This window comes from Mesorhizobium sp. B3-2-1 (assembly GCF_006439515.1).
Lineage (GTDB): Bacteria > Pseudomonadota > Alphaproteobacteria > Rhizobiales > Rhizobiaceae > Mesorhizobium.
Genome location: NZ_VFTI01000006.1, coordinates 171,706 through 228,168 on the forward strand (window position 1 = coordinate 171,706; position 56,463 = coordinate 228,168).

Annotated in this window: 55 protein-coding genes, 1 tRNA gene and 1 pseudogene (2 of these 57 cut by a window edge); 31 read left to right on the forward strand and 26 right to left on the reverse strand. The window is 62.8% G+C overall.

Features of this window, described 5'->3' with window-relative positions:
- On the reverse strand, positions 1–1,870 hold the 5' portion of the coding sequence (locus tag FJW08_RS08805) for an ATP-binding protein (RefSeq protein ID WP_140810175.1). Its footprint begins 452 nt before the window's first position; only the first 1,870 of its 2,322 coding nucleotides appear in the window; it begins with the start codon at positions 1,868–1,870; its stop codon lies off the left edge, out of view.
- A 203-nt stretch (positions 1,871–2,073) separates the two neighbouring features.
- Positions 2,074–4,719, reverse strand: coding sequence for an aminopeptidase N (gene pepN, locus FJW08_RS08810; protein ID WP_140810176.1), 2,646 nt, complete (start codon positions 4,717–4,719; stop codon positions 2,074–2,076).
- 149 nt (positions 4,720–4,868) lie between these two features.
- Here pepN and FJW08_RS33245 point away from each other — a divergent pair, with 149 nt between their 5' ends.
- Together FJW08_RS33245 and FJW08_RS08815 are read left to right on the forward strand one after the other, a co-directional pair.
- The gene (locus FJW08_RS33245; RefSeq protein WP_263498631.1) at positions 4,869–4,994 is read left to right on the forward strand and encodes a hypothetical protein; all 126 of its coding nucleotides are present in this window, start codon (positions 4,869–4,871) and stop codon (positions 4,992–4,994) included.
- A complete protein-coding gene (locus tag FJW08_RS08815) occupies positions 4,991–5,956 on the forward strand; it encodes a DMT family transporter (protein ID WP_140810177.1) in 966 nt (321 codons plus the stop codon). Before FJW08_RS33245 ends, FJW08_RS08815 begins: the two co-directional genes overlap by 4 nt.
- On the opposite strand, the gene FJW08_RS08820 is transcribed toward FJW08_RS08815, so the two are convergent.
- The 3 genes from FJW08_RS08820 to FJW08_RS08830 all read right to left on the reverse strand — a co-directional run bounded on the left by FJW08_RS08820 (position 5,957) and on the right by FJW08_RS08830 (position 8,418).
- A complete protein-coding gene (locus FJW08_RS08820; protein WP_140810179.1) occupies positions 5,957–6,769 on the reverse strand; it encodes a helix-turn-helix transcriptional regulator in 813 nt (270 codons plus the stop codon).
- Between the two features lie 54 nt (positions 6,770–6,823).
- The gene (locus FJW08_RS08825; RefSeq protein ID WP_140810180.1) at positions 6,824–7,693 is read right to left on the reverse strand and encodes a uracil-DNA glycosylase family protein; all 870 of its coding nucleotides are present in this window, start codon (positions 7,691–7,693) and stop codon (positions 6,824–6,826) included.
- An 80-nt stretch (positions 7,694–7,773) separates the two neighbouring features.
- Positions 7,774–8,418, reverse strand: coding sequence for a hypothetical protein (locus tag FJW08_RS08830; RefSeq protein WP_140759205.1), 645 nt, complete (start codon positions 8,416–8,418; stop codon positions 7,774–7,776).
- Positions 8,419–8,639: 221 nt separating this feature from the next.
- Here FJW08_RS08830 and FJW08_RS08835 point away from each other — a divergent pair, with 221 nt between their 5' ends.
- A complete protein-coding gene (locus tag FJW08_RS08835) occupies positions 8,640–10,319 on the forward strand; it encodes an electron transfer flavoprotein-ubiquinone oxidoreductase (RefSeq protein WP_140810181.1) in 1,680 nt (559 codons plus the stop codon).
- Positions 10,320–10,482: 163 nt separating this feature from the next.
- Entirely contained in the window at positions 10,483–11,076 is a 594-nt protein-coding gene (locus FJW08_RS08840; protein WP_140810182.1) for a DUF922 domain-containing protein, read from the forward strand.
- Positions 11,077–11,111: 35 nt separating this feature from the next.
- On the opposite strand, the gene FJW08_RS08845 is transcribed toward FJW08_RS08840, so the two are convergent.
- The 5 genes from FJW08_RS08845 to FJW08_RS08860 form a co-directional block, all read right to left on the reverse strand.
- Positions 11,112–12,122, reverse strand: a complete 1,011-nt coding sequence (locus tag FJW08_RS08845) for an endonuclease/exonuclease/phosphatase family protein (protein ID WP_181182883.1) — start codon at positions 12,120–12,122, stop codon at positions 11,112–11,114.
- 147 nt (positions 12,123–12,269) lie between these two features.
- A complete protein-coding gene (locus tag FJW08_RS08850; protein ID WP_224590567.1) occupies positions 12,270–13,730 on the reverse strand; it encodes an AMP nucleosidase in 1,461 nt (486 codons plus the stop codon).
- A 116-nt stretch (positions 13,731–13,846) separates the two neighbouring features.
- A complete protein-coding gene (locus FJW08_RS08855) occupies positions 13,847–14,041 on the reverse strand; it encodes a hypothetical protein (RefSeq protein ID WP_140759215.1) in 195 nt (64 codons plus the stop codon).
- 34 nt (positions 14,042–14,075) lie between these two features.
- Positions 14,076–14,231, reverse strand: a complete 156-nt coding sequence (locus FJW08_RS32365; protein ID WP_181178630.1) for a hypothetical protein — start codon at positions 14,229–14,231, stop codon at positions 14,076–14,078.
- A 212-nt stretch (positions 14,232–14,443) separates the two neighbouring features.
- On the reverse strand, positions 14,444–14,785 hold the full coding sequence (locus tag FJW08_RS08860; RefSeq protein WP_140759217.1) for a DUF2147 domain-containing protein: 342 nt from the start codon (positions 14,783–14,785) through the stop codon (positions 14,444–14,446).
- Positions 14,786–15,223: 438 nt separating this feature from the next.
- Between FJW08_RS08860 and FJW08_RS08865 the strand changes: the two genes are divergently transcribed.
- A complete protein-coding gene (locus FJW08_RS08865) occupies positions 15,224–15,490 on the forward strand; it encodes a sel1 repeat family protein (protein WP_010915070.1) in 267 nt (88 codons plus the stop codon).
- Between the two features lie 431 nt (positions 15,491–15,921).
- Positions 15,922–17,043, forward strand: a complete 1,122-nt coding sequence (locus tag FJW08_RS08870) for a branched-chain amino acid ABC transporter substrate-binding protein (protein ID WP_140810184.1) — start codon at positions 15,922–15,924, stop codon at positions 17,041–17,043.
- 81 nt (positions 17,044–17,124) lie between these two features.
- On the opposite strand, the gene FJW08_RS08875 is transcribed toward FJW08_RS08870, so the two are convergent.
- The 10 genes and pseudogenes from FJW08_RS08875 to FJW08_RS08920 form a co-directional block, all read right to left on the reverse strand.
- Positions 17,125–19,110 (reverse strand): acetyl/propionyl/methylcrotonyl-CoA carboxylase subunit alpha, encoded by a 1,986-nt coding sequence (locus FJW08_RS08875; protein ID WP_140810186.1) that lies wholly within the window; start codon positions 19,108–19,110, stop codon positions 17,125–17,127.
- Between the two features lie 49 nt (positions 19,111–19,159).
- The gene (locus tag FJW08_RS08880) at positions 19,160–19,534 is read right to left on the reverse strand and encodes a hypothetical protein (RefSeq protein WP_181178632.1); all 375 of its coding nucleotides are present in this window, start codon (positions 19,532–19,534) and stop codon (positions 19,160–19,162) included.
- Between the two features lie 39 nt (positions 19,535–19,573).
- Positions 19,574–19,951 carry a hypothetical protein gene (locus tag FJW08_RS08885; RefSeq protein ID WP_140810187.1) on the reverse strand — a complete coding sequence of 126 codons (378 nt, stop codon included), beginning with the start codon at positions 19,949–19,951 and terminating at the stop codon, positions 19,574–19,576.
- A gap of 39 nt (positions 19,952–19,990) precedes the next feature.
- Positions 19,991–20,290 carry a hypothetical protein gene (locus FJW08_RS08890; protein ID WP_227791892.1) on the reverse strand — a complete coding sequence of 100 codons (300 nt, stop codon included), beginning with the start codon at positions 20,288–20,290 and terminating at the stop codon, positions 19,991–19,993.
- A 199-nt stretch (positions 20,291–20,489) separates the two neighbouring features.
- Positions 20,490–21,011 (reverse strand): annotated as a pseudogene (locus FJW08_RS08895) (O-acetyl-ADP-ribose deacetylase); the annotation flags it as partial.
- A gap of 2 nt (positions 21,012–21,013) precedes the next feature.
- On the reverse strand, positions 21,014–22,621 hold the full coding sequence (locus FJW08_RS08900; RefSeq protein WP_140810188.1) for a carboxyl transferase domain-containing protein: 1,608 nt from the start codon (positions 22,619–22,621) through the stop codon (positions 21,014–21,016).
- Between the two features lie 2 nt (positions 22,622–22,623).
- On the reverse strand, positions 22,624–23,787 hold the full coding sequence (locus FJW08_RS08905; RefSeq protein WP_140810189.1) for an isovaleryl-CoA dehydrogenase: 1,164 nt from the start codon (positions 23,785–23,787) through the stop codon (positions 22,624–22,626).
- Positions 23,756–24,406 (reverse strand): TetR/AcrR family transcriptional regulator, encoded by a 651-nt coding sequence (locus FJW08_RS08910; protein WP_140810190.1) that lies wholly within the window; start codon positions 24,404–24,406, stop codon positions 23,756–23,758. The genes FJW08_RS08905 and FJW08_RS08910 overlap by 32 nt, the downstream gene beginning before the upstream one ends.
- Positions 24,407–24,472: 66 nt before the next feature.
- Positions 24,473–24,757: an acylphosphatase gene (locus FJW08_RS08915; RefSeq protein ID WP_140810191.1), complete on the reverse strand. Its 285-nt coding sequence runs from the start codon at positions 24,755–24,757 to the stop codon at positions 24,473–24,475.
- 301 nt (positions 24,758–25,058) lie between these two features.
- Positions 25,059–26,171: a pyridoxal phosphate-dependent aminotransferase gene (locus FJW08_RS08920; protein WP_140810192.1), complete on the reverse strand. Its 1,113-nt coding sequence runs from the start codon at positions 26,169–26,171 to the stop codon at positions 25,059–25,061.
- Positions 26,172–26,618: 447 nt separating this feature from the next.
- Between FJW08_RS08920 and FJW08_RS08930 the strand changes: the two genes are divergently transcribed.
- A tRNA-Ser gene (locus FJW08_RS08930) sits at positions 26,619–26,709 on the forward strand.
- Between the two features lie 117 nt (positions 26,710–26,826).
- On the opposite strand, the gene FJW08_RS08935 is transcribed toward FJW08_RS08930, so the two are convergent.
- Both FJW08_RS08935 and FJW08_RS08940 read right to left on the reverse strand, forming a co-directional pair.
- Positions 26,827–27,726: an alpha/beta hydrolase gene (locus FJW08_RS08935; RefSeq protein ID WP_140810195.1), complete on the reverse strand. Its 900-nt coding sequence runs from the start codon at positions 27,724–27,726 to the stop codon at positions 26,827–26,829.
- A gap of 100 nt (positions 27,727–27,826) precedes the next feature.
- Positions 27,827–29,857 (reverse strand): lytic transglycosylase domain-containing protein, encoded by a 2,031-nt coding sequence (locus FJW08_RS08940; RefSeq protein WP_140810196.1) that lies wholly within the window; start codon positions 29,855–29,857, stop codon positions 27,827–27,829.
- A gap of 291 nt (positions 29,858–30,148) precedes the next feature.
- Here FJW08_RS08940 and dapA point away from each other — a divergent pair, with 291 nt between their 5' ends.
- The 3 genes from dapA (at position 30,149) to FJW08_RS08955 (ending at position 32,541) form a co-directional block, all read left to right on the forward strand.
- Positions 30,149–31,030 carry a 4-hydroxy-tetrahydrodipicolinate synthase gene (dapA, locus tag FJW08_RS08945; RefSeq protein WP_140810240.1) on the forward strand — a complete coding sequence of 294 codons (882 nt, stop codon included), beginning with the start codon at positions 30,149–30,151 and terminating at the stop codon, positions 31,028–31,030.
- A gap of 245 nt (positions 31,031–31,275) precedes the next feature.
- The gene (gene smpB / locus FJW08_RS08950) at positions 31,276–31,755 is read left to right on the forward strand and encodes an SsrA-binding protein SmpB (protein WP_027144197.1); all 480 of its coding nucleotides are present in this window, start codon (positions 31,276–31,278) and stop codon (positions 31,753–31,755) included.
- A gap of 75 nt (positions 31,756–31,830) precedes the next feature.
- Complete coding sequence (locus FJW08_RS08955; RefSeq protein WP_140810197.1) at positions 31,831–32,541, forward strand: GH25 family lysozyme; 711 nt, start codon at positions 31,831–31,833, stop codon at positions 32,539–32,541.
- Positions 32,542–32,604: 63 nt separating this feature from the next.
- Here FJW08_RS08955 and FJW08_RS08960 read toward each other — a convergent pair whose 3' ends face one another.
- Positions 32,605–33,528, reverse strand: coding sequence for a DMT family transporter (locus FJW08_RS08960; protein WP_140810198.1), 924 nt, complete (start codon positions 33,526–33,528; stop codon positions 32,605–32,607).
- 146 nt (positions 33,529–33,674) lie between these two features.
- On the opposite strand from FJW08_RS08960, the gene FJW08_RS08965 reads away from it, so the two are divergent.
- Positions 33,675–34,148, forward strand: a complete 474-nt coding sequence (locus tag FJW08_RS08965) for an Lrp/AsnC ligand binding domain-containing protein (protein ID WP_140759246.1) — start codon at positions 33,675–33,677, stop codon at positions 34,146–34,148.
- A gap of 16 nt (positions 34,149–34,164) precedes the next feature.
- On the opposite strand, the gene FJW08_RS08970 is transcribed toward FJW08_RS08965, so the two are convergent.
- Together FJW08_RS08970 and FJW08_RS08975 are read right to left on the reverse strand one after the other, a co-directional pair.
- Positions 34,165–34,821, reverse strand: coding sequence for a uracil-DNA glycosylase (locus FJW08_RS08970; protein WP_140759248.1), 657 nt, complete (start codon positions 34,819–34,821; stop codon positions 34,165–34,167).
- Positions 34,822–34,832: 11 nt separating this feature from the next.
- The gene (locus FJW08_RS08975) at positions 34,833–35,414 is read right to left on the reverse strand and encodes an NYN domain-containing protein (protein WP_027144193.1); all 582 of its coding nucleotides are present in this window, start codon (positions 35,412–35,414) and stop codon (positions 34,833–34,835) included.
- Between the two features lie 283 nt (positions 35,415–35,697).
- On the opposite strand from FJW08_RS08975, the gene rpoZ reads away from it, so the two are divergent.
- The 20 genes from rpoZ (at position 35,698) to FJW08_RS09075 (ending at position 55,439) form a co-directional block, all read left to right on the forward strand.
- Positions 35,698–36,099, forward strand: a complete 402-nt coding sequence (gene rpoZ, locus FJW08_RS08980) for a DNA-directed RNA polymerase subunit omega (RefSeq protein WP_140810199.1) — start codon at positions 35,698–35,700, stop codon at positions 36,097–36,099.
- A 229-nt stretch (positions 36,100–36,328) separates the two neighbouring features.
- On the forward strand, positions 36,329–38,557 hold the full coding sequence (locus FJW08_RS08985) for a bifunctional (p)ppGpp synthetase/guanosine-3',5'-bis(diphosphate) 3'-pyrophosphohydrolase (protein WP_140759250.1): 2,229 nt from the start codon (positions 36,329–36,331) through the stop codon (positions 38,555–38,557).
- A gap of 24 nt (positions 38,558–38,581) precedes the next feature.
- Entirely contained in the window at positions 38,582–39,160 is a 579-nt protein-coding gene (gene pyrE, locus FJW08_RS08990) for an orotate phosphoribosyltransferase (RefSeq protein WP_140759252.1), read from the forward strand.
- A gap of 13 nt (positions 39,161–39,173) precedes the next feature.
- Positions 39,174–39,554 (forward strand): VOC family protein, encoded by a 381-nt coding sequence (locus FJW08_RS08995; RefSeq protein WP_246682280.1) that lies wholly within the window; start codon positions 39,174–39,176, stop codon positions 39,552–39,554.
- Between the two features lie 254 nt (positions 39,555–39,808).
- The gene (locus tag FJW08_RS09000; RefSeq protein WP_140810202.1) at positions 39,809–40,408 is read left to right on the forward strand and encodes a DUF2062 domain-containing protein; all 600 of its coding nucleotides are present in this window, start codon (positions 39,809–39,811) and stop codon (positions 40,406–40,408) included.
- Positions 40,405–40,818, forward strand: a complete 414-nt coding sequence (acpS, locus tag FJW08_RS09005; protein WP_140810203.1) for a holo-ACP synthase — start codon at positions 40,405–40,407, stop codon at positions 40,816–40,818. The genes FJW08_RS09000 and acpS overlap by 4 nt, the downstream gene beginning before the upstream one ends.
- A gap of 78 nt (positions 40,819–40,896) precedes the next feature.
- The gene (lepB, locus tag FJW08_RS09010) at positions 40,897–41,646 is read left to right on the forward strand and encodes a signal peptidase I (protein WP_027144187.1); all 750 of its coding nucleotides are present in this window, start codon (positions 40,897–40,899) and stop codon (positions 41,644–41,646) included.
- Between the two features lie 4 nt (positions 41,647–41,650).
- Positions 41,651–42,376 (forward strand): ribonuclease III, encoded by a 726-nt coding sequence (gene rnc / locus FJW08_RS09015; protein ID WP_140810204.1) that lies wholly within the window; start codon positions 41,651–41,653, stop codon positions 42,374–42,376.
- Positions 42,373–43,293, forward strand: a complete 921-nt coding sequence (era, locus tag FJW08_RS09020; protein WP_140810205.1) for a GTPase Era — start codon at positions 42,373–42,375, stop codon at positions 43,291–43,293. Before rnc ends, era begins: the two co-directional genes overlap by 4 nt.
- Positions 43,294–43,333: 40 nt before the next feature.
- Positions 43,334–44,221: an aminoglycoside phosphotransferase family protein gene (locus FJW08_RS09025; RefSeq protein ID WP_181182880.1), complete on the forward strand. Its 888-nt coding sequence runs from the start codon at positions 43,334–43,336 to the stop codon at positions 44,219–44,221.
- 512 nt (positions 44,222–44,733) lie between these two features.
- Positions 44,734–45,903 (forward strand): porin, encoded by a 1,170-nt coding sequence (locus FJW08_RS09030; protein ID WP_140759264.1) that lies wholly within the window; start codon positions 44,734–44,736, stop codon positions 45,901–45,903.
- A 129-nt stretch (positions 45,904–46,032) separates the two neighbouring features.
- Positions 46,033–46,809 (forward strand): DNA repair protein RecO, encoded by a 777-nt coding sequence (gene recO, locus FJW08_RS09035; RefSeq protein WP_140810207.1) that lies wholly within the window; start codon positions 46,033–46,035, stop codon positions 46,807–46,809.
- Positions 46,806–47,324 (forward strand): PaaI family thioesterase, encoded by a 519-nt coding sequence (locus tag FJW08_RS09040; protein WP_140810208.1) that lies wholly within the window; start codon positions 46,806–46,808, stop codon positions 47,322–47,324. The genes recO and FJW08_RS09040 overlap by 4 nt, the downstream gene beginning before the upstream one ends.
- A gap of 82 nt (positions 47,325–47,406) precedes the next feature.
- Positions 47,407–50,145: a DUF2339 domain-containing protein gene (locus FJW08_RS09045; RefSeq protein WP_140810210.1), complete on the forward strand. Its 2,739-nt coding sequence runs from the start codon at positions 47,407–47,409 to the stop codon at positions 50,143–50,145.
- A gap of 174 nt (positions 50,146–50,319) precedes the next feature.
- Complete coding sequence (locus FJW08_RS09050) at positions 50,320–50,838, forward strand: RNA polymerase sigma factor (protein WP_140759272.1); 519 nt, start codon at positions 50,320–50,322, stop codon at positions 50,836–50,838.
- Complete coding sequence (locus FJW08_RS09055; RefSeq protein WP_140810211.1) at positions 50,835–51,626, forward strand: anti-sigma factor; 792 nt, start codon at positions 50,835–50,837, stop codon at positions 51,624–51,626. Before FJW08_RS09050 ends, FJW08_RS09055 begins: the two co-directional genes overlap by 4 nt.
- 207 nt (positions 51,627–51,833) lie before the next feature.
- Positions 51,834–52,931 carry a peptidase C39 family protein gene (locus FJW08_RS09060; protein WP_140810241.1) on the forward strand — a complete coding sequence of 366 codons (1,098 nt, stop codon included), beginning with the start codon at positions 51,834–51,836 and terminating at the stop codon, positions 52,929–52,931.
- Complete coding sequence (locus FJW08_RS09065) at positions 52,931–54,394, forward strand: RimK family protein (protein ID WP_140810212.1); 1,464 nt, start codon at positions 52,931–52,933, stop codon at positions 54,392–54,394. The genes FJW08_RS09060 and FJW08_RS09065 overlap by 1 nt, the downstream gene beginning before the upstream one ends.
- A 17-nt stretch (positions 54,395–54,411) precedes the next feature.
- Positions 54,412–54,684: a DUF3303 family protein gene (locus tag FJW08_RS09070; protein WP_140810213.1), complete on the forward strand. Its 273-nt coding sequence runs from the start codon at positions 54,412–54,414 to the stop codon at positions 54,682–54,684.
- A 110-nt stretch (positions 54,685–54,794) separates the two neighbouring features.
- The gene (locus tag FJW08_RS09075) at positions 54,795–55,439 is read left to right on the forward strand and encodes a hypothetical protein (RefSeq protein WP_140810214.1); all 645 of its coding nucleotides are present in this window, start codon (positions 54,795–54,797) and stop codon (positions 55,437–55,439) included.
- A gap of 97 nt (positions 55,440–55,536) precedes the next feature.
- Here the strand turns inward: FJW08_RS09075 and FJW08_RS09080 are convergent, their stop codons facing one another.
- A protein-coding gene (locus tag FJW08_RS09080; RefSeq protein ID WP_140810215.1) for a LysR substrate-binding domain-containing protein crosses the window boundary here: on the reverse strand, positions 55,537–56,463 show its 3' portion. It continues 6 nt past the right edge of the window; 927 of the gene's 933 nt are visible here — the last part of the coding sequence; the start codon falls outside the window, past its right edge; its stop codon occupies positions 55,537–55,539.

Genomic DNA, 56,463 nt, shown 5'->3' on the forward strand with positions numbered 1-56,463 from the left:
CACTGATCAGCGGACCGAGGTCGATCTGCTCCTGGTCCAGCGAGAACTGGCCGGCCTCGATCTTGGACATGTCGAGAATGTCGTTGATGACGCCGAGCAGGTATTTGCCGCTGCTGTTGATGTCGGTGGCGTACTCCTCGTAGCGCTCCGAGCCCAGCGGGCCGAACAGCCCCTGTTCCATCAGTTCCGAGAAGCCGATGATGGCGTTCAGCGGCGTGCGCAATTCATGCGACATGTTGGCCAGGAATTCCGATTTGGCCCGGTTCGCCGCTTCGGCGCGCTCGGTTTCCTTCATGTATTTGCGGTTGAGGTCGACCAGTTCGCGCGACCGTTCCTCTTCGGCCCGCCGTGCGAGGCTGAGATCATGGATCGTCGCCATCAGCCGGCGCTCGCTGTCGACCAGCTTTTCCTGGTGCAGCTTGATCTGGGTGATGTCGGATCCGACCGAGACGATGCCGCCATCCCTGGTCCTGAGTTCGTTGACCTGCAGCCAGCGGCCGTCCGACAGCTGCCGTTCGAACGTGGCGCCGCCCTGCGGACCATTGCTGTTGGCGAGCCGGCGCTCCGAAGCAAAGGCCAGCATCCGCTCTTCCAGGGACGCGCGCGTCACACCTGGCATCACGTCGCGATCCGAGAGCCCGTTGTCCTGCTGGTATTTGGAATTGCACATGATCAGGTGCTGAGCCGAATCCCACAGCACGAAAGATTCATTGATGTTCTCGATCGCGGTCCTGAGGCGAAGATCGGCCGCTTCGGAGCGCAGCGCCAGATGCCGTTGCTCGGTGACGTCGACCGCGATGCCGATCAGCTGGATCTCCGGCGCTTCCGGATCCATGACCTGTGCCCGGGCGCGCATCCACACCCATTGGCCATCGGCATGCCGCATCCGGAACACCTGGTCGATGTGGTCGATCTCACGCGCTACGATCCTGTTGGCGAGCTCGAACAGGTCGCCGTCCTCGGGATGGATGATCTCGTCGACCTCGCCGAAGGACAGCATTGTCTCGCAGGGTTCGTAGCCGAGCATGTCGTACATCGAGCGCGACCAGTACATCTTGCCGCGCACCATGTCCCAGTCCCACAGGCCGCAACGGCCGCGAACCAGCGCCATGTCGATACGCTGATGTGCTTCGAGATAGATTCGGTCGGCTGCCTGCGCGCGCGCCGCCTGCCCGAAATAGGCATAGAGGATGATGATCAGCACGCCGCCCGTCAGCACGAACAGCGTGACATTCAACGAGACGGTCTTGCGCCACGTGTCGAAGACCGCTTCCTGCGGCACAAGCGCCGCGGCGGCTCCCTTCCTGTCCCTGGACAGGCTGACCGCCGCATACCAGTCCTGCCCGCCGATGTTGACCTCCATGACACCGGCGCGATCGCCGAACATGAACAGCGGTTGGCCGCCCTGGACGAGGCTGTCGAGCGAATGGCCTTGCCAGGGCACCGAACGCGGCGTCACCGCGGTGATCCTGAAGGCGCCATCGGTGATGACAAGCACATGGCTGCGGCCCATCGCTCCCTGGCGGCTGGTGGTCTCCAGCAGGTCCTGGGTGGCGCCCGGCAGCGTGTCCGACGTGGTGGCGAGCGAACTGGCGAGCTGCGCGGCGGCCAGCGTCAGGACCGCCTTGGCGTCGCGCTCGACATCATCACGCTCGTTCATCAGCGAGAGCACACGCAGCGCCGCGATGACGATTAGGAAGATGATGATGAGGGCCGGTATCGACCGACGCAGGAACGGTTCGGCCGCCAGAAGCCGCTTGTAGGCCGGTTCGGCAATGAGCCGCGTATTCCCGGCAAGGCCGTCGCCGCGCGCCTCACGGCGCGCAAAAGCTATCCCTCCGGGCGCGCCCCACGCGTCCGCCTTCGCCATAAATGGCACTCCCCGATTTCCAGTATGCCGCATTTCTATGTGCTGGTGATCCGGCAACACCGCACGTCCGAATCGCCATTAAAGAATCAAAGGTGATTCGCCTTGTCCAGTGGTCCGGCGAAAAAAGATTAAAAATCGACTAAAATAGCGGGCTTTTGGAAGTGCGGCGGCTCGGCCTTGCCCCGCCGGGAAGGAAAGGGCGTCTACGCCAGCGTGCGCTCGACGATGTCGCGCAGGTCCGCCGACAGGTCTTCGGCATTGGCGATCGAAACCAGCGCTTCCCTGGCCTTGGCTTGCCGGCCCGGTTCGAGCGAACGCCAGGACCTGAGCGCGGTCGCCAGCCTTGACGCCACTTGCGGGTTGCGCTTTTCGACCTCGAGCACAGTCTGCGTGAAGAAACGGTAGCCTTCTCCGTCGGCGCGGTGGAAGCCGGTCTGATTGGCGCTGGAGAATGTGCCGATCAGCGAGCGCACACGGTTCGGGTTACCCATCGAGAAACCCGGATGAGCGGTCAGGGCGCGAACGGTGTCCACCGCCTGTGGCCCCGGCACGCTGGCCTGGATCTGGAACCATTTGTCCATGACCAGCGGGTCAGACGCATATGTCTTTTCGAAAGCCGCCAGCGCTTTTTCCGCCTCCGGCGATCCGTGGTGACGATGCGCGAGCACGGCCAATGCGGCCGCGCGGTCGGTCATGTTCGTCGCGGACTGGAAATGCCCGGCCGCCAATGCCGCTCCACCGGGCAGCAGCGAGAGATAATCCAGCAGAATGTTGCGCAAGGCGCGTCGTCCGGCGCTTGCCGCGTCGGGGCTGAAGGCGGTCTGGTCGGCAAGGCTGTCGTAGAGGCGGGAAAATGCCTCGCCATTGACCGTGCTGATCGCCAGCGCAAGCGCCTGGCGAGCCGAATGGATGGCGTCCGGATCGATGTTCTTGCCGATGTCACGCGCGATGTCGGCGTCGCCGGGCAGCGCCAGAGCCAGAGCTCGATAGGCTGGCTCGAGTGTCTCGTCGCTGGCGATGCTGCCGGCAAGCTCCGTCAGCCGCGGAGCGAAGTCCGGCTGTTTGCCGCCAAGGATCTGGCGGAAGGCAGCGATCAGCGCATCGGTGAGCAGCGTGTTGAAGGCCTGCCAGCGCGAGAAGGCGTCGCTGTCGTGGCGGGCGAGGAAAAACTGGTCGGCCGCCTTCTGCTCGACCGACAGCGTCACCGGCGCCGAAAAGCCGCGGTTGAGTGACACCGCCGGTCGTTCGGCAACGCCGGAAAAGCGCACCATGTGACGGCGCTTGCGAATATGGATGACGCCGTCCTCGACGCTGGCGCCCTCGACGCCGCTGTATCGAACCGGCTCGCCGCCGGCGCCGATCAGGCCGAAGGCGAGCGGGATATGCATCAGCCGCTTGCGGCTTTCCGACGGTGTCGGCGGCACCGACTGCTCGATCTCGAGCGTGAATTCCTGTGCGGCCGGATTGTGCGTCGAGCTCACGGTCAGGTTGGGTGTGCCCGCCTGATGGTACCAGAGCGCGAATTGCGAAAGATCGCGGCCGGACGCCTCCTCGAACACCTTGATGAAGTCCTCGATGGTCGCGGCTTCGCCGTCGTGGCGTTCGAAATAAAGATCCATGCCGGCGCGAAAGGCCTCAGCCCCGAGAATGGTGCGGATCATGCGCACCACTTCGGAGCCTTTTTCGTAGACCGTGGCCGTGTAGAAATTGTTGATCTCGCGGTAGCGGCGCGGCCGCACCGGATGTGCCAGCGGACCCTGGTCCTCGGGAAACTGGTGCGCACGCAGCGTGCGCACTTCGGCGATGCGCTTGACCGCGCGCGAGCGCTGGTCGGCGGAGAATTCATGATCGCGGAAAACCGTCAGCCCTTCCTTCAGGCAAAGCTGGAACCAGTCGCGGCAAGTGATTCTGTTGCCTGTCCAATTGTGGAAATACTCATGCGCGATGATCGCCTCGATATTGGCGAAATCGGCGTCCGTCGCCGTCTCCTGGTCGGCCAGGACGTATTTGTCGTTGAAGATGTTGAGGCCCTTGTTCTCCATCGCGCCCATGTTGAAATCCGACACGGCGACGATGTTGAAGACGTCGAGGTCGTACTCGCGGCCAAAGGCCTCCTCGTCCCATTGCATCGAACGCTTCAGCGCGTCCATCGCGTAGCCGGCGAGCGCCTCCTTGCCGGGCTCGACATAGATGCCGAGCTCGACCTTGCGGCCGGACATGGTGACGAAACTGTCGGCGACCTGGCCGAGATTCCCGGCCACCAGCGCGAACAGGTAGGACGGCTTGGGGAAGGGATCGTGCCAGTTGGCGTAGTGCCAGCCATCGGCGAGATCGCCGTTCTCGACCGGATTGCCGTTGGACAGGAGCAGCGGCGCCTCGTCGCGCCGCGCCTCGATCCGCACCGTGTAGACGGACAGGATATCGGGGCGATCAAGAAAATAGGTGATGCGGCGAAAGCCCTCCGCCTCGCACTGCGTGCAGTAAACGTTGTTCGAACGGTAAAGGCCCATCAGGGCTTCATTGCCGGCCGGCGCCAGTTCGGTTTCGATCAGCAGTTGGAAACAACGTGCGGCCGGCGGCTTGAGCAGGGTCAGTTGGTCGGGGCTCGCCAGCAGATCGGCCGGTCTCACCGTCTTGCCGTCGATCTCGACGCGCTTGAGCGTCAACCCGTCGCCGTCGAGCACCAGCGGAGCCGACGTGGATATGCCCTCGCGGCGCTCGACGGTCAGTATCGCGGTGACGACCGTGGCCTGTGGCGAAAGACGGAAGTCAAGGTTGGTCTCCGGAATGAGGTAGTCGCTGGGGCGATAGTCCTCGAGTTTGAAGACTTGGCCTGTGTCGGTGCGCATTCCCTGGCTTTTCCTGTCTTTTCCGGGGACCGGACATGTTTTGACTGGTCCAAAAAATTCAAAGTCCGCGCTCTTTACACGAAACAGCCCCTCGACAAAACTGCGGCAGAGCCTAATTCAGGCCATCCTTTCACCGTCGCGAGGCAGTCATGACCGCCGTCACACCGAAATTCGGGATGGGCGCTTTCGTTCGGCGCGCCGACAATTTCCCGTTCTGCCATTTCGAGACCCGCTACGTGCCCTCGATCGCGGGCAGAGACGCGCGGCCAAAGTGACATCAAGGGCGGAGGCGCGGCCAGAAACCACCGGCGGCCACGGTACGCTGAGAGGCATCGTGCTGAAGATCGTCTCCGTGGCGGTTTTTGTTTGCATGCAAACCTGTATCAAGGCGGCGGGCGACGTGCCTGCCGGGCAGATCGTCTTCTTCCGTTCCTTCTTCGCCATCTTTCCGATCATTGCCTTCCTGGCATTGAAAGGACATCTGGCCACGGCATTCGCCACGAAACGTCCTTTCAACCACGTCGCGCGTGGCGTCGTCGGCGTCGGTGCCATGGGGCTCGGCTTTTTCGCGCTCACCAGGCTGCCCTTGCCGGAGGCGATCACCCTGAACTATGCACAGCCGCTGCTGGTCGTGGTGTTCTCCTCGGTGTTCCTCGGCGAGACGATCCGCGTCTATCGCTGGAGCGCCGTCGCGATCGGCCTCATTGGCGTGCTCATCATTTCCTGGCCGGAACTGACGCTGCTCAATTCGGATCAAGGGCTGGATGACCAGGAGGTCCTGGGCGTCATGGCCGCGCTGGCGGCCGCGGCAATCTCGGCTGTCGCCATGCTGCTGGTGCGCAATCTCGTGCAGACGGAGAAGACGGCCACCATCGTGCTGTGGTTCTCGTCGACCGCGAGCGTGCTCTCGCTGCTGACGCTGCCCTTCGGCTGGCAATCGCTGACGCCGGCGCAAGCAGCACTGCTCATCATGGCCGGCTTTTGTGGCGGCCTCGGCCAGATTCTCATGACCGCGGCCTATCGCCATGCCGAAGCCTCGGTCGTGGCGCCTTTCGAATACACCTCGATGATCCTGGGTGTCGTCGTCGGCTATTTCGTTTTCGGCGACGTGACCTCGTCCGGCACGCTGGTCGGTGGTGCGATCGTGGTGGCAGCCGGCATCTTCATCATCTGGCGCGAACGGCAACTCGGTCTGGAACGCACGAGGACCCGAAAGGCGGCCCTGCCGCAGGGTTGATCAGGACCGTTCCGACCGCTCCTTTGCCAGGCGTACCAGCGCCGCCCGTGTCTGCTCATCGCCCGGGAAAAAGGATTCGATCGCCAGTTCCGACAGCGTGACATCCAGCGGCGTGCCGAACACGGTAATGGTGCTGATGAACGATAGCACCTGATCGCCATGGGCAAGCCTGAGCGGGTGGACGACGGCATTCGGCTCGACCGGCGCCGGCCGGCCGCTCTTCAGGCCGGAGGGGTAGCCGCGAAGCTCTTGCTCCAATGCGACCAGCACCGGGTCGCCGGCGGCATCGTTCTGATGCTTCAGCCGTTCGAGCAGGTGAGTGCGCCATTCCTGGAGGTTGACGATACGCGGCGCGACACCACCCGGGTGCAGGCTGAGCCGCAGCACGTTGACGGGTGGCTGGAGCAATGAGGGCTCGGAAATATCGGCCAGGAATGGCCCGATTGCCGCGTTGGCCTTAACCAGGTTCCAATGCCGGTCCACCGCCAATGCCGGAAACGGCTCATGCCCCTTGAGCACGATCTCGACCGCCGCCATCGCCGGTGCCAGCGTCGTATCGGTGAGCGACCGTTCGCCGAAGCTCGGCGCAAAGCCCGCGGCCAGCAGCAATTGATTGCGTTGCCGCAGTGGGATCGCAAGCTGCTCGGCCAGATGCAGCACCATGTCGCGCGAAGGCGCGGCGCGACCGCTTTCGACGAAGGAGAGATGCCGCTGCGAAATTTCCGCTTCCATGGCGAGATCGAGCTGGCTCATGCGGCGGCGCGTACGCCATTCGCGGATGAGACTGCCGGCGGAGGTTTGAGGCGTTGTCATGGGAGAATGGTTAGGCTGCGGGCCAAAGCATTTCAATTACCTGCGAAGTCATCGCTAGGAGAGCGCCCGCAGCTTCGCCTTCACCTCGAGAAAATCCCGCCATGCCAGCTTCTTGTGTGCGGGCGTCCGCAAGAGATAGGCCGGGTGCAATGTCGGCATGGCAGGAATGGCAATGCCGGACGCCGTGGTGTGGATGCGCCAGTTGCCGCGCAGCCGCAGGATACCTTCCGAGGTGTTGAGCAAGGTCTTGGCCGACGGACCGCCGAGATTGATCAGCACCTTGGGATTGACCAGCTCGATCTGACGCTCGATGAACGGCCGGCAGATCTCGGTCTCGTGCGGCGTCGGCGTGCGGTTGCCGGGCGGCCGCCAGGGAATGACATTGGCTATGTAGACCGAGCCTCGGTCGAGCCCGATCGCAGCCAGCATGCGGTCGAGCAGGCGGCCCGAGCGGCCAACGAAGGGCAGGCCTTCAATGTCCTCGTCACGGCCGGGGGCTTCACCGACCAGCATGACAGCGGCTTGTGGGTTGCCGTCGGCGAATACGAGGTTCTTGGCGGTGGCCTTGAGATTGCAGCCCTCGAAAGCGGCCATGTGCTGGCGCAGCTCGTCGAGGGACACTGCCGCGGTGGCCAACTGGCGCGCCAGCGCCGCCTGCGCTTCGTCGGGCACGGCCGAGGTCGACGGGCGCGGGGCCGGAGCATCCGGCACTGCGCGCCCATCGAGGCGCGGCGGAGCCAAGGGCGGTTCCGGTGCGCTGCTTTCGCGTGGCGTCGCCGTCGGCATGCGCTCCGCCGGCTTCGGCGCGGCCTCCGCGAACCGGTTGACCGGCGCATCCTCCAAAGCCTCGTCAACACCCGCGCTGGCATAGAAGGCGAGCAGATCGGCGAGATCGACCGGATTGTTGGGAGAGGCGGCAGTCATGGCCGCACCATCGTCCGGGCGGCATCGATTTGCAACCTCGGAAGGCGTGGCGATAGCCAATCCCAAGGCGACGTCGCGGCCTAGCCGGTGGGTATGCGTGGATCTTGCACGAGATAGAAGGTCCATCGCGGCGTGTAGTCGGTCATCAGGAACTCGAAGCTGGCGGTCCTCATAGGATCGACCTTGCCGTTCTTGAACAGCAGCCGGTCATAGGGTTCGAACTCGCGATCGAAATCGGCGAAATTGCTCGACCAGATATTGTCGGGCGTCTTGTTGCGCTGGTCGAACGAAAGCCCGTCTCCGAACACGCTCGGCTGGTCCAGTATTTCCTGCAGCTCGAACTGGAATTCGATCCAGGCCTGGCCGCTGTTGTTGAGCACGTCAAGGCGCATATACATGATACCGTTGGCGAACTCACCCGCCTTGCCGAATGTCTGGATCGGCTTTGTGGTGCGGATGGTCAGCGTCACGGGTGTCGCCGAATTCAGCTCTTCGGTGATGACCAGCGGATCGTCCTTGGTTCCGATGCCGGAGGCTCCGGTGATGCGGAAACCGCCAAGCTCGTCGGAGAACGAGTACGCGCCTGTCGCCCAGACCTTCACTTCATCCGCGACGGCATGACCCGGCGCCAAAGCCAGAAGGGCCAAAGTAATCGCCCGGCAGGCCCGGCCGGGCGTTGATGGAAAGCGCGTCGAAGAGAAGCCGCCTGGCCCGGGAATGCGCATGGCGGGAAGTATGGCCGATAAGCAAGCCGTCGAACAATAGAAAACGCAAGCTTGGGCGTGCCACGCCGCACGGAAACGGCTTGGGTGCCGCGGAATGCGCGACTTTTTGGCCAAATCCGCATTGTCACGTATGCGCCGGTTTCCTGTCGCCAATTGATGCGCTATGCAGCGCGGGAGCCAGCAAGATACGCCAACTGCGGCAAGCCAGTGCGGAGGGGTTGATGAGCGATATCGAACGCGAGAGCATGGAATTCGACGTGGTCATCGTCGGTGCCGGTCCGGCCGGCCTTGCCGCGGCCATCCGCCTCAAGCAGGTCAATCCCGAGCTTTCCGTCGTCGTGCTGGAAAAGGGCGGCGAGGTCGGCGCCCATATCCTGTCGGGTGCCGTCGTCGATCCGATCGGCATCGACCGGCTGCTGCCCGGCTGGCGCGAGGAGGATGGTCATCCCTTCAAGACGCCGGTCACGGCGGACCATTTCCTGGTGCTCGGCCCCGCCGGCTCGTTCCGCCTGCCCAACATCTTGATGCCGCCGCTGATGAACAACCACGGCAACTACATCGTCTCGCTGGGTAACGTCTGCCGCTGGCTGGCCGGCAAGGCCGAGGCGCTTGGCGTCGAGATCTATCCAGGCTTTGCCGCGACCGGCCTGCTCTACAACGAGGCGGGCGCCGTCACCGGCGTCGTCACCGGCGACATGGGCGTCGAGAAGGACGGCACGCACGGTCCGGGCTTCGCACCGGGCATGGCGCTGATGGGCAAGTATGTGCTCATCGGCGAGGGCGCGCGCGGTTCGCTCGCCAAGCAGCTGATCGCCAAATACAAACTCTCCGATGGCCGCGAGCCGGGCAAATACGGCATCGGCCTCAAGGAACTCTGGCAGGTCACGCCGGAGAACCATCGGCCGGGTCTGGTGCAGCATTCCTTCGGCTGGCCGCTCGACATGAAGACCGGCGGCGGATCTTTCCTCTACCACCTCGAGGACAATCAGGTGGCGGTCGGTTTCGTCGTCCACCTCAACTACAAGAACCCGTATCTATCGCCTTTCGAGGAGTTCCAGCGTTTCAAGACGCATCCCGCGATCAAGGGTACCTTCGAAGGCGCCAAGCGGTTGGGCTATGGCGCGCGCGCCATCACCGAAGGCGGCTGGCAGTCGGTGCCCAAACTGTCCTTCCCCGGCGGCGCGCTGATGGGCTGCGCGGCGGGCTTCGTCAACGTGCCGCGCATCAAGGGCTCCCACAATGCGGTGCTGTCGGGGATGCTGGCGGCCGATCATGTTGCCGAGGCGATTGGCGCCGGCCGTGCCAATGACGAGCTTTCCGCCTACGAGGAAGCCTGGCGGGCGACCGACATCGGCAAGGACCTGAAGAAGGTGCGCAACGTCAAGCCGCTCTGGTCGCGCTTCGGCACCATCATCGGCGTCGGCCTCGGCGGCCTCGATATGTGGCTGAACACGCTGTTCGGCGTCTCGCCCTTCGGCACGCTGAAGCATGGCAAGGCCGATTATGCCACGCTCGAGCCTGCCGCCCAGCACAAGAAGATCGCCTATCCGAAGCCGGATGGCGTGCTCACCTTCGACCGGCTCTCCTCGGTGTTCCTGTCCAACACCAATCACGAGGAAAACGAGCCGGTGCACCTGATCGTCGGCGACATGGCTCTGCAGCAACGCTCCGAGCACGATGTCTTCGCCGGACCTTCCACGCGCTATTGCCCGGCGGGCGTCTATGAGTGGGTGGACAAGGATGGCAACGCCGCCGCCGATCCGCAAGCCAAGGACGTGCGCTTCGTCATCAACGCGCAGAATTGCGTCCACTGCAAGACCTGCGATATCAAGGACCCGAACCAGAACATCGACTGGGTGCCGCCGCAAGGCGGTGAAGGACCGGTCTACCAAGGTATGTGAGCCGAGCGCCGGCAGGCCGTCTCGACCCGGCGGAAGAAATACCGGCCATGCGAGCGGCAGCGGATCTGTTTCTCGCCGTTGCGAAACGGGCGGCTTCGCTCAAGCCCGTTGAAGCGCAGCGCCGAGTGTGGTCTGCTTGGCCACTGACAAAGGGGAGGCGGACATGCGCCTGACCAGCCTGACGATGCTCACTGCGGCCTGTGTGCTGTCCTGTGTGTCAGCCGCATCGGCGGGCACAAGGCTCGTCGTTCACGTGCGTAGCTATGATGTTGCCGGAAGGACCGGGGCCGACCTTATCGAGGCCATGGATCGGCAGGGACCCAAGCACGGCTATATGACGCGCGCTATCGCCGAAACCGGCTACACCGTACATTGGGATCTCGACATCAGCCGCCAGGATGGGGCCTGTCATTTGCGACAGGCCAACGGCACACTCGACCTGACCTACACCTTCCCGCGGCTCTCGCCGACAAGCCAAGGTCTGCGCAAGCGCTGGGACCGTTTCATGGCCGGCGTCCGCAAGCACGAGCACACCCATGGCCGGATTGCGAAAGGCATGATGCGGGCCACCGAGACTGCGCTTGCCGGCCTGGAGCGTCCGGACAACTGGTTCTGCACGGGCACACACCTCGAGGCGAGGCGGCGCATCAACACCATCTATGCCGAATACGAAGCCAAGCAGAATGCTTTCGACGCGCGCGAGCATCGTGGCGGCGGCCATGTCGAGCACCTTGTCGACGCGCTGACCAAGCCTTGACTGGTGCGCACTGCGAGCGTTGGCTCCGTTTCGGATCAGCCGCGCGGCCTGTTTGGAACGTCGCGTGCCGCGAGCGCGCTCTCATGCTCGTCATGGGGTTGCTTGTCGCTCGTGCGGACGGAGAACTCGACCAGCACCGGCAGATGATCCGAGCCGGTATCCTCCAGCCGCGTCGAAGACAGGATGGTCAGCCCGCCCTTGCTGAACACCTGGTCGATCGGCAGCCCCGCATAGCGGCGCAGGAAGTCGGGCAATGTCCGGTGGATCCAGGTCGGGCCGGCTGAAGGCATGAGTTTCAGTCCGCCGAGAGCCGCTACCCGCCGCACCGCCGCACTCCATGGCACGGCGTTGCAATCCCCGGCCATGATCGCGGTCTCGCCGAGCGCCGCCAGTGGCTGCGCCAGTTCGCCGATCTGCCAGTATTGCTCCTTCGGCCAGGGCCAGCTCAAATGGATCGCGGCGACATCGACATCGCTCCCGCCTAAGTCGATGGTGGCGGTCGCCATGGCGCCGCGCGGCTCGCAACGCGGCGCGGTATTGGCGGCAAACGGCCGGCGCGACAGCAGCGCCACGCCGAACATGCCGTTCGGGTAGGGGCAGAGGATCCGATAGGGGTAGGCGCTGGCGATGTAGCCAAGCTCGGTCGACCACATCGCCGACACTTCGTCGAGCGTGATCACGTCCGGATTGGTGCGGCCGATCAGCGAGAGCACTTTCTTCGGCGTTGGGTTGTTGAAGCGCAGGTTCATCTGCAGCAGGCTGTAGACGATCTGGTCGGCGGGCTTGGCAACCGCCGGCTGCGGCCACGGCCTGGGCAACGCGCTTGCCGTCGTGGCCAGGCAGCCGATGGCGAAGAGCAGTGCCGCGGCCGCCTGCAGCCGGTAGGAACTCGCAAGCAGGGGCAGCGCCAAAAGCGCCATCAGCACGCTGAGGTGAATGCGGAAATGCGAGAAGGAATCGAAAGCGGGGTGCAGCGCGCCGAAGAACCCGGCCAACAAAGCCGCCGACAATGCCGTCATCGCCAGGAATGCCAGCCCAGCCGTCATGTTCAAGCGAGCGCCTGTTGTCATTGAGGTCGTGTCTGCGAGGTCGTGTCCGCTGAATGCCACCTGTCGATCCGTTCGATTTGCTTATCGGCCAAATTGCGGCCTGAGCAAGACGACGAATTGCCTCGCCGAGGCTTCGCGCGACGCCTACTGGAATGCTGTCTCCGAAAAGCTCCGGAGCTTGCGTGAATGCAGCCGCTCCATCGGCATCTCGGCCAGCTTCTCCATCGCCCTGATGCCGATGGTCAGGTGCTGCGCCACCTGGCGTTTGTAGAACTCGGTCGCCATCCCAGGCAATTTCAGTTCGCCATGCAGCGGCTTGTCGGAAACGCACAGCAGCGTGCCGTAGGGGACGCGAAAGCGGAAGCCATTGGCCGCGATCGTCGCCGATTCCATATCGAGCGCGATCGCGCGCGATTGCGACAGGCGCTGCACCGGTCCGCGCTGGTCGCGCAGTTCCCAGTTGCGGTTGTCGATAGTGGCGACGGTGCCGGTGCGCATGATGCGCTTCAAATCATAGCCCGACAGGCCGGTGACCTCGGCGACCGCTTCCTGCAGCGCAACCTGGATCTCGGCCAGCGGCGGAATCGGCACCCAGACCGGCAGATCGTCGTCCAGCACGTGGTCCTCGCGCACATAGGCATGCGCCAGCACATAGTCACCCAGCGCCTGGGTGTTGCGCAGGCCGGCGCAGTGACCAAGCATCACCCAGGCATGCGGCCGAAGCACCGCGATATGGTCGGTGATGGTCTTGGCGTTGGAAGGGCCCACGCCGATATTGACCATGGTGATGCCGCCATGGTTCGGCTTCTTCAGATGATAGGCCGGCATCTGCGGCAGGCGCTGTGGCGCTACGCCCTCGCTGGGCGCGCGCTGCCCGGCCCGGGTGATAACGTTGCCAGGTTCGACAAATTCCGCGTAGCCGTCACCACCTTTTTCCATCAGGTCGCGGGCGCGGGCGACGAACTCGTCGATGTAGAACTGATAGTTGGTGAACAACACGAAGTTCTGGAAATGCTGCGGGCTGGTTGCGGTGTAATGCGTCATGCGGTGCAGTGAATAATCGATGCGCTGCGCCGTGAACGGCGCCAGCGGCCGGGGCTCGCCGAAGGCGGCCTCGAACGTACCGTTGGCGATCTGGTCGTCGGTGCCGTCGAGGTCCGGCACGTCGAACAGGTCGCGGATCGGCCGCTCGATACGTTCGGCAGCGGCGCCGTCGACATAGGTGCCTTCCAGGAAAGCAAAATGCAGCGGGATCGGCGTGGTCGATTCAGAGACCGTCACCGACACCCCGTGATTGCGCATGATCAGCCGAAGTTGCTCGGTGAGATAGGCTTCGAACAGGATCGGCTGGGTGACCGTGGTAGCGAAATGACCTGGTGTCGGCATGTGGCCATAGGCCTGGCGCGAGTCGACCTGGGTGAACGAACTCGTGGTGACGCCGATCTGAGGATAGAAGGCCCGGTAACGTTTGCTGCTGTCGCCGCCCGCGGCAAGTGCCGCAAAGGAGTCGCGCAGGAACTTGGTGTTGCGGTCGTAGAGCACCTCGAGCGCGGCAACGGCCTTTTTGGCGTTGTCGAAGCTTTGCCGGCCAAAAGGCTCGGGCATGACAACCGATTCGATGGCTTGGGGGTAGATTCGCTTTTCCATGGCTCAATATAGAGACTTGGACGGGCGGTTGGGAGGGGGCTCGCCGCCGAAGGCGCTCAAAGCGCCATTTTTTCTTATCCGCGCTGCAGGCTGACCAGCAGCACGAACCCGACGCCGGACTTTCTGAGCGCCGGCGCCTCGATCGTCGAGCCGGCATCGGCGCGCATCATCGGCACTGCCAGGACCGGAGCGGCCAGGAGCATCAGGATAAGCGCCGCCCGCGGCAGCAGCCGGAGGATCCTGGAGAGATTGGCGGCGATGCGGTTCATGATGTCTGTGCTTTTCTTTTCGAGGTTCTCTGTTTCAGTGGCGAAGGTTGGTCGGGCAGGCGAGGCGGCACATTCTGGTGGCTTCGTCCCACGAGCGGGGGGAACGGCCCGCTTCGGCGACGAGGATGGCGAAGAACATTCCAAACAGGCTCATCAGCAGGCAGACGATGGTGAAGCGGCGAGCAAGCATTGGGTCCGTGTCTCCTTCAACACGCCGGAGAATGCGCTGACGCCTCTGAACCGGCCCTGATGCCAGCGTTCATCTGCGGTTCAAATTGATTGACGGGATATTGGCTGGCTTGCCGGCTACCCGAATGCCGATCGAGCGCCACTGCCTGCGCCTCGATAAAACGAAAACGGGGCCCGCCAGGCCCCGTTTTGAGATCACAAGGGGATTGACGATCAGAGCTTGTGCCAGATCTGGCTCTTGCAGATCAGTCCGCCGAGCACGCAACCGCTCATCTTGAGCGAGGCACCCGATAATGTCGCCTTGCCGGAATAGGTCTTGTCGTTTGCCGGATCGGTGATGTTGCCGGTATATTTGTTATCGCCGGCTGCCGTGAGCGAGCCGATGGTCTTGCCGGCATATTTACCGGACTTGAGCGTGATGGAAAATGAACCGCCGCCTGAAATGGCCGCGGTGTCGCCCGCCTGCGTTTTCCAGTTGCCCTCGATCGGATCGGCCCATGCTGCGCCGCCCAGCATCAAAGTGGCCGCTAGGGCCAGGCTCACTTTTCGAAACATGTCTTCCTCCCTTTGGATGGCCGGCCGGATGCTCCGCCTCGCCGGTCTGCCGCTTACGCAAACGTAAGCTAATCCAGCTTCCGTCAAAACAAAAGCGGTGCCGCAACGGAAGACTTCGGCATTTTGAAAGCGCCTGAATTCGCCTTGTCGGCGCGGAAATGAAAACGATCGGCGCGTCGCGTTTGTTTCCCGTGGTTAGCGGAGTATTGATTGCGGCCCCGAAAACTTTCGTCAAATTTGACGAAAACCAGCCGAATTGCTGGCTTCGTATCCTTAACGAATTTCCGCGTTTACCTCTTGTTTTAGCTTTGTTTTCCTCAAATTAAGCACGCCATTTAACGACGGATTCAAGCCTGCGCGGCATTCTCGAAAGCATCGAAAGAGCGGCCCGGACAAGACAAACGGAGGCAGCTCTCGGGAGCCAGACAGGGGACTAAAATGGCACGTTTTGAAATGCTTGAAGCAGGCTTCGGCGCCATGGGGGCAACTGCCCAGGCCGACATTCTTTTCGAATTGGGCATGATGTATGCGACCGGTCGCGATTGCGAGACCGACGTCGTTGCCGCCCACAAATGGTTCAACATCGCCGCCATCAAGGGTTCGGCCCGCGCCGCGGAGTTGCGCTCGGAACTCTCGGCGGCCATGTCGAAGGTCGAGATCGCCAAGGCCCTGCGCGAAGCTCGCGAATGGATGACCATGCACTGAGTTCCGTCAGGCGGGGACGCTCCGGCCAAGGCCGCTAAAAGACGGTCGGGCCAACAGGGATAAGGCTGCGCAGACAGCCAGGCCACAGGCCAACAATGAAAAGAATGCGGCAGGCCGGCAGGTCCAAGCCGCGCGACGGACCATGATCCCGAAGTGGATCGGGGCTTCGGCAAGATCATGGCCAACAGGAAGACAGGGAAGGTGGGTTGGGTTCACAGCGCGGGGGCGCCGGGGAAACAGCCTGACAGGCAAAAAAGCCACGACCAGCCGAAACAAGGCTGGCGTGGCTTTTTTGCGTGGATGAGGCCGCGCAGGCCCAATCGAGCGGCGTCAATGCGCCTAGACAGGCCCGATGAAGGATGAAATTGTCCCGCCTCTCTGGAAGAAGCGCAGCCGGGGCGGCCGCGCGTGAGTGGAGGAGTTCCATTGTCATGAAAAAACTGAGGATTTTGAGCGCGGCCATTTTCGGCCTGATGATGAGCGCGCCGGTCGCATTCGCCGACGACATCACCGTCTCGGTGGTCGGCCCGATGACCGGACAGCTCGCGACCATCGGCGATCAGTTCAAGCAAGGCGCACAGGCCGCAGCCGATGCCATCAACGCCGCGGGCGGCGTCAACGGCTCGATGATCAAGCTCGACATCGAGGACGACCAGTGCGATCCCAAGCAGGCCGTGTCGGTCGCCAACCGCATCGTTGCCAACGGCGTCAAGTTCATCGATGGCCATGCCTGCTCGGGTTCGAGCATCCCGGCCTCGGCGGTCTATGCCGAAGCCGGTGCGCTGATGATGAGCCCGGCTTCCTCGAACCCGGTGCTGACCGATGCGGCGGCCAAGAACGGCTGGTCGACGATCATGCGTCTTTATACGCGTGACGACGCGCAGGGCGCCTTCATCGGTCCGTGGATCGCCAAGAAGTACGCCGGCAAGAATGTCGTGATCCTGCACGACAAGAGCGCCTACGGTCAGGGCGTGGCGGACGCCGTCAGGGCGACCATGAACGCTGGCGGCCTCAAGGAAGTCTACTATGATGCCATCAACCCCGGCGAGAAGGACTATTCGGCGCTTGTCACCAAGCTGAAGGACCTCAAGGCCGATGTCGTCTATTTCGGTGGCTACCATCCTGAGGCCGGCCTGATCCTGCGTCAGGCGGCGGAGCAGAACCTGAAGTTCCAGCTGATCATGCCGGATTCGATCGCCTCGCCGGAATTCTGGCAGGTTGCCGGCCCGGCCGGCGAGGGCACCATGTTCGTGTTCCCGTCGGATCCGCAGGCAAAGCCGGAAGCCAAGGCCGCCGTCGAGAAGATCAAGGCCGGCGGCTTCGTGCCGGAAGGCTTCACGCTGTTCTCCTACGCCGTGGTCCAGGCTTTCGCCGAAGGAATCAAGCGTGCCGGCAGCGACGATCCGGCCAAGGTTGCCGAAGCGTTGAAGAACGGCACGCCGATCAGCACCGTTGTCGGCGACGTCACCTTCGACGAGAAGGGCGACCTCAAGAATGCCAGCTACGACATCAATCAGTGGCACAACGGCAAATACGCACCGATCGCGCAGTAACCGCTCTGGCGATCAGATAATCTAAGGAAATGGCCGGGTTCGTCCCGGCCATTTCTGTTTGCGGCTCGCGATGCGCTCCTTCTATCGGCCGGTGGCGGTGGTCGATGCGCCCTGTTCCTCGACGAACCGCACCAGCACCGTGCCGTCGTTGACCTGTGACCCTTCCCCGGCGATCTCGGCAATCACCCCATCATGCGGGGCGGCGATGGTGTGCTCCATCTTCATCGCCTCGAGGATCAACAGAATTTGCCCTTTGATCACAGCGTCGCCTTTCGCCACGCGCACAAGCTTGACGAGGCCCGGCATCGGCGCGCGCAGGCTGCCGGAGGCGGCAGCCGCTTCATCGCTCCTCGCCAGGGAATCCGGCACGGTGAAAGTATAGCCGACAGCGCCTTCGAACACCGTGATGTGGCCAGGCCAGCGGGCAAGGCGGGGAACGGCGCGAAGGTCATGCGAATTGATGCTGTCGTAAGGCGCATCGAGCGCCACCTGAAAGCGTCCGTCCGGCCGCATTGAAACCTTTGCCTGAATTGCCTCGTCGCCGAACTTCAGCCGCATGCGCCGCACCAGGGCCTGAAAATGCGCATAGCCGGCAAGCGACGACCACGGATCGTCCGACCACGGCAATGCTCCGGCACCCGAGGCCGCCAGGGCGGCGGCCGAGATGATTTCGCCGGTCGGCGGGGCTATCGCCGTCAGCGCTTCCTGGTGTCTCCCGATCAGGCCGGTGTCGACGTCGCCTGCCGCCAAATCCGGATCGGCCGCAAGGGCGGCAAGAAAAGCGGTATTGACGGTGGAGCCGGCAATCTCGGTTTGCGCGAGCGCTGTGCGGAGCGCTTCCAGCGCCGCCTGTCTGTCCCCGGCATGGACGACCAGCTTCGCGATCATGGGGTCGTAATAGGGCGAGACTGCATCGCCGGCCCGCACGCCGGTCTCGATGCGCATCGCAGCGCCTTCGGGGGCAACACCCGGAAATTTCAGGTGGTGCAGCGTGCCCGTTGCCGGCAGAAATCCCTTGGCCGCGTCCTCGGCATAGATGCGCGCTTCGATAGCATGGCCGGCAAGCGCGATCTCGCTTTGTGACTTCGGCAGTTTTTCCCCGCTGGCGACCCGCAATTGCCACTCGACCAGATCGGTGCCGGTGACCATCTCTGTAACCGGATGCTCGACCTGCAGGCGGGTGTTCATTTCCATGAACCAGAAGCGGTCGGACTTGAGGCCTTGCGAGGCGTCGACGATGAACTCGATGGTGCCGGCGCCGGAATAGTTGATTGCCTTGGCGGCCTTTACCGCCGCCTCCGTCATTGCCTTGCGCAAAGCCGGCGTCATGCCGGGGGCGGGGGCCTCCTCGATCACCTTCTGGTGGCGGCGTTGCGCCGAGCAGTCGCGTTCGTAGAGATGCACGGCATTGCCGAAATTATCGCCGAACACCTGCACCTCGATATGCCGTGGCTTGTCGACATATTTCTCGACCAGCACGCGGTCGTCGCCGAAGGCGGCCTTGGCCTCGCGCCGGGCGCTGGACAGCGCTTCGGAAAAATCATCGGGATGCTCGACCCGGCGCATGCCCTTGCCGCCGCCGCCGGCACGCGCCTTGATCAGCACGGGATAGCCGATCTCGCGGGCCTTTGAGGCAAGCAGCACGATCTCCTGCGCCTCGCCATGATAGCCTGGAACCACCGGAACGCCGGCCTTCTCCATCAACCGCTTGGCGGCGTCCTTCAGCCCCATGGCGCGGATCGAGGCCGCCGAGGGGCCGATGAAAATGAGGCCCGCCGCCGCTACCTGGTCGACGAAATCGGGGTTCTCCGACAGGAATCCGTAACCGGGATGAATGGCTTGCGCGCCCGTTCCCAGCGCCGCCGCGACAATCCTGTCGCCGCGCAGATAGCTCTCGCCGACAGGCGAGGGACCGATATGGACCGCCTCGTCGGCCATCTCGGCATGCAGGGATCTCGCATCGGCATCCGAATAGACGGCGACGGTGTGCACGCCAAGCTTGCGGGCGGTGCGGATGACGCGGCAAGCGATCTCGCCCCGATTGGCGATCAGGATTTTCGTGAACATGGAGCCTCCCGGATTTGCGTCGGGCGGCGCCGTTCCGGCAGGCGCCCGCTTATTTGGACGCGGCGATCTCGCAGGCGCCGCCGTTTGTCACCTTGTAGTGAGCGCGCGTGCCCAGACAGGATTTCATGGCCAGTTCCTCCGCCATCTTTTGCGACGGCGCGTTCAGCCGCGCGCCGCAGAGGATGTAGAGAGAAACCACCCTGGAGTACGGCGTGGTGGCATAGGCGGAATGGCCGGTGGCCGCGACATAGGCCTTGTAGGCCTTTGTGCACGGCGACTTCGGATCGCCATTCAAAGACGGCGGGAAACGCTTGTCTCCCTCGCTTCCCGCCAGTGATCCGGCCACGCCGAAACCGGACGAAGTGATCATTAACAACCCGGCCAGTATCGCCGTGGCTGTCCGTCCGGAATTCGTGGATCTCATGTTGCTCCCCCCCCTCGGAAAAAAATCTCGTCTGGTTGCCTACTTCGACGCCGAGATAGCGCAGCCGCCGCTCGCGGTCTTGACCTTCCACCGCGTCAAGCCGGCCTGGCAGCTGCGCAGCGCCATATCTTCCGCCGCCTTCTGCGACGGCGCATTGAGCTTCGTCCCGCAGATGATGTAGAGGTCGACAACGCGCGAATAAAAAGTCGTGGCGTAGGCCGAATGGCCGCTCGCCGCGATATAAGCCTTGTAGGCAACGTTGCATTCGCTCTTCGGATCCGAGCCCATGGTTGGCGGAAAATGCACGTCTCCCTTGCTCCCCGCCAGTGATCCCGCCGTCGCGGCGCCGACTGTCGTCACGACAAGCAGGCCGGCCAGCATCGATGCGGCTGCCCGTTTGATGATCATGGATTTCATTCTGCTCCCCCCAGGAAAAAAGTGTTTGAGGCCGATGGCCTATTTTGACGCGGCGAGGCCGCAGGCACCGGCTGTGGAGACCTTCCATTGTTTGCGGGCCGCCTGGCAGGACTGCATTGCCTTGGACTCGGCCGCCTGTTGTGACGGCGCGTTGAGAGAGATGCCGCAGATCGTGAACTCGGTCGCCCAGTTGAATGGCGTCATTGCATAGGCGGAATGGCCGCGTGCCGCGACGTATTCGCGGTAATGCTTGCCGCAGCCGCCGGTGGAACCTGGTGCCAAATAGACCGGGAAACGAATGTGGCCTTTGCTGCCTGCAAGCGATTCGGCCATGCTCATGCCGGTCGCCGAGAACATTAGTATTCCTGCAAGTATCGACGCAGCCGACTTGCGACAATATTTCGGAACCATTTTCACCCCACGCCAATTGCCCAACCCGGTGTGAGCAATAGCGAATATTCGGTGCCGCCGCCAGTTCGCCGGTGGAAATTTTCATTTGGCTATGGTGATGAATCGATTGGTCCATACAGTTCAGCTTCCCCAGAGTAGCAATGGCTCTTCGGTATAGTTCTGAAGTCGGGTCATCGAAGCAGCAGAAAGTAACGGTTTCCGGCGATGTGTTCCGTGCGAGGAAGCTGTCGACCGTGCGGACCGCGATCGCAGTCGCTTCAGCCTTCGGATACCGGTAGACACCAGTCGAGATTGCTGGAAAGGCAATTGTCCGGCAGTCATTGGCAAAAGCGATTTCGAGCGAGCGCCGGTAGCAGGAGGCGAGCAGTTCTGCCTCGCCCTTGCCGCCGCCCTGCCAAACCGGCCCGACCGTATGGATGATATGGCGGGCCGGCAGCCGGTAACCCTTGGTCAGCTTTGCATCGCCGGTCTTGCAGCCATTGAGCATGCGACATTCGAATTCGAGCTCCGGCCCGGCGGCGCGGTGAATGGCTCCGTCGACCCCGCCGCCACCGAGCAGCGAGGAGTTGGCTGCGTTGACGATGGCATCGACAGCCAGCTTGGTGATGTCGCCGGTGTGAACGCTGATCCGGTCGCCCGTGGCGCTCATCATCACATCCTGAACACACCGAAGCGTGTCTCCTCGATCTCGGCGTTGAGCGCGGCCGACAGGCTGAGCGCCAGCACCTCGCGTGTCCTGGCCGGATCGATGATGCCGTCGTCCCAGAGCCTTGCCGAGGAATAGAGCGGATGACCCTCATGCTCGTATTTCATCAGGATCGGCTTCTTGAATTTCGCCTCCTCCTCGGCGCTCCATTCCCCGCCCTTGCGCTCGATGCCCTCGCGCTTGACCATGGCAAGCACGGTTGCCGCCTGCTCGCCGCCCATCACCGAGATGCGGGCGTTGGGCCACATCCAAAGGAAGCGCGGTGAGTAGGCGCGGCCGCACATGCCGTAATTGCCGGCCCCGAACGAACCGCCGATGATCACGGTCACTTTCGGCACCCTGGCGGTCGCCACCGCCATCACCAGTTTGGCGCCGTCCTTGGCGATGCCGCCCGCCTCATACTTCTTGCCGACCATGAAGCCGGTGATGTTCTGCAGGAAAACCAGCGGGATCTTGCGCTGGCAGCACAATTCGATGAAGTGCGCGCCCTTCAGCGCGCTTTCGGAAAACAGCACGCCATTGTTGGCGATGATGCCGACCGGCATGCCGTGGAGATGGGCAAAGCCGGTGATCAGCGTCGTGCCATAGTTCTGCTTGAACTCATCGAATTCGGAGCCGTCGACAACGCGCGCGATCACTTCGCGCACGTCATAGGGCTGGCGCAGGTCGGTCGGGACGATGCCGTAAAGTTCATCCGCCGGATGAAGCGGCGGAATCGCGTTCTGTAGGCTCAGGCTTACAGCCTTGTTCCGATTCAGGTTCTTGATGATGCGCCGGCAAATGGCGAGCGCGTGTTCGTCGTCCAGCGCATAGTGATCGGCGACACCGGAAAGCCTGGTGTGTACATCCGCGCCGCCCAACTCCTCGGCGCTGACATCCTCGCCGGTGGCCGCTTTCACCAGCGGCGGTCCGCCGAGGAAGATGGTCGCCTGGTTGCGCACCATGATCGTCTCGTCCGACATCGCCGGCACATAGGCGCCGCCAGCGGTGCAGGAACCCATGACGCAGGCGATCTGCGGAATGCCGGCAGCCGACATGTTGGCCTGGTTGTAGAAGATGCGGCCGAAATGCTCGCGGTCGGGAAAGACCTCGTCCTGGTTGGGCAGATTGGCGCCGCCGCTGTCGACCAGATAGACGCAAGGCAGGTTGTTCTGCAGCGCGATCTCCTGTGCGCGCAGATGCTTCTTCACTGTCAGCGGATAGTAGGTGCCGCCCTTCACCGTGGCGTCGTTGACGACGACCATCACCTCGGTGCCCTCGACGCGGCCGATGCCGGCGATCAGGCCGGCCGACGAGATCTCCTCGCCATACATGGACCACGCCGCGAACTGGCCGATCTCGAGGAAGGGCGAGCCGGTGTCCAGCAATTGCGCCAGGCGTTCGCGCGGCAACAGCTTGCCGCGCGAAACGTGCCGCTCGCGTGCCTCGTCCGAGCCGCCGCGTTCGACGGCCGCGGCCTTCTCGGCGATGTCGGCAACCAGCGCCCGCATACGTTCGGCATTGGCGCGGAAGGTTTCGGAGGAGGGCGAGATCTGGGTTTGCAGCGTGGCCATGCTCACACCCCCTCCGCCATGATTTCCCGCCCAATCAGCCAGCGGCGGATTTCGCTGGTGCCGGCGCCGATCTCGTAGAGCTTGGCGTCGCGCAAAAGCCGGCCAGTCGGATAGTCGTTGATATAGCCGTTGCCGCCAAGCAGCTGGATCGCGTCGAGCGCCATCTGCGTCGCTCTCTCGGCGGCAAACAGCACGCAGCCGGCGGCATCCTTGCGGGTGGTCTGGCCGCGGTCGCAGGCGGCGGCGACGGCGTAGACGTAGGCGCGCGCGGCGCTCATCGCCGTATACATGTCGGCAAGCTTGCCTTGTACCAGCTGGAATTCCCCGATCGGCTGGCCGAATTGCTTGCGCTCGTGAACATAGGGGATTGCCACGTCGAGGCATGCCGCCATCAGGCCGATCGGGCCGCCGGCAAGCACGGCGCGCTCATAGTCGAGCCCAGACATCAGCACCTCGACGCCGCGTCCTTCTTCGTGCAGCACATTGTCGAACGGCACCTCGACATCGCAGAAAACCAGTTCGCCGGTGTTGGACCCCCGCATGCCGAGCTTGTCGAGTTTCTGCGCCACCGAAAACCCCGGCATCGCCTTTTCGACGATGAAGGCGGTGATGCCGCGCGATTCCCGTTCCGGGTCGGTCTTGGCGTAGACGACCAGCGTTTCGGCGTCCGGGCCGTTGGTGATCCACATCTTGGTGCCGTTGAGCACATAGCGGTCATTGCGTTTTTCGGCGCGCAGCTTGAGCGAGACCACGTCGGAGCCGGCTCCCGGCTCCGACATGGCGAGTGCGCCGACGTGCTCGCCCGAACACAGCGGCGGCAGGTATTTTTCCTTCTGTGCCGGCGTTGCCCACCGGTTGATCTGGTTGACGCAGAGATTGGAGTGGGCGCCATAGGAGAGGCCGACCGATGCGGAGGCGCGCGAAATCTCCTCGACCGCGATCACGTGGGCGAGATAGCCCATGCCGCTGCCGCCGAAATCGGGATCGGCGGTTATGCCGAGCAGGCCGAGCGCGCCGAGTTCGCGCCACAGATGCGCCGGGAATTCGTTGTCGCGATCGATGTCGGCGGCGATCGGCGCGATCCTGTCCTGCGCGAAGCGCCTGACCATGTCGCGCAGCGCCTCGATATCCTCGTCATGCCCGAAGCCGAGCGTGTTCGTGTACATGCCGTTCCTCCCCGGTACCAATGCCGACGTTCGCGCCGACCAGGCGCATTGTCATCGAAAGATATGTCGCCGTGACCTCGGCGATCGACAATCGCTCGCCTGGCCGGAACCAGACGATGACGCCGGTCATCATCTGGATCAGCGCCATGGCCGTCAGGCCGGTGTCCTCGATGTGAAAGACTCCGGCCTCGGCGCCATCGCGCAGGATGGAACGCAGTTCCTTTTCGTAAGCCGTGCGCATGCGCAGGATCTGTGTCAGCCTGTCGGGCGATAGGCTGCGCAATTCCATGTTCGAGACATGTGTGGCGTGGCGGCGTTCGATATGAAAGGCGATGTGGTTGCGCACGTAGGCGGCAAGCTGCCACGCCGGATCCGCGCCGGCTGGCCTAGCCTGCTCCCAGGCCTCGCGAAGCCCTTGCATATGCTCGCGCATCAGCGTGAACAGCAGGTCTTCCTTGGTCGGGAAATAGCGGTAGAGCGCGGCTGCCTGCACGCCGACCTCGGCGGCCAACTGGCGCATCGACATCGCTTCATAGCCGTAACGCGCGATCAGGGTGACCGCCGCGTCGCGGACTGCCGCTTCGGTTCGCTCGCCGTCTGATCCTGTGGTTCGTGCCATCGTCGCCTCGTTGGACGGCAATAATAAAACGAACGTTCAATTAATTCAAGAGGAGGTGGGACCTGCCTATGCTATGATCCTGAAATCTTCAGGCGTGATCGAGGTCTCCAGCTCCTCCAGATCGATCCGCGAGACAGCCGCGCCGGGCGGGCCTTGCCGAAGCCGTTCGATCATGGCCGCGATGGCTGCGTCGGCGCCGGTAAGCCATGCCGTAACCGAGCCGTCTCGTTCGTTGCGCACCCAGCCCAGCAGCCCGAACCTCGTCGCTTCGCCTTGCGCCCAGATCCGATAGCCGACACCTTGGACCTTGCCGTATATGCGCGCCTGCACTGCCCTTTTCCGATCACTCATGGCTCGCTCCCTTGCATAGAGTCTGGCGCAGCACCGAACGAAGGCAATTGGCTCGAGGTGCTATCCAACCCGAAAAGCTTGGGATTCCTCCGGAAGATGGATAATTTCGCCCGATTTCGAATCGGCGGCCTACGCGGTCGCGAGAATCCTTCGCAAGTTCTCAGCGCGCGTCCACGGATCGTGATCTCGCCTGCCTGACCGCGGGCCTGAACGACAGGCAAGCCGCGGAGTTGTCGGATGTGCTGACGCGTGTCAGGCATCTGCTCGGCGCCGCGATGGCTCCGGAGCGCCGCGAAGTGCCCTAGTTTCCGCGCGCCGCTGCCAACGCGCCGGGCAATTCCTCGGCGAAGATATCCAGTTCATGGTCGAGACCGACACTGACGCGGATGCAGCGGTCGAGCCCTGGCGCCATCGGCTTGCGGATGAAGACGTCGCGCGACAAAAGTCCCTGAAGCACTTTCAGAGCGAAAGCACCGTCATGGCCGCAGTCGATGGTGACGAAATTGGTCGCCGAGGCGAGCGGCTTCAACCCGTTCTGTTCGGCGATATTGGTGATGCGCCGCCGTCCGGCGGCCACCCGGGCCACCACCGTCTCGAGATAGGCCTGGTCGGCGAGCGCCTCGACGCCGGCGATCTGCGCCATGTGGCTGACGCCGTAATGGTTGCGGATCTTCTCGAAGTCGCTGATCACCTGCGTCTCGGCCAACGCATAGCCGCACCGTATGCCGGCAAGTCCGTAGGCCTTCGAAAAGGTTCGCATGCGGATGACGTTTGGCCGCGAGATATCGATCGGCGGCAGGGCCGAGGCCGGCCCCAATTCGCCATAGGCCTCGTCGAGCACCAGCATGGTGGTTTCCGGCAAGGCTTGCATGAAGCGGATGACCTCGTCGGCTTCCCACCAGCTGCCCATCGGATTGTCCGGATTGGACAGATAGACCAGCGGCGCCTTCTCCCTGACGACCGCCGCGAGCAGACCGTCCAGGCTTTCCCTGTTGTTCTCGTAAGGGACGGTCACCAGTCGGCCGCCGACACCGGCAATGTGGAAGTTGAAGGTCGGATAGGCGCCGAGCGAGGTGACCACCGCATCGCCTGGCGCCACATACATGCGCGCCACCAGGCTGAGCAGGCCGTCGATGCCTTCGCCGACAACGACGTTCTCGACAGCCACGTTGTGATGCGCAGCGGCCGCGACTTTCAGGTCGAAATTGTCGGGATCGCAATACATCCACTGGTCGCGCGCGACGCTCTCCATGCGGGCGATGACGCGCGGCGAGGGGCCAAAGCTGCTCTCATTGGCGCCGATGCGGGCACGGAAAGCGCGCCCGCGCTCACGCTCCTGCGCTTCGGGGCCGACAAACGGCACGGTAGACGGAAGCGCGGCGATGACGGGTGTGAGGAGAGGGCGCTGACGCATGTCGGGAGCTCGGTTGGAAGGAGCCTTCTTGCTAACGTGACCGGATGGTTGGCGCAAGTTGCTCCCAGGCAGCAATTTGTCATGCTGGATTCGGCCACCTCTTTTTGCTAGCCGGACACGATGAGCAATCGATTGCCGCCCGCTTGGTCCAAGCATCTTAAAACTTCATCCGGGCCGAAAATCTCGCAGCCAAAAATCGCGCAACCGAAAGCGAATCCGCCATCGCAGGCGCAAGCTGACGACGCGCTGCCCTCCGCAGCCGCTTATTTCCAGCAGAACCCGGTATCGGCAGACGGAATCATGGCGAGGCCGTGAGGTACGAGCCAGGGAATTGCCGCAGAAACGCCGCATCGCGCAAAGCCGCGATCCGATACGCTCCTATTTTTCCATATTAATGATGCGGGCTTGTTGATTGTGCCGCCGCTTTTCTTTATCCAGCGGCTCAACGGAGAGGTGGCCGAGTGGTCGAAGGCGCTCCCCTGCTAAGGGAGTAGAGGTCAAAAGCTTCTCGTGGGTTCGAATCCCATCCTCTCCGCCATCCTGCTTCGCGCTGCCGTGCTAGCTCACAATGGGCGGCGTCGACGCGGAGAAGATGGCGCCGAAGGCGCCTCGGAATAACCTCAAAAGCCAAGTGGGCCGACGGTTGGTCTTGGGCTTATCTCTGGTTTTTCCGCGCCTCTGCTTGATCCAGAAAGAGCGCGATGTCGCTGGGCAGGTTGCCGGTCTCCAGGAAGGGGGCGTGCCCCTGGTCTGGAACGGTGATTGTCCTGGTGCTGGGATGACGCTTTCGCATCTCCTCCAGCGTTTCCTGCGACAATAGCCTTGAATTGGCGCCGCGTATGATGAGCAGTGGTATGGCCGCCAACGCATCGAACTGCTGCCATAGATCCGGCAATGGCTGTGACAGGTCGAGATTGGCAACCGTATCGACCAGCTTCGAATCGAAATCGGGCTGCAGCCCTTGATTCGTCTCGCGATAGATCGCACGCACCATTCGCTCCCAGTCGCTCTCGGCAAGCGCCGGAAAATCCTGGCTATGAACGTTGCGCTGGGCATCCACCGCCTCGGCGAGGGTTTTCGGCTTTGGCGTGCGTTCGAGATAGGACTGGATGTGGGCGAGGCCGGCGGGCTCGATCACTGGCCCGATGTCGTTGAGCACGATGGCTTTCAGCACCGCCGGCTGCATCGCGCCAAGCACATGGATGATCAGCCCGCCGCGCGAGGTGCCGATGAAGGTCGCCTGTTCGATACCGAGCGCCGCCAGCCCGGCAAGGACGTCGCCGGCTTCGATGCCAACATTATAGTGGCTGACATCGGGATCGTAGGCCGACTGCCCGCGTCCGCGGTAGTCGAAGGCGACGACCTGGCGCGCAAGGGCGGATCGCGTCGAGAGATGGAGCGCAAGCTCGTGAAAATCCCGCGCGTTACGCGTCAAGCCGGGCAGACAGACGACTGGCCAATGCGCGGAATTCGTTTCGCCATAGACGCGCGCATGAAGTCTCAGCCCATCTGGCGCGGCATAGAAGAAGTCGGAGAATCCGCCGTCGCTCGCCATCTGAGTGCCAGTCCTTGTTTAAGTGACCGACTGCTACAGGCGAGGGTGGAGATCGTCAAACACTCTTCCCTTATCCACAAGGGGAGGAGGAAAAAGTGCCTCAGCTGCGCCCGTTCACGAGATCGCCGACGATGTCGTATTTGCCCGAAATACGCATCTTGTAGACCTCGTAATTCTCCATCACGCGCTGCACGTAACTTCTTGTTTCCGTGTAGGGAATCCGCTCGATCCAGTCCACCACCGCATCGATGTCCTTGCCGCGCGGGTCACCGTATTTAGCCACCCACTGGCTGGCCCGGGTCGGGCCGGCATTATAGCCCGCGAAGGTCAATACGTACGAGCCGTTGAAGCGATCGAGCTGTTCGCCGAGGAACGCCGAACCAAGCGTTGCATTGTAGCCGGCGTCGGTCGTCAGCCTGGTCTGCGAAAACTGCAATCCGGCCTTCTTCGCCAATTGCCTGGCGGTTCCCGGCATCAGCTGCAGCAGCCCGCGTGCGCCGGCACTGGATACGGCGCCGACGTTGAATTCGCTTTCCTGGCGGGCGATCGCATAGGCCAGCGCCTTGCCCGAACCTGAAATATTGGCCGAATCGGGGATGACGCCGAGCGGATGCGACAGCGCGCCGACATCGATGCCGCGCGCCCCGGCGATCTTGCCGATTTTCAGCGCCATGAAATGGTTGTCCTGCTTTTCGGCAAGGACAGCGAGCAGCGCCAGTTCACCCGGGCTGGTCAACTGCCCGGCAAGGTCGCGGTAGAGCGTTTCGGCATAACGGTCGTAGCCTGCCTCCTGCAGGCGCTTGATGGCGGAGACGGCCTCGCGGCCGGCAAAGTTCTGCCGGTCGGCGGCACTCGGCTGGGGATAGACGATGTTGAGCGCCTGCCGGCCGACGCGTTCTGCGGCCAACTGGCCGTAAAACGTCGTGCCGTAGGTCGCCGCACGTCCAAAATAGTTCTTGGCATTGCCGGGGCCGCCGACTTCCGCCGCGCGGCCGAGCCAGTAATAGGCGCGCGACAGGGTCATCGGCCCTTGGGCAAGGTCGGCGATGCGCGCGAAATGCGTCGCCGCGAGCTTGGGATCGTTCAGGCCGCGCAGCGCGTACCAGCCGGCGTGGAATTCGGCTTCCGCTGCATTGGCGGCGCTTTCGGCGGCGTGCGTGGCGACTATCTTGTAGGCGGTCTTCATGTCGCCCTGGTCGACCAGTTCGCGCGACAGCACCCGGCGTTCGACCCACCAGGCGTCGGGATCGACCAGGGATTCACGGTCTGCCGGCGCTTGCATGACCATTGCCGCGGCGCCCGCGAAATTCTGCTGCTTGCGCAGATATTCGGCCTGCGCGAAGAAATAGCCGGCCGAGCGCTGCGCCGCCGGCACGGCCTTCAGCAGTTTGGCCGTGTTCTTGTCGCCTCTGTCAGCCGCCGCCCAGGCGTCGGCAAGCGGCTGGGCGCCGGCGAGGCCGGCGACACGCAAGGCGGAATTCACCCGGTCGGCATAGAACATGCGCTCCATGCGAAAACGGTGATCGGCGGTGGGAACGAGGCTGCCGAACTCCTTGATCAGAGCCGTCTCGTCCTTGGCGTCCAGGATTGCGGTGCGCCAGAACGGCGACAGGACCGATCGCGCCGCCTTGGCGTTGCCGGACGACACATAGGCGCGCGCGAGAACCATCACGCCTTCGAATGTCTGCGGCTGGCTGCCGCCGAATGCCTTGACGACGATGTCCGCCGCCGGATTCTCGCGATAGAGTGCGCGCTCGCTGTTCTTGCGCAATGCAACGGTGCCCGGCCAGTTGGGCAGCATCTTCGCGGCTGCTGCGATGTCGCCGCTCGGCACCTTGTCGCCCCCGTAGAGCGCGATCGCCCAGGCCAATATGTGCTGGTCGAGCGATTGTGCGGGCAGCGCGTCGCGCACACCGCGCGCGCCGGGAATATCGCCGGCCGCCAGCGCATCCAGACCGCTTTTCAAGAGCGTGACGCCGGGTGAGGGCGCCGGTCGCGCCTTGTCCTCTACACCAGGCATCGGAATGGCCGAGGTGACCCGCACATCGACGCTGCCGCTGATCGCCACGCCGGGCACCAGCGCGGCGATGGCGCCAAGAAGCGCGAACAGATGGGGCCGACCCCTCGGCATGATCTCGTATCTCTCCTTAATCCAGCATTTTTACCAGCAGGCGAAGAAGCCTAGAAGCCTAAACTTAGGTCGTGAAGGGCTCGTAAACAAAGGGTTATCGAGGCCGTTCGAATTACGTTTGCTGGCACCATGGCAATGCTTGCCGCGCAACAATGTCGAGACTATGGTGCGCGGCTTCGCTTTCGGTTAGAAGGCGCGCACGACAAAACACCGATGCATGTCGCCCAAAAGTGGATACCGGTTTGGGGCCACGACATGCATGAACCAAGAAGTCCCAAGGAGTTGGACGACATGCTGAGAGGCTCGCTTACCGCGCTCGTGACACCGTTCGAAAAGAGCGGGCGTTTCGACGAGAAAGCCTTTCGCGCGTTCATCGAATGGCAGCTTGGCGAAGGCACCACGGGCCTCGTCCCGGTAGGCACCACCGGCGAGTCGCCGACGCTGTCGCATGACGAGCATCGCCATGTCGTCAAGGTCTGCATCGAGGTGGCCAAGGGTCGCGCCCCCGTGGTTGCCGGCGCCGGTTCCAACAACACCGAGGAAGCTGTTGGGCTTGTGCAATATGCCGAGAAGGCCGGTGCCGATGCCGCCCTGGTCGTCACGCCCTACTACAACAAGCCGACGCAGCGCGGCCTCTACGAGCATTTCGCCGCTGTCGCCAGGGCGACCAAGCTGCCGATCATCATCTACAACATCCCGCCGCGCTCGGTGATCGACATGATGCCGGAAACGATGGGCCGGTTGGCGCACGACTTCAAGAACATCGTCGGCGTCAAGGACGCGACAGGCAAAGTCGAGCGCGTGTCCGAGCAGCGCATGACCTGCGGCAAGGATTTCGTCCAGCTTTCCGGCGAGGATGCCTCCGCGCTCGGCTTCAACGCGCATGGCGGCGTCGGCTGCATTTCGGTGACCTCGAACGTCGCGCCGCGGCTGTGCGCCGAATTCCAGGAAGCTACGCTCTCCGGCGACAGCGCCAAGGCGCTGGAACTGCAGGATCGCCTGCTGCCGCTGCACAAGGCCATCTTCATAGAGCCCGGGGTCTCCGGCGCCAAATACGCGCTGTCGAAGCTGGGCAAGGTCGAGAACGTGCTGCGCTCGCCGTTGGTCACCATCGAGCAGTCCACGGCCGAAAAGATCGATGCGGCCATGAAGCACGCCGGCTTGATTAATTAACGAGCCCGTTTGGAACCTCTACTCCTGCGGCCATCTCAAGGCGCCACCTGCGCTTCCGGTGCTCGCGTACTATATGTACGTTCCGCTCCGGTTCCGCGCATGGCCCCGAAAGCACTTCGCTTTCGGAAAGGACCATGCGCAAAGTCGGATTTCTAGAGCGTCCTTTGCGCGTTAAAAAACGCGCGGCGCTCTCGTAGCACCATCATGACTCGCAGGAGCGAGTTTCGAAACGGATTCCGGACGTTATGAACCAAGTCAGAAAAGCCGATCCCAACAACAAGACCGTTGCGGAAAACCGCAAGGCGCGGTTTTCCTATGAGGTGCTCGATACGATCGAGACCGGCTTGGTGCTGACTGGAACCGAGGTGAAATCGCTTCGCCAGGGCCAGGCCAACATCCAGGACAGCTATGCCTCGGTCGAAGGCGGCGAGATCTGGCTGATCAATTCCTATCTGCCGGAATACCTGCAGGCCAATCGCTTCAACCACGAGCCGCGCCGGCGCCGCAAACTGCTGCTCAACAAGCGCGAGATGGCAAAACTGTCGCAGAGCGTCGACCGCGAAGGCATGACGCTGGTGCCGCTGAAAATCTATTTCAACGACCAGGGACGCGCCAAGCTGCTGCTTGCCGTTGGCCGCGGCAAGAAACTGCATGACAAGCGCGAGACCGAGAAGCAGCGCGACTGGTCGCGCGAAAAGGGCCGGCTGCTCAAGGAACGCGGGTGATCAGGTGACAGCCTGAAGAAAGCCAGCAGTGGGGCTTCAAGGTCGAACAATCGGCAAGTCCAGCAGGGGATGGTCTTGAAGAAGCGGATTGTTCTCTGGGGCTTGGCCAGTCTTACCCTGGCGTGTGTCGTTGTGGTGGGCGCCGTGGTCTATTTCCACACCTACTCCCCTGACCGCGGCAGATATCCGGTCCGGGGCATCGACGTCTCCCATCATCAGGGCAAGATCGACTGGCGGCGTGTTGCCGCCGATGATGTGGCTTTCGCCGTCATCAAGGCGACTGAAGGCGGCGACCATGTCGACGATGCTTTCGCCGGCAATCTGCGCGAGGCCCGCGCCGCCGGGCTCGCCGTCGGCGCCTATCATTTCTTCACCTTCTGCCGGCCGGGCGCCGACCAGGCCAGGAATTTTATCTCGGTGGTGCCGCACGATCAGCCATTGCTGCCGCCGGTCGTCGACATCGAGTTCGGCGGCAACTGTCCGCAGCGCCCGTCACCCGAGCAACTAAACGCCGAACTCGAGGCTTTCCTCGGACCCGTCGAGGCGGCGTTCGGCAAGCCGGCGATCGTCTATCTGACGGATGAAGCCGAGGCGGCCTATCCCGGGCAAATCGCCGCTCGCCCACTCTGGCTGCGCTCACTGCTCAAGGAGCCGGACCGCCGTGACTGGATCTACTGGCAGTACCACAACCGGGGGCGCGTGGACGGCATCGAGGGAGATGTCGACCTGAACGTCTTGCAGGGCGGGCCGGAGAAGCTGGCGGCGCTGCTTGCCTCCAAACCTTGATGAACAGCCCCGATCCGATGTCGGTCCGTTTCTTCAAAGGCCTTTGCCATGCTGCTGAACCATTCACGATCCAGCTGATGTCGGGACAGCCAGATTTTCCCTGGTGATGCGTCGACCCATCGCCGAATAACCCATCCCGGCGGCCATGATGGCGATGGCCACGCATTGGATCGCCAGCGGGGTCTCGCCAAGCACGATCATGCCGACCATCACGGTGGCGATCGGCACACCCGGCAGGAACAGCGATGCCGCCTGCGAGCCCAATCGGTCGACAATGTAAGTGTAGAGGAACATTGCGGCAGCGCCCGCGAGAAAACCTTGAATGACGATCTGGCTGACGATCTCGGCGCCTGCGGCCGCATGAAGGCCGCTTGGTGCAAAGAGGTAGAGAAGTGGCAGCGGCAGGCAGGACAAAAGCACGACGCTCGCGGTCGCCGTGACCGGTTCGACGCGCCATCGCTGCACAAGAGCCGCATAGGCGGAAAACATCGCACCCGATCCGATAAACAGCAGATTCCCGAACAGGACATTATTGGCACCGGTGCGCGCCGGCGCTATGAACAGCAACAAGCCGGCGATGATCGTGACGACGCCAATGATCCGCCGGCGCGACGCACTTTCCCTGAACAGCGACAACAGGAACGAGAAGAAGACGATCGACGCGGGGCAGAGCGCCGCGGCATGGGCGGCGGGAGCATGGGTCAAGCCCCAGTTGATGATCAGCGGATAGGGCAATCCGGCCAGCGCCGCCAATGTCGATCCACGCCGCCAGCCCAGCGCCGTCATGGTCGCCAGGCCGCGCCTCCAGACGATCGGCAGGAACACCGCGCCGGCACCGGCAAAGCGCAAGCCGGCCATGTCGGTGGCCGTCAGATGCTCCCTGAGGCTGAAGCGGGCGGCCACGAACTGCGCGGCATAGATGGCGATCATGGCGAGGCCGGCGATCACCGCCGGTCTTGTGTTTCCCGTGTCTCGTCCGTCCGCCATGTCAGTTCTGCCGCCATATTCATGTCGCCAGGCGGAGACAGCTCCGGCTCTGCGATGAAGCGCAGCCTATTGCCGAAATGGCTGCGACAAAATACTCTGGTTTTCGCGATCTGAAGTGTAATTCACGCAAATGAGGTGGCTTGAACGTGAATCCTGAATCAGGCGACCTGGACGCCGTCGACCGTACTCTTCTGCGGCTGCTGCAGGAAGACGGACGCCGCACGACGCTCGATCTGGCAACGCGGGTCGGCCTGTCGCCGACCGGCGCCAGTCAGCGCGTGAAGCGCCTGTTTCGCGACGGCTTCATCACCGCCATCAGGGCGGTGCTCAATCCGGCAAAGATTGGCCGCGGCATGCTTGTCTTCATCGAGGTACGGCTCGATCACACGGCCCCGCATATCTTTGACCGCTTCGCCGAGGCGGTCGCAAAGGCGCCCGAGGTTCTGGAATGCCACATGGTCGTCGGCGGCTTCGACTATCTTGTGAAGGCGCGCATTGCCGAGATGGCCGACTATCAGGACTTTCTCAAACGCGTCATCCTGCCGCTGCCGGGAGTGAAGGAAACACATACCTATGCGTCCATCGGCGACGTGAAACCGGATGCCCTGCTGCCGGTGTGAGCAGGCATCGGAGACCTCAATTCTTCAGAAATGCCGCGATCTCGCTGAACACCTTGACGAACATGTCTTCGGTCAACACACCGGTATTGGTGTTGTAGCGCGAGCAATGATAGCTCGAAAACAGCGTAATGCCGCCGGCCGGCACTTGCCCGCCATGTTTGAACGGATAGGTGGCGACGCGCTCGCCCAGTGCCCGCACCGTCGACTGGTGCGCGATCGATCCCAGCGCCAGCACGGCGCGCAGGTTGGGAAAGCGAGCGATTGTCGGCACCAAAAATGTCCGGCAGGTGGCGATCTCGGCACCCACCGGCTTGTTCTCCGGCGGCACGCAGCGCACCGCGTTGGTGACCGCCGTGCCGACGAGCTCCAGCCCGTCATCGGGCCGTGCCTTGAATTCGCCTCGTGCAAAACCGTGGGCAATCAGCGTCGAATAGAGCAGGTCGCCGGCATAGTCGCCGGTGAACGGGCGCCCGGTGCGGTTGGCCCCGCGCAGGCCGGGCGCCAGACCGACGATCAGAAGCTGGACGGTATCTTCGCCGCCCGGTGGCAGGAAGGTCGGCACCGGCGCGTTGAACCAGGACGGCTCGCGCTGCCGCCATTCGGCGATGAAGTCATGCAACCGCGGGCAGAGTGGGCAGTCGCGGCTGGGTTCGGAAGCGGAGAGGGCGGTCAAGTCGACCGGCCTCAGTAGTCGTCCTCGTCGACTTCAGCCGGTTCGGGCCGCCGTACGGGCCGCTCGGAGGGATCGCGGCCGACTTCGTTCTTCAGTGTCGCGAGGTCGATGAAATGGTCGGCCTGGCGGCGCAGGTCATCCGAGATCATCGGCGGCTGCGAGGCCATGGTCGAGACGATCGACACCTTGCGGCCACGCCGTTGCAGCGCCTCGACCAGCGTGCGGAAATCGCCGTCTCCGGAGAATATGACATAGTGGTCGACGACGTCAGCGAGTTCCAGCGCATCGACGGTCAGCTCGATGTCCATATTGCCCTTGATCTTGCGGCGGCCGGTCGAGTCGGTGAATTCCTTGGCCGGCTTGGTCACCACCTTGAAGCCGTTATAGTCGAGCCAGTCGATCAGCGGCCGGATCGAGGAGTATTCCTGGTCCTCGACCAGCGCGGTGTAATAATAGGCGCGCAGCAGGTAACCACGCTTGTGGAAGCTCGCCAAAAGCTTGCGATAGTCGATGTCGAACCCGAGCGCGCGCGAGGTGGCGTAGAGATTGGCTCCGTCGATGAACAGGGCGATTTTTTCACGGGGATCGAACATGGAAATAGTCCTTTTCGAAATAAACGGCCGTCTAAACGAAATGCGGTAGCGACTGGCGGTCAGGCTCATAATAAACCGGCTGACCTTCGACCAACCGAGATAACGCCAGTTTGGTGGCAATCCAAGGGCACGTGGCGCACTGCAAGCAATTGTGATCGTGGCGCCGAACCGTGGACGCGGACTGCCCTGTGGGCCCGCATTGCCATGATGCTTGTATTTTGGCGCCGTTCGGGTTATGGACCGCGCTGTTTTCCATTACATCCAGGCATGAAAGGGGCAATCCATGGCCCGCGTAACCGTTGAAGATTGCATCGACAAGGTCGACAACCGCTTCGAGCTGGTGCTTCTGGCCGGCCACCGCGCCCGTCAGATCAGCCAGGGCGCGCAGATCACCGTGCCGCGCGACAACGACAAGAACCCGGTCATCGCGCTGCGCGAGATTGCCGACGAGACGCTGTCGCCCGACGACCTCAAGGAAGATCTGATCCATTCGCTGCAGAAGCATGTCGAGGTCGACGAGCCCGAAGCCGATGGCGAAGTGATCGCCGACCAGACTGGCGGTGCCGTTACCGCCGCCGACGCCGACGACGCCGAGGACAACATCACCTTCGATCGCATGACCGAGGAAGACCTGCTGGCCGGCATCGAGGGCCTGGTTCCCCCGGAAAAGAGCGACGACTACTAAGAGCTTTTGATAGTTCTATTCAGCCGGTCGCCTAGCGCAGTTTTCTGCGCTTCCGGTGCCTCTCGAAAACTACGCTATCCGACCCGGCTGAGCGAATTCTGAAAAGCCCTTTGGAATTGGCTGGAACACTCTTCCGGCACTTCCGTCCCGGCGGTTTCGTGGCTATCTATGACATGCGCCGTACGGTAGTGCGGCGCATGATTCATTTCATCGCCGAGAGATTCCGCCCATGATGCGTCAGTATGAGCTTGTCGAGCGCGTCCAGCGCTACAAGCCTGACGTCAACGAGGCATTGCTCAACAAGGCCTATGTCTACGCCATGCAGAAGCATGGCCACCAGAAGCGCGCTTCCGGCGATCCCTATTTCTCGCATCCGCTCGAAGTTGCCGCCATCCTTACCGAAATGCATATGGATGAGGCGACGATCGCCGTCGCCCTGCTGCATGACACCATCGAGGACACCACGGCGACCAGGGCCGAGATCGATGAGCTGTTCGGACCCGAAATGGGCAAGCTGGTCGAAGGGCTGACCAAGCTGAAGAAGCTCGATCTCGTGTCGAAGAAGGCGGAGCAGGCGGAAAACCTGCGCAAGCTTCTGCTCGCGATCTCGGAAGATGTCCGCGTGCTCCTGGTCAAGCTCGCCGACCGGCTGCACAACATGCGCACCCTCGACCATATGCCGGAGGCCAAACGCCTGCGCATCGCCGAGGAGACGATGGACATCTACGCGCCGCTGGCCGGGCGCATGGGCATGCAGGGCATGCGCGAGGAACTGGAGGAGATCGCCTTCCGCTTCATCAATCCGGAAGCCCATCGCGCCGTTACCGCTCGGCTCGCCGAAATCTTCGAGCGCAATAAGGATGTGTTGTCCGAGATCGAGAAGGCTCTTTCGGGCCTGTTCGAGAAACACGCCATCAAGGCCGGTGTGAAGAGCCGCCAGAAGAAGCCGTGGTCGGTGTTCCGCAAGATGGAGGCCAAGGCGCTGTCCTTCGAGCAATTGTCCGACATTTTCGGCTTCCGCGTCGTCGTCGACAGTGTCGAGGACTGCTATCGCGCGCTGGGTGCAATCCACACCACCTGGTCGATGGTGCCCGGCCGTTTCAAGGATTACATCTCGACGCCGAAACAGAACGACTACCGTTCGATCCACACCACCATCGTCGGCCCTTCGCGCCAGCGCGTCGAGCTGCAGATCCGCACCCGCGAGATGAACAAGATCGCCGAATACGGTGTCGCCGCCCATTCGATCTACAAGGACACTGGCGGCAAGACGAATGGAGCCGTGCACGCGATCTCGAAGGAGACCAATGCCTATGCCTGGCTGCGGCGCACCATCGAGCAGCTGGCCGAAGGCGACAACCCGGAAGATTTCCTCGAGAACACCAAGCTGGAGCTGTTCCAGGACCAGGTGTTCTGCTTCACGCCGAAGGGCATGCTGATTGCCCTGCCGCGCGGCGCCACGCCGATCGATTTCGCCTACGCCGTCCACACCGATGTCGGCGACACCTGCGTCGGCGCCAAGGTCAATGGCCGCATCATGCCGCTGATGACGGAACTGAAGAATGGCGACGAGGTCGAGATCATCCGCTCCAAGGCGCAGGTGCCGCCAGCGGCGTGGGAATCGGTCGTCGTCACCGGCAAGGCGCGCGCCGCCATCCGCCGCGCCACCAAGAATGCGATCCGCAAGCAGTATTCCGGCCTTGGCGCGCGTATCCTGGAGCGTGCCTTCGAACGAGCCGGCAAGACCTTCACCAAGGAAAGCCTGAAGCCCGTCCTACACCGGTTGGCGCGCAAGGACATCGAGGATGTACTGGCCTCCGTCGGTCGTGGCGAACTGGCTTCCACCGATGTCATGAAGGCGGTCTTCCCCGACTACAAGGACGAGCGCGTCACCCCCGCGGCTCCCAAGCAGCGCGAGGAGGGCTGGTCGAAGATCCGCAACGCCGCCGGCATGCTGTTCCAGATTCCGGGCCGGGCCGCGCGCAAGGACAAGGACCAGCCAGGCGCCGGCGCCGTGCCGATCCGCGGCGTGCGCGGCGACCTGCCGGTGCGCTTCGCGCCGGAAGGGGCCGTGCCTGGCGACCGTATCGTCGGCATCGTCCAGCCGGGTACAGGCATCACTATCTATCCGATCCAGTCGCCGGCGCTGCAGGCTTTCGACGACCAGCCGGAGCGCTGGATCGACGTGCGTTGGGACATCGACGAACGCACCAAGGAACGGTTTCCCGCGCGGGTCTCGGTCACCGCCATCAACGCGCCGGGCTCGCTTGCCGATATCGCCCAGGTCGTTGCCTCCAACGACGCCAACATCCATACGCTGTCGATGGTGCGCACCGCGCCCGATTTCACCGAAATGCTGATCGATCTCGAAGTATGGGACCTGAAGCATCTCAACCGGCTGCTGTCGCAGCTCAAGGACAATTCGAGCGTCAGCGATGCGCGGCGCGTCAATGGCTAGCGATAGCCGACCATGGGGGACGAGATGAACACCGACGAAGTGCTGGGCATATTCCGCGAGGCTGGCGCTGTTCTGGAGGGGCATTTCATCCTGACGTCGGGCCTGCGCAGTCCAATCTTCCTGCAGAAGGCACGGGTGTTCATGCATGCCGACAAGACCGAGCGGCTGTGCAAGGCGCTGGCGCAGAAGATCCGCGCCGCGGTGCCAGGCAAGATCGACTATGTCGTCGGGCCGGCGATCGGCGGGCTGATCCCTGCCTACGAAACCTCGCGCCACCTTGGCGTGCCGGCGATCTGGGTGGAGCGGGAAGGGGGCGAGTTCCGCTTGCGGCGCTTCGAGATCGACCGAGGCGCCCGCGTCGTCATCGTAGAGGACATCGTCACCACCGGATTGTCGATCCGCGAAACCATCGATTGCCTGCGCGACCTTGGCGCGGAGGTGGTCGCGGCCGCCTGCATCATCGACCGTTCGGCCGGCAAGACCCATGTCGGCGTGCCGCTGATCGCGCTTGCCGAATATGAGGTTCCAGCCTACCCGCCGGACAGGTTGCCGCCGGAGCTTGCCGCCATCCCGGCCGTCAAGCCCGGCAGCCGCAACATCTGACGCGGAGGTCCCATTGATCCTCGGCATCGATCATTTCGTGCTGACGGTGGCGTCGCTCGAGGCGACCTGCGCCTTTTATCAACGCGTGCTGGGTTTTGAACGCGTCGATACGCCGGGCCGGCCGACGGCACTCGCCTTCGGCAATCAGAAGATCAATGTCCACGAGATCAGCCGCACCTTCGAGCCGAAGGCGGAGTCGCCGACGCCAGGATCCAGTGACTTCTGCCTGATCACCGACCGGCCGCTCGATGAATTCCTTGCCGGCCTCGAAGCCAATCACGTGACGCTGGAACTCGGGCCGGTCGACCGCATCGGCGCGCAGGGGCCGATGATGTCGGTCTATTTCCGAGACCCGGATGGCAACCTTGTCGAAGTCAGCCAGTACCTGCGGTAGATATCGATTATTTGGCTGCGACAATTAGCCGAAACCACTTCTCAAATTCGCCGCGATTGTCCGGTGTGGAGAAACGAACCTTACCAAAAATTATGGCCGCTGTGCAGGTGGACCTCGGTTGTTGTGGAGGTTGCGGATGGCTATATCAAAGTCGCGATTGCCTTCTGGCGACCGTAAAGCGCAAGATATGGCGGTCGAAGCCCGGCTGGAAACAGCGGGCGTGTAAGCTGTGAATTGTCGGGAATAGGAAGAGAGTGCTTTTTCGTCGCCGCAAACCTGATGGTCTTTTCGAGCGGGTGCGCACCTATCTGTGGCCGCGCCGTTCGTTTTCGCGCTCGCTTCAATATTTCTCCAAGCGCATTCTGCGGCTGAAGGCCACCCCGCACGCTGTGGCGGCGGGCGTCGCGGCAGGTGTTTTTGCTTCGTTCTTCCCCGTCGGTTTCCACTTCATCATTGCCGCCGTTCTGTGTTGGGTGATCGCCGGCAATCTGGTGGCCGCGGCTCTAGGGGCCGTGTTTTTCGGCAATCCGCTGACCTTTCCGCTCTTGTGGGGCGCATCCTGGGAAACCGGCAAGCTCATCCTGCACGATCGCTTTCCGTCGCACGGTCCGCCGGCGCATCTGGGCGAGATGATGCACACGCTTTCCTTCGCCAAACTATGGCATCCAGTCCTGGAGCCGATGTTGATCGGCGCCGTGCCGCTCGGGCTGGGGTTCGGCCTGGTGTTCTACGGCGTCACGCGCTGGGGCATGAATGTCTTCCGCGAACAGAGGCGCAAGCGGCTGGCCGAGCGCGCGAGACGCCATGAGCATTCGCCTCATCCCGGCGGAAGCGTCGGTTCCGCCACCCAATGATCATCGGCATCGGCAGCGACCTGATCGACATCACACGCATCGAGAAATCGCTTGAGCGTCACGGCCAGCGCTTCATCCAGAGGATCTACACCGAGGTGGAGCAGGCGCGTTCGGAGAACCGGCGCGCCCGCGCGGCTTCCTACGCCAAGCGCTTTGCCGCCAAGGAGGCTTGCGCCAAGGCATTGGGCACCGGTCTGGCGCAGGGGGTCTTCTGGCGCGACATGGGTGTCGTCAACCTGCCCAGCGGTGCGCCGACGATGGCGCTGACCGGCGGGGCGCTGGCGCGGCTGGAGAAGATCCTGCCTCGAGGTCATCGGGCAGCGATTCACCTCACCATCACGGATGATTTCCCGCTCGCTCAAGCCTTTGTGATCATAGAAGCGTTACCGGTCGAAGAAGCGCCACATTGATTGCATCTGACGACCGGCATTGACGTTGCCCAGCGCGCGCCGAGACTCTATACCATCCAACGCACAATCGAGGACGACATGAGCGTGGCTGAAAAATCCCAGAAGAAATCCGGCGGGCTTGGCGAAACCGTCAGCGTCATCGTCCAGGCGCTTTTGCTCGCCCTGGTCATTCGCACGCTGCTGTTCCAGCCGTTCTCGATCCCGTCGGGCTCGATGCGGCCGACGCTTCTGGAAGGCGACTATCTGTTCGTCACCAAATGGTCCTACGGCTATTCACGCTATTCGCTGCCTTTTGGACCGGACATTTTCTCGGGCCGCATCTGGGGCTCCGAGCCCAAGCGTGGCGACGTGGTGGTGTTCAAGTTCCCGCCGGATCCGTCCGTCGACTACATCAAGCGCGTCATTGGCCTGCCCGGCGACAAGATCCAGATGAAGGATGGCCAAGTCTTCATCAACGGCGTCGGCGTGCCCCGCGTCAAGACCGGCCAGATCGACAATCCCGACATCACGGAAAAGGATTATCCGATCGATGTCTATCGCGAGACGCTGCCCGATGGCGTCAGCTATGATACGCTCGACCTGTCGCCGAACTCGATCGGCGACAACACGCGCGAATTCGACGTGCCCCCCGGCCACTATTTCATGATGGGCGACAACAGGGACAATTCCGCCGACAGCCGCTTCACCGTCGGCTATGTTCCGGCCGAGAACCTTGTCGGTCGCGCCAACCTTGTCTTCTTCTCGATCGCCGGCAAGGCAAGCCCGCTCGAAATCTGGAAATGGCCGTCGCTGATGCGCGCTTCGCGCCTGTTCCATTTCGTCAACTAGGGTCATGGCGGCACCAAAAAGGTTGACCGCCGATGCGCTCGCCGAAGCGCTTGCGGAACGCACGGGTCATGCCTTTGCCGACCGCCAGCGGCTGCAGCGAGCGCTTACCCATGCCAGTGCGCGGGGCGCCAATGCCGGCGCCGATTATGAGCGGTTCGAGTTTCTCGGCGACCGGGTTCTTGGCCTTGTGGTCGCCGATATGCTGCTGGCTGCCTTTCCCAATGCCGCGGAAGGGGAGTTGTCGCTGCGGCTCAATGCGTTGGTCAATGCCGAGGCGCTGTCTGATATCGCCGAGCATATCGGGCTGCCGGACCTGATCCGTGCCGGGTCGGACGTGCGCGGGCTCGATGGACGCAAGCGCGTCAACCTGCGCGCCGACGCATTGGAATCGCTGATCGCAGTGCTTTATCTCGACGGTGGCTTGGAAGCAGCCCGCGCGTTCATCCACAAATACTGGCAGCCGCGTTCGCTGGCATCGGGTGCCGCGCGCCGCGACGCCAAGACCGAATTGCAGGAATGGGCGCATCAGGCGGCGAGTGCTGTTCCAGCCTATCAGATCGACGGCCGGGAAGGCCCCGATCACGATCCGCTGTTTACCGTCACCGTCAAGGTCGGCGCGTTTCAGCCGGCGACCGGCAGCGGCCGCTCCAAGCGCGAGGCCGAACAGGCCGCCGCTGCTGCCCTTCTGCTTCGCGAGGGCGTCTGGGTTCATGAAGGGAATGCGGCATGACCGCCGAAGACACCGCAGCGGCTCCTGTCACGCATTCCGGCTTCGTCGCGCTGATCGGCGCGCCCAATGCCGGCAAGTCGACGCTGGTCAACCAACTGGTCGGCGCCAAGGTCTCGATCGTCACCCATAAGGTGCAGACGACGCGCGCCATCGTGCGCGGCATCGCCACCCATGACAACGCGCAGATCGTCTTTGTCGACACACCGGGCATCTTCAAGCCCAAGCGGCGGCTGGACACGGCAATGGTGACCACCGCCTGGGGTGGGGCCAAGGACGCCGATATCGTTTTGCTGCTGATCGACGCCGAACGCGGCATCAGGGGCGACGCCGATGCCATCCTCGAACGGCTGAAGGATGTGCGCCAGCCGATGGCTCTGATCCTCAACAAGGTCGACCGCGTCAAGCCGGAAGCGTTGCTGGCTCTGTCCGCGGCGGCGAACGAGAAAGTGCCGTTCCAACGCACCTTCATGGTCTCGGCGTTGACCGGCTCCGGCTGCAAGGACCTGCTCGATTATCTGGCTCAAGCGCTGCCGGTCGGCCCGTGGTACTATCCGGAAGACCAGATCTCGGACTTGCCGATGCGCCAGCTGGCGGCCGAGATCACCCGCGAGAAGCTTTATCTCCGGTTGCATCAGGAGCTTCCCTATTCCTCGCATATCGAGACCGAGAAATGGGAAGAGAAACCGGATGGCTCGGTGCGCATCGACCAGACCATCTTTGTCGAGCGCGACAGCCAGAAAAAGATCGTGCTCGGCCACAAGGGCGAGACCATCCGCGCCATCGGGCAGGCCGCGCGGATGGAAATTTCAGGCATATTGGAGCAGAAGGTGCACCTGTTCCTGTTCGTGAAAGTACGCGAGAACTGGGGCGATGACCCCGAGCGCTACCGCGAGATGGGGCTGGAGTTTCCGCATTAGGTATGATCCCGAGAAGTGAGCGCCGTTTTCGGGAAGGATCATGCTCGAGGTAGCGATCGATGCCGCCTTGGTGCGCCGGCTGATTGCCTTGCAATTCCCGCATTGGCGGCATCTTCCTGTCAGGCCGGTCGATTTTGGCGGCTGGGACAACAGGACCTTTCATCTCGGCGACGAGATGACCGTGCGGTTGCCGAGCGCCGCCGCCTACGCCCTGCAAGTGGAAAAGGAACATCGCTGGCTGCCGAGGTTGGCGCCGCTATTGCCGCTGCCCATCCCCGTGCCGCTGGCGATGGGCGTCCCGGCCGAAGCCTATCCCTGGCATTGGTCCGTCTATGGCTGGATCGAGGGCGAGACCGCGAAACGGGAACGTATCGCGGATCTGTCGGAATTCGCGACGGAGCTGGCTCGGTTCCTGGTTGCGTTGAAACACGTGGACGCGACCGATGGGCCAGCGCCTGGGCAGCACAATTTCTTTCGCGGCGGACCGCTGACGGTCTATGACGGCGAGACAAGGCAAGCGATCTCGGCACTCGGCAACCGCATCGATGCCGGCGCCGCCACCGCCGTCTGGGAGGCAGCCCTTGCCGCGGCCTGGGAAAGTCCGCCCGTCTGGTTCCATGGCGATGTCAGCCGGGGGAACCTCCTGGTCGAAAACGGCAGGTTGCGCGCCGTGATCGATTTCGGCACCTCCGGTGTCGGCGATCCATCCTGCGATCTGGCAATTGCCTGGACGCTGTTCGAAGGCGAAAGCCGGGACACGTTTCGCGCCTGCATCGCGGCAGATGAAGCGACCTGGGCGCGCGGGCGTGGCTGGGTGCTGTGGAAGGCACTCATCACCGCCGCCGGCCATATAGACGCCCCGGCCGAGATCGAAGAATCGTGGCGAGTGATCGATGCGGTGCTGATCGATCGCGAACGTCAGGCGTGAGGCGAAATACCTGGCCCGGTCATCGGACGCGATGATGGATGAAAAAAGCCGCTGTCGCCGGCAGCCCTTCGCAAGGCCCTCTATCGTTGGCTGAATGCACAAGAAATTTGCAGGATTTTACCTGAGAATCTGATGTTTTAAGAAGTATCTTATTCGATATTTGTTAGGCAACGTACGTGATTGATTGGAAAGCAATAGCATAAGATGGATGAATAGAACTAATTACAAAAGATATATGAAATTATTACACAATGATGACGACGTGCCGTTTGTGCCAATTTGGAAATCAGCCTGACAAGTTTAGTGTTATTTGTGCAACACTGATTTAATCTGTGGCGTAAATCCGGCATATTCGTGGAATTGTCATTGAAGGCGGAAGGTTGGTGGGTATGTTCGCCGCGAAAAGGGGACGCGGTGCGAGCCCGTTTTCATTGTGGGGGTGAGGCGGGAAAACCTAACCGCCAGCCACAATTCAGAAGCCATCTTATTAACTTGACTGGAGAGGTCAGAAAATGAACATCAAGAGCCTCCTTCTCGGCTCAGCCGCGGCACTGATCGCGGTGTCCGGCGCTCGCGCCGCGGACGCGGTCGTCGTCGCCGAACCGGAACCGGCCGAATACGTCAAGATCTGCGACGTCTATGGCGCCGGCTACTTCTACATCCCGGGCACCGAAACCTGCCTGCGCATCGGCGGCTATGTCCGTTATGACATCGGCGTCGGCGATGCCGGCTCGCTCGATGGTGTCAACCACGTTCCGGATCACCAGGACGCCGGCACGACACATTCGACGTACTATAAGAACACCCGCTTCACGCTGAAGACCTGGACCGGTCAGGAGACCGAACTCGGTACCCTGAAGACCTACACCGAGACTCGCTTCAACTACGGCAACAGCTCCGGGGACTACCTTGATCAGGGCGCCTCCAATGCGGACGATTGGCAGGGCCGTAACAAGTCGCTCTCACTGCGTTTCGCCTGGATTCAGCTCGGCGGTCTGCGCGTCGGCAAGGACGACACGGCCTTCGATACGTTCATCGGCTATGCCGGTAGCGTCATCCAGGACACGCTGGTGCCCTATGGCGGACAGGAGAGCAATGTCGTTCAATACTACTTCGACGCGGGCAACGGCTTCTCCGGGCTGGTCTCGCTCGAAGAAGGTGCTGGCAAAACCGGCACTATCGACAGCTACGTCCCCCATGTCGTCGGCGGCTTGAAGTACAAGGCCGACTGGGGCGCGATCACCGGCGTTGTCGCCTATGACAGCAATTATGAGGAAGTGGCCGGCAAGGTTCGTCTGGACGTCAACGTCACCAAGGAACTGTCGCTGTTCGTCATGGGCGGCTATGGCACCGATGACAACCTCACCGATCCGACCAACTTCATCAATGCCAAAGGTCGCGGCTTCTACAAGCAGTGGGGCGGCAATTGGGCTGTGTGGGGCGGCGGCACCTACAAGTTCAACGCCAAGACTTCGTTCAACGCCCAGGTCTCCTATGACGATTGGAAGAATCTCGGCATCGCCGCCAACATCGCCTATACCGTTGTGCCTGGCTTCACGGTCACGGCTGAAGTCGATTACCTGAACGCTGGAAAGTTCGGCGACTCCGACTTCAACAACTGGACCAAGGCCACCAAGAAGAGCAACGTCGGCGGCATTCTCCGCTTCCAGCGCTCGTTCTAAGGCATAGACTGACCTTACCAGGCCGCCCGCAGCGTATCGCTGCGGGCGGTTTTTTGTTTGCCAGATGCTGTTTTGCCGGTCACCTGGCCTTATCTTGATTTTGCCACCCGATCGGTGAAAAGCTCAGCCATGGAATGGCGCGACGAGGGAATCATTCTCGGCACCCGCAAGCATGGCGAAACCAGCGCCATCCTCGAGGTGATGACGCGTGCCCATGGCCGCCATCTCGGCCTCGTGCGCGGCGGCCGCTCGCGCAAGCAGCAGCCCGTTCTCCAGCCCGGCAATCGCGTCGATCTCTTGTGGCGTGCGCGCCTCGATGAGCATCTGGGAACCTTCCAGGCCGAAGCGATCGAGATGAACGCCGCCCGGCTGATGGACAGTGCCATCGCCGTCTACGGCCTTCAGACGATGGCGGCGCACCTGCGCCTGCTGCCCGAGCGTGATGCCCATGGCGGCCTCTACGAGGCGCTTTCGGTGATGATCGTCCACCTGGACGATGCCGACGCCGCTGGCGAGTTGGTGGCGCGTTTCGAGCTTCTGATCCTCGATGAACTCGGCTTTGGCCTCGATCTCAGTCAATGCGCCGCCACCGGCACCAAACAGGATCTTGCCTATGTCTCGCCGAAATCGGGACGCGCGGTGTCGCGTGAAGCCGGGGCGCCATGGCACGACAAGATGCTGGTGTTGCCCGCATTTCTGCAGCGCGGCTCCGGCATGCGTGCGAATCAGGCGGCGATCGCGGACGCCTTCCGCTTGACCGGTTTCTTCTTCGCTCGCCATGTCTACGAGCCGCGCGGCATCGATCAGCCCGACGCGCGCGCCGGCTTTCTTGCAGCGCTGCGCAAGCACCACGCAGCGCACAACCCCATCGCCGGAGAGAACGCGGCCAGAGAAATCATCAGATGAGCGAAGTCGAACTCTATCCGGGCCGGGTCTCGCCGCTCGGCCTTGGCACCATTCCCCATGCCGAGATCCTGAAATACACCGGCCTCGAATTGCTGCAGCGAATCATCGACGGCAAATATCCGGCACCGCCAATCTCCTTCCAGCTCAGCTTCGCGTTGACCGAAGTATCGGAAGGTCGCGCCGTATTTCGCGGCGTACCGAACGAACGCCACCTCAACCCGCTGGGTGGCGTTCATGGCGGCTGGGCGGCGACGCTGCTCGATTCGGCCTTGGCTTGCGCCGTGCAGACGTTGCTCGACAAGGGCGAGGGCTACACGACGGCGGAGTTCAAGGTGAACCTCACGCGGCCGATCACGCCCAGGACCGGCGAGGTCGTCTGCGAAGGCAAGGTGGTTCACAAGGGCCGCACGCTTGCCGTTTCGGAAGCGACGCTGAAGGATGCCAGCGGCAAACTGCTGGCTTTTGGCACCGAGACATGTTCGATATTTCCAGCCGCCAATCTGGCGGCACGTTGAGTTTTCAGCCGTCTGGCCGCCGTATTTGAGTGTCAGTGAGACGAAACGTCAGTGAAAACTGGCCTGGTTTGGGGGAACCGCCATGTTTGAAAGCCTGATCGGCCTTGTCGCCATCATCGCCTTGTTCGTCATCATTTCGCGCCAGCAGAGCCGCATCGGCCTGATCGAGCGCGAACTTGGCGCGCTGCGCAGTCTCGTGCTTTTGGGCGCGGTGCCGCCCGCGGCCAGGCCATCGGAACAGGAAGCAGCCGAGGGCAAGGCCGACACGGCTCCGGCAGCCGTGCCCGCGGCCGATATCGCCCCAGCAGCAATCAGCGAGCCCGCGCTGGTACAGGCCACGGAGGCGGAAATCCCGGCTACGGAGAGAGTGCCGGGTCCTTGGAGCACACCCGAGGCAACACCGAAGACGCCAGAGGCCGCACCGGCCGCGGCCGCCAAAGCCGCTGGCCAGTCCGACGTCGAAACCGCGCTCGGCACGCGTTGGGCGGTCTGGGTCGGCGGCATTGCGCTGGCTCTGGGCGGCTTGTTCCTGATCCGCTACACCATCGAGGCCGGCATTTTCGGCCCCGGCGTGCGGCTCACCATGGCGGCCGTGCTCGGGTTGGTGCTGGTCGCCGGCGGCGAGTTCATCCGCCGCACCGGCTTCAAGGTGCCGGTGCAAGGTGTTGCCGGCGCCTATATTCCGGCGATCCTGACCGCGGCCGGCGCCTTCATCCTGTTCGGCAACGTCTATGCCGCCCATGGCGTTTACGGCTTCATCGGCCCGGCGCTTGCCTTCACGCTGCTCGGTGCGATCGGCATTGCGACCATCGCCGCCGCTCTCGTCCACGGCCAGGCGCTGGCTGGCATCGGTCTCGTCGGCGCCATGGTGACGCCGGTGCTGATCGCTTCGCAAGCGCCCAATCCCTGGGCGTTGTTCGGCTATCTCGCCATCGTGCTCGCCGCCACCGGCGTCATCGCCCGCATGCGCGACTGGAAAGCGCTGATGGCGGCCGCCTTTTTCGGCACCGGCATCTGGACCATCCTTTACATGACCGACGCACCGGGCGCGAACCTCTCCACCATCCTGTTCATCGACACTGTGACGCTGGCCGTGCTGGCTTTTGTCTGGCTGAGCAGTCGTGGCGGCGAGACCGGACCAGCAAGAATCTTTGACTGGCCGTCCATCGTGCCTGGACTGTTCGTCGCCTTCTCGGCGCTGGGCCTCTCGGTTGACCCGGTCTTCGCAGCTGCCGGTGACGCCTTGCCGGGCGCGGTGCTGCTTATGGTGATGGTGGCAGTGGCGCTCTACCGCCCGCTGGCGCTGCCACTGCTTTATGCCGCCGGACTGGCGACGGTGGTGATCTATCTCGGCATCATCCCGCCGACCTCTATCGGTTCCGATTTTTCGAGCGGCGCTTTGGGTGTTGATGGGGTGCCTTTGGTCACTGCTAACGCGCTGAGCTTGCGCCTCGGCATTGGCCTCGGCCTTGTCTTCATTGCCGCCGGTCTCTGGGCCGCGCGAACGTTCGCCGCCTCGGCGCAGATCCGAGCAGCCTCGTGGGCCGCATGGGGCGTCATCGTGCCTCTGGTCATCCTGCTGGCGCTCTGGCTCACCTTCGGCAATCTCGACCGTGACTTTGCATACGCCGCCGTCGCGGCCCTGCTGGTCGCGGGTTTCGCCGCCGGTGGCGAGTGGATCGCGCGGGCTGAGGAACCGCCGCTCAAGGGCGGCGTGGCAGTGTCGTTTGTTTTGGCCGGCGCGGCAGTCGCGGGTCTGCTGATGCTGCATATGGCTTTTGATTCCGGCTGGACCACCATCCTGCTCGGTGCAGCGGCAATCGTGCCGGCGTTCGCCACGCGCTGGCGCTCTTATCCTGTGCTCGGCTGGATTTCAGTCGCCGCCGTCATCGCGGTGCTTGGCCGCGTCGCCTTCGACCCGACGATCGTGGGGGCCGGGTTCCTGTCGACAACACCGGTCTTCAACTGGTTGCTGCCGGGCTATGGTGTGCCGGCGCTCGGCTTCGGCTTCGCGGCCTGGCAACTCGCCCGCACCACCGATGCCCGACCGCGCCTCGCCATGGAAGCCTCGGCGGCACTGTTTGCGCTGCTGACGCTCGCCATGCTGGTGCGCCACGCCATGCACGGCGGCGTCATCAACAGCGATGCGCCAACGCTCGCCGAGCAGGCGATCTACACGCTGATCGCCATCGGCGCCGGCGCCATCCTGATCGCCATCGACAGGCGCTCGCCAAGCTCGGTGCTGCGCTATGGTTCGATGGCGGTGGGCGTGGTCTCGGTCGCCTTCGTCGCCGTCCAGCATTTCCTGGTGCTCAATCCGTTGTTCACCGACGAATCGACCGGTCGGATTCCGGTCTTCAATCTTTTGTTCCTGGCCTATCTCCTGCCGGCCGCCGCCGCCGGCGGCCTGGCGCTCTATAGCAGGGGCAAGCGGCCGAAATGGTATTCGGCCATGCTGGCGCTGGTGGCGGCGCTGCTTGCCTTCGGCTATGCCACGCTCTCGGTGAGGCGTCTGTTCAAGGGCGAGTTCATCGGCTTGTGGAGCGGCCTTGGCCAGTTGGAGACCTACACCTATTCGGCACTCTGGCTGGTGATCGGCGTGGTGCTGCTCACGGCTGGCGTCTGGCTGAAATCGCAGGTGCTGCGCATTGCTTCGGCCGGGCTGATCGCGGTTGCCGTCCTGAAAGTCTTCCTCTTCGACATGTCGGAACTGGAGGGTGTGCTCAGGGCGCTGTCCTTCATCGGTCTGGGCGCGGTGCTGATCGGCATTGGTCTGTTTTACCAGCGGCTTTTGACGCGGGCGGCGAAGGAAAAAGGATAATCGCCTGCGAATCATTGGTTTTCTTTGTCGGGTCGGGAATAAACCGGCACCGGCCGGCGTTATCTCTTTGCTTGGGTGACCGGAGCGGTGGACCGCTTCGCGCTGGCCGCTTGCGCCGTGCCGGGAAGGCGCGTTCAATCGAGATAAACAAGGGCGACCTCAGAACCAGCGGTCATGAACGAAAAGAAGGCAGCAATCCTTGGCGAGATACCGCGCCTGCGCCGCTACGCACGCTCGCTTTTGCGCGACCGCGATGCTGCCGACGATCTCGTTCAGGACTGCCTCGAGCGTGCGCTGTTGCGGCTCGACAACTGGCAGACAGGAGAAAGCCCTCGGAGGTGGCTGTTTACGATCATGCATCATTTGTTCATCGACCAGATGCGCAAGGTGAACCGCCGCGGCGAAGCGGCGATGCTGCCGCTGGAGGCGGGCGAGGCGGTTGCCCAGCCGCCCGAACAGTTGGAAGGCATCGCTTCGCGCGAGATCATCGACGCATTGCAGGCGATTAGCCCCGATCGCCGCGCAGCGCTGGTCATGGTTGCCATCGAGGGCTTTTCTTATGCCGAGGCCGCCAACATTCTGGGTGTGCCTGCGGGCACGCTGATGTCGCGAATCGCGCGAGGACGTGAGGAACTGCGCGGGTTGCTGGACGACACAGCGCGCCGCCGCGCCATAAGGATCGTCGAGAAATGATCCGCCGCGATTTTTCCGAACGGGACATCCACATGGCGCTCGACGGCGAACTGCCGGCAGATGAACGTGCCGCCTACGATGCCTGGCTCGACTCAAATCCCGAGATGAAGGCCAGGAGCGCCCGCTTCACGGCCGACCGGGAGGCATTGCGCTCAGCCTTTGCCGGGGTGCTGGATGAGCCGGTTCCTGCGCGTTTGCGCAAGGTGGTGCTCGGCGAAGCGCCTGTTAAGGTTGCGGTGCCACGCTCGCGCTGGTGGCTTGCCGCCGCCGCGGCCGTGCTTTTGGCTACGGGCGGATTTGGCGGCTACTTTGCCGGCATCGACGGCCTCGGGCAGGAGGATCAGGCGAAGGATCAACTCGCTGAACAGGCGATCGCCGCCCATGTCATCTATGCCGCCGAGAAGCGGCATGCGGTGGAAGTGCCGGCCAGCGACAAGGATCATCTGCAGACCTGGCTGTCCAACCAGATCGGCTTGAAGCTGGTGGCGCCGGACTTGAGTGCGAACGGCTTCCAACTGGTCGGTGGCCGGTTGCTGCCGGCCGGTGAAAGCAAGGCGGCAATGCTGCTCTACGAAGATGACAAGGGCGAGCGCATATCCCTCTTCGTGACTGCGGAATCGACCGAGAATGCCAAGGGCACCTACGCTTCGGCGCAGAACGGTCCGCAGGCCGTCTACTGGCTGGACAAGGGCTATGGCTGTGCCGTCGTCGGTTCGCTGCCGCGCGAGCAATTGGCGGTCGTGGCCAAGAGTGCATATGGCCAGCTTCTGGCCGGTCTCGCCAGCTGAGCCGGTTGCGATCTTGCGCGGCCGGCTGGCTTGAAAACAGCGATTCCGTTCAAAGCTTGCCAGCTTCCCTGCCGAGGCGGAAACTGTCACAATTCGGCCCTAATCAAGGAGCGATAGCGCTTGATGAATACCGGCGCTTCGGCCGGTGTTCGCGACGCTTTTGACCGGGGCCGTTTCCGCAACGCAATCGAGGTTTTCTCAAGCCGCATGCCTGCCGAGATCCGCAAGGCCCGCGCGTCCGACGTCGATGACCTCGCCGCCATCGAGAAAGCTGTGTTCTCGAGCGACCGCATTTCCCGTCGTTCCTTCCGACTGTTCATCGAGCGCGAGACCGCCGAGACGCTGGTCGCCGAAATCGATGGCCGCGTCGGCGGTTATGCGATCGTGCTGTTTCGCAAGGGCAGTGGGGTGGCACGGCTCTATTCCATAGCCGTCGGCCCGTTTTTCGGCGGACTCGGCATGGGACGCCAATTACTGTCCGCGGCCGAAGAGGCGGCCTTCGAACACGACCGCATGATGCTGCGTCTCGAAGTGCGTGAGGACAATGGCCGTGCCATCGGTATCTACGAGCAGGCCGGCTACCGCAAGATCGGCCGCGAGCCGGGGTACTACGAGGACGGCGCGACGGCGCTGCGTTACGAAAAAACCTTGCGCGGCGACCTACCGGTCGCCACCAGGGTGCCATTCTATCAGCAGACCTGCGAGTTCACCTGCGGTCCGTGCTGCCTGATGATGGCCATGGCCAATTTCGATGGCGGCTTCGTGCCCGATCCGGTGATGGAAATCCGACTCTGGCGCGAGGCGACGACCGTCTTCATGATGTCTGGGCCGGGAGGTTGCGAGCCATTCGGTCTGGCCGTTTCGGGATACGAAAGCGGGCTTGCGGCGGAGATCTACGTTTCCTTCTACGGCGCATTGTTCCTGCAATCGGTGCGTAGCGAGGACAAGCGCCGGATCATGGAATTGGCACAGGTCGACTTTCGCCGCCGCGCGGAACTTTACGGCATCCCGGTGAATTACCGTTCGTTCACCATCGACGATATCAGGGCGGCTCTCGCCGCGGGCAAACTGGTGCTGGTGCTGATCAGCGGCTTCCTGATGTTTGGCAAGAAGGTGCCGCACTGGGTGCTGGCCATCGGCGATGATGGCGATCATATTCTGATCCACGATCCGTGGGTCGAGGATGAAAGGCAGGAAACCATCCTTGATGCCGCCAACATTCCCGTGCCTTACGGCATCTTCATGAACATGGCGCAGTTCGGCCGCGACGGACTGCGTGCCGCCATCACTTTGGGAAAGAGATAATGACCTGGGTCATTCTTACCGGCAGGCAGAGCGATCTCGACCAGGTGGCGACACCGCACAAGATCATCACCAATCGTGACTATCTCGCGCATCCCTCGCTGTTTCGCGGCCAGCGGCCGAAGGTCATCAACCTGTCGAACAATTACGGCTACCAGAGCCGCGGCTATTATGCGTCGCTGCTGGCAGGTTCGCGCGGCCACAAGGTCATCCCGACCGTCGAGACGATGATCGACCTGTCGGAACGCAAGCTCTACGAGCATGCGTTGCCGGAACTGGAACTGGCGCTCAACAAATGCCGCAAGGATCTCGGCGGCGTATTCCCGGCGAAGGTCTGCATCTTCTTCGGCATCGGCCCATCCAAGGTCTGGGACCGTTTCGCAAAGCTGTTGTTCGACTGGTTCCGCGCGCCGGCGCTTGAGGTCCACCTCAAGGACAGCGCCGAATGGGCTTCGATCCGCAAGATCGGCCTCCACCCGCTGGCGCGCATGACCGAGGACGAGGAAAAAAGCTTCATCCAGTGCCTGGAGACTTACACCAATCGCGAGTGGCGCGACACCAAGGGCCGCACCCCGGCGCGCTACACCTTCGCCACGCTGGTCGATCCGCATGAGGAATTGCCGCCGTCGGAGATATCGTCGCTGCGCTACTGGGCAAAGATCGCCGAGAAGATGGGGGTCGAAATCGAGCCCATCACCAGGAAAGATCTCGCCAAGCTCGCGAATTACGATGCGCTGTTCATCCGCGAGACCACCTCGATTTCCAATCACACCTATCGTTTCGCCCGCCGCGCCCAGCAGGAAGGCATGCCTGTCATCGACGACCCGCTGTCGATGATCCGCTGCACCAACAAGGTCTATCTCAACGAACTGATGGCCTACAACAAGGTGCCGGTGCCGCCGACGGTGATGATCGCCGGCCCCTCTGATCTCGAACTCGCGGCGCAGACGCTGGGTTTTCCCCTGGTGTTGAAGATCCCGGATTCGTCATTCTCGCGTGGTGTCAAGAAATGCGCCAATTTCGAGGAGCTGAAGACGCTTGCCACCGAATGGCTAGAGGATTCCGATCTTCTGATCGCGCAGAAATTCATCCCGACCGAATATGACTGGCGTGTCGGCGTGCTCGGTGGCCAGCCGCTGTTTGCCGTGCACTATCTGATGGCCAAGAAGCACTGGCAGATCGTCAACCACAAGGCCAATGGCAAGCCCGACCAGGGCGGCATCAAGACCTTCACGCTGAAGGAGACACCGCCTCATGTCGTCGAAACGGCGGTGAAGGCGGCGCGCTGTATCGGCGACGGCCTCTATGGCGTCGACCTCAAGGAGACGAAGGACGGCGTCTTCGTCATCGAGGTCAACGACAATCCCAATCTCGACCACGGCTGGGAGGATTCCGGCGAGAAGGACGAGGTCTGGGTGCGACTGACGCAGTGGTTCCTGGAACGCCTGGACCGGCCGGGACGGTAGTCCAGCCGAGGGGAAACATGCAGTTCATCGTCATCGAGGATTTCACCGGCTGCGACCGCAAGGAAATCTATCGCCGGTTCCGCGACCGGGGCCGCCTGAAGCCGGAAGAGCTTGTCGTGCATCATAGCTGGATCGCGGCGGATGTGAGCCGCTGTTTCCTGCTGGTGGAGGCCGATGACGTCACGCTGCTGCAGCGCTGGGTCATCGAATGGGCTGACCTGGTCGAATTCGAGATCGTGCCCGTGGCGCCCAACAAGGACATGGCGGCGGCCTTGAGCGGGCACCTCTGATTTCCAGCGCCCGCGCTTTGCTCAATTTGGCGCAAGCCCCGATAACCTTAGTTTAAACTGTTTTGTGTTACTCGATCTATATTGAAGGTTGCTTCGGGTATTTCAGCAATATGATAAAGCTGTTTCAGTCGGGAAGTTGCGGGCGGGCATTGTATTTCTGTTTGCTAATATTTCTTTTTGGTTTCGATTATGCCAAGGGTCCAATCGAGCATTTTCTGGTCGGGACGAAGGAAGACCTCCAGAAGCAGATCTATGCGACCGACGGCGCGAAGATTGCGCGGAGCCAACAATCCTTTGTCGAGGGATTGAGAACAGGTGATCGCCCAGCGCAAGGCGGAGAGTCGTCGGCAGACCCTGTTCAGGAGCATGCCTCAGGGATGGTCGCTCAGGCGCTTGCCATGGAAGCGAAGAGCTCCGCCATCGGAACGATCTACATCTCGATACCCATGGCGATGGGCTACGCTACTCTGGTTGCGATCATCTGGATGGTATTCGCCCGGGTGCGCGACATTGGTTGGCCGGCTTTGGTCGGGTTCGGCGTCCTCGCTCCCAAACTGGCGATCGCATTGCTCCACGGTGGCCTTCCGCCACTGGCCTTCGACGTCCTGCGATACGGTTTCATTGTCGCGATGATTGTGCTTGGGCTTGTGCCGGGCAAACTTGCTCAAGGCACTCGTTCCGTACCCGTGCCGCAGATGATTATCGCTGAACCGATCAGGCGCATTCCGGGCCAGTTCGGTCAAAGGCGTCGCTAATGCGTGTCCGCCCAAAAGCGACCTCGGTTTTGGGAGACTGACATGATGAAGACAAAGACCTAAGGCCGTGGCCTGAATCCGTTTCGAGCGACGCGCTTCAGTCTGGATTGGGATTAGTCAGCGCCCGCGAGCCGACGGCGCGCTGGCATTCGTCGATCAGCCAATCGCGGAACGCGGCCACGACATCGCGCCTTGCGCTCCGCTCCGGGATGGTCAGGCAATAGGGCTGGCGCAATGCTATCGCGCTCGCGGCGGGGCGGACCAGCCGGCCATCCTCCACCGCCTCGGCACAGTAGATCCCTTGCGCCAGCGCCACGCCCAGCCCCGAAATGGCGAGGTCGAGGGCCGCGCGCGACGAATTGGCCGACAGGCCGCGCCGCACCGCTCGGCCAGGTTGGGCACCCGTCGCCTCGAACCAGTTGCGCCAGGACGGAAACGATGCGCCGGTCGGTCCCCAATCCGTGTGGATGAGCGGCGGCCCGGCGAGCGGCTCGCCGCCCGCGTTGGCCATGCCGGCAAGCTTTGGCGCGCATACGGGGTAGACCGCATCCCTGGCAATGTCCTCGGTCGGATGCTCGCGATAGTGCGGGCCGTAGGAGAGCCTGATGTCGATCAGCTCGCGGTCGAACGGCACCGGGTCGTCATCGCCCCGCAGCGATATGTCGGCGGCGCCTTGGCTTGCGACGAAGCCAGCCAGACGCTGCGAAAGCCAGCCCATGGCCATGGATGGCGGCACCGAGACCACCAGGCGCGGGCGGAATGCATCGCCGCCCAGTTCGCGCGAGACGCTGCCGATCTCCTGGAAGGCCACTGTCAGCCGCGGCAGCATTTCCGCACCGGCCTCGGTGAGGACAACGCGCCGGTTGACCCGCTGAAACAGCTTGCGGCCCATCTGCTCCTCCAAGGTGCGGATAAGCTGGCTGACGGCGGCGGCCGAGACCGAAAGCTCTTCCGCCGCCGCGGCAAAGCTGCCGGTACGTGCCGCGGCCTCGAAAGCTTGAAGCCCTTTCAGGGATGGAGATGT

Coding starts and splice junctions, on each gene's coding strand:
- pepN (WP_140810176.1), bottom strand. CDS start 4,719: ATGCGCACCGACACAGGCCAAGTCTTCAAACTCGAGGACTATCGCCCC.
- FJW08_RS33245 (WP_263498631.1), top strand. CDS start 4,869: ATGACCGCCGTCACACCGAAATTCGGGATGGGCGCTTTCGTTCGGCGC.
- FJW08_RS08820 (WP_140810179.1), bottom strand. CDS start 6,769: ATGACAACGCCTCAAACCTCCGCCGGCAGTCTCATCCGCGAATGGCGT.
- FJW08_RS08825 (WP_140810180.1), bottom strand. CDS start 7,693: ATGACTGCCGCCTCTCCCAACAATCCGGTCGATCTCGCCGATCTGCTC.
- FJW08_RS08830 (WP_140759205.1), bottom strand. CDS start 8,418: ATGCGCATTCCCGGGCCAGGCGGCTTCTCTTCGACGCGCTTTCCATCA.
- FJW08_RS08835 (WP_140810181.1), top strand. CDS start 8,640: ATGAGCGATATCGAACGCGAGAGCATGGAATTCGACGTGGTCATCGTC.
- FJW08_RS08840 (WP_140810182.1), top strand. CDS start 10,483: ATGCGCCTGACCAGCCTGACGATGCTCACTGCGGCCTGTGTGCTGTCC.
- FJW08_RS08845 (WP_181182883.1), bottom strand. CDS start 12,122: ATGACGGCTGGGCTGGCATTCCTGGCGATGACGGCATTGTCGGCGGCT.
- FJW08_RS08850 (WP_224590567.1), bottom strand. CDS start 13,730: ATGCCCGAGCCTTTTGGCCGGCAAAGCTTCGACAACGCCAAAAAGGCC.
- FJW08_RS08855 (WP_140759215.1), bottom strand. CDS start 14,041: ATGAACCGCATCGCCGCCAATCTCTCCAGGATCCTCCGGCTGCTGCCG.
- FJW08_RS32365 (WP_181178630.1), bottom strand. CDS start 14,231: ATGCTTGCTCGCCGCTTCACCATCGTCTGCCTGCTGATGAGCCTGTTT.
- FJW08_RS08860 (WP_140759217.1), bottom strand. CDS start 14,785: ATGTTTCGAAAAGTGAGCCTGGCCCTAGCGGCCACTTTGATGCTGGGC.
- FJW08_RS08865 (WP_010915070.1), top strand. CDS start 15,224: ATGGCACGTTTTGAAATGCTTGAAGCAGGCTTCGGCGCCATGGGGGCA.
- FJW08_RS08870 (WP_140810184.1), top strand. CDS start 15,922: ATGAAAAAACTGAGGATTTTGAGCGCGGCCATTTTCGGCCTGATGATG.
- FJW08_RS08875 (WP_140810186.1), bottom strand. CDS start 19,110: ATGTTCACGAAAATCCTGATCGCCAATCGGGGCGAGATCGCTTGCCGC.
- FJW08_RS08880 (WP_181178632.1), bottom strand. CDS start 19,534: ATGAGATCCACGAATTCCGGACGGACAGCCACGGCGATACTGGCCGGG.
- FJW08_RS08885 (WP_140810187.1), bottom strand. CDS start 19,951: ATGAAATCCATGATCATCAAACGGGCAGCCGCATCGATGCTGGCCGGC.
- FJW08_RS08890 (WP_227791892.1), bottom strand. CDS start 20,290: ATGAGCATGGCCGAATCGCTTGCAGGCAGCAAAGGCCACATTCGTTTC.
- FJW08_RS08900 (WP_140810188.1), bottom strand. CDS start 22,621: ATGGCCACGCTGCAAACCCAGATCTCGCCCTCCTCCGAAACCTTCCGC.
- FJW08_RS08905 (WP_140810189.1), bottom strand. CDS start 23,787: ATGTACACGAACACGCTCGGCTTCGGGCATGACGAGGATATCGAGGCG.
- FJW08_RS08910 (WP_140810190.1), bottom strand. CDS start 24,406: ATGGCACGAACCACAGGATCAGACGGCGAGCGAACCGAAGCGGCAGTC.
- FJW08_RS08915 (WP_140810191.1), bottom strand. CDS start 24,757: ATGAGTGATCGGAAAAGGGCAGTGCAGGCGCGCATATACGGCAAGGTC.
- FJW08_RS08920 (WP_140810192.1), bottom strand. CDS start 26,171: ATGCGTCAGCGCCCTCTCCTCACACCCGTCATCGCCGCGCTTCCGTCT.
- FJW08_RS08935 (WP_140810195.1), bottom strand. CDS start 27,726: ATGGCGAGCGACGGCGGATTCTCCGACTTCTTCTATGCCGCGCCAGAT.
- FJW08_RS08940 (WP_140810196.1), bottom strand. CDS start 29,857: ATGCCGAGGGGTCGGCCCCATCTGTTCGCGCTTCTTGGCGCCATCGCC.
- dapA (WP_140810240.1), top strand. CDS start 30,149: ATGCTGAGAGGCTCGCTTACCGCGCTCGTGACACCGTTCGAAAAGAGC.
- smpB (WP_027144197.1), top strand. CDS start 31,276: ATGAACCAAGTCAGAAAAGCCGATCCCAACAACAAGACCGTTGCGGAA.
- FJW08_RS08960 (WP_140810198.1), bottom strand. CDS start 33,528: ATGGCGGACGGACGAGACACGGGAAACACAAGACCGGCGGTGATCGCC.
- FJW08_RS08975 (WP_027144193.1), bottom strand. CDS start 35,414: ATGTTCGATCCCCGTGAAAAAATCGCCCTGTTCATCGACGGAGCCAAT.
- rpoZ (WP_140810199.1), top strand. CDS start 35,698: ATGGCCCGCGTAACCGTTGAAGATTGCATCGACAAGGTCGACAACCGC.
- FJW08_RS08985 (WP_140759250.1), top strand. CDS start 36,329: ATGATGCGTCAGTATGAGCTTGTCGAGCGCGTCCAGCGCTACAAGCCT.
- pyrE (WP_140759252.1), top strand. CDS start 38,582: ATGAACACCGACGAAGTGCTGGGCATATTCCGCGAGGCTGGCGCTGTT.
- acpS (WP_140810203.1), top strand. CDS start 40,405: ATGATCATCGGCATCGGCAGCGACCTGATCGACATCACACGCATCGAG.
- lepB (WP_027144187.1), top strand. CDS start 40,897: ATGAGCGTGGCTGAAAAATCCCAGAAGAAATCCGGCGGGCTTGGCGAA.
- rnc (WP_140810204.1), top strand. CDS start 41,651: ATGGCGGCACCAAAAAGGTTGACCGCCGATGCGCTCGCCGAAGCGCTT.
- era (WP_140810205.1), top strand. CDS start 42,373: ATGACCGCCGAAGACACCGCAGCGGCTCCTGTCACGCATTCCGGCTTC.
- FJW08_RS09025 (WP_181182880.1), top strand. CDS start 43,334: ATGCTCGAGGTAGCGATCGATGCCGCCTTGGTGCGCCGGCTGATTGCC.
- FJW08_RS09030 (WP_140759264.1), top strand. CDS start 44,734: ATGAACATCAAGAGCCTCCTTCTCGGCTCAGCCGCGGCACTGATCGCG.
- recO (WP_140810207.1), top strand. CDS start 46,033: ATGGAATGGCGCGACGAGGGAATCATTCTCGGCACCCGCAAGCATGGC.
- FJW08_RS09040 (WP_140810208.1), top strand. CDS start 46,806: ATGAGCGAAGTCGAACTCTATCCGGGCCGGGTCTCGCCGCTCGGCCTT.
- FJW08_RS09045 (WP_140810210.1), top strand. CDS start 47,407: ATGTTTGAAAGCCTGATCGGCCTTGTCGCCATCATCGCCTTGTTCGTC.
- FJW08_RS09050 (WP_140759272.1), top strand. CDS start 50,320: ATGAACGAAAAGAAGGCAGCAATCCTTGGCGAGATACCGCGCCTGCGC.
- FJW08_RS09055 (WP_140810211.1), top strand. CDS start 50,835: ATGATCCGCCGCGATTTTTCCGAACGGGACATCCACATGGCGCTCGAC.
- FJW08_RS09060 (WP_140810241.1), top strand. CDS start 51,834: ATGCCTGCCGAGATCCGCAAGGCCCGCGCGTCCGACGTCGATGACCTC.
- FJW08_RS09065 (WP_140810212.1), top strand. CDS start 52,931: ATGACCTGGGTCATTCTTACCGGCAGGCAGAGCGATCTCGACCAGGTG.
- FJW08_RS09070 (WP_140810213.1), top strand. CDS start 54,412: ATGCAGTTCATCGTCATCGAGGATTTCACCGGCTGCGACCGCAAGGAA.
- FJW08_RS09075 (WP_140810214.1), top strand. CDS start 54,795: ATGATAAAGCTGTTTCAGTCGGGAAGTTGCGGGCGGGCATTGTATTTC.